Here is a 56518-nt window from a genome sequence, read left to right as displayed (position 1 = left end):
TCCTGGCTGGCGGCGTGCAGGATCCACTCCTCCTGGCCGATCACGGCCTGGAGGGCGTCCATCCGGCCGATCGCGGGCGGGTCGAAGAGGAAGGCGCCCGCGCCGCGGCGGTAGACCTGGATCAGGTACGCGCGCTGCGAGTAGGTGAAGCCGGAGGCGCGCTCGGCGTCGACGGCGACAGGGCCCTCGCCGGCGGCGAGAGCGTCGACCGCGGCGAGGAACTCGTCGGGAGTGGAGAGGACACGGTAATCAGTCACGGTTGTTCCGTCGGAAGGCGAGCGAGGTCACACCGTCGCCCGATACGGGCGGGAGGCCCGCGAGCATGCACAACAGCTCGCCCCAGCCTTCCACGTGGGGAGCGAGCTCCGCATCCTCGGGGCTCCAGGAGGCCCGGATCTCGATCTGCGCGCCGTCGCCCTGAGCGGCGAGCTCGCCGAATCCGGTCGAGAGGACCTTCGTGGCGGTGCCGGAGGCGGCGGTGTAGAAGGCGCCGCGGACCTCGAGGGCGTCGATCAGCCAGGACCAGGCGACCTCGGCGAGGAACGGGTCCGTGCCGATCTCGATCTCGAGGGGCGCCTGCGCGAAGCAGACGACGCGGAACGGGCCGCCCCACTGCTCCGGCTCCTCGGGGTCGTAGAGCAGGATGAAGCGGCCGGTGCCGAGCTCGGAGTCGCGGCCGTGGGCCCGCGGCGACACGTCGCCGGAGAGGGCGACGGCGTACGGAGCCAGTCCGGTCGGGGTCGCGATCTCGGCGACGGTGAGCTCGGAGCGGGTCGTCGCACGGCGCAGGGACTCGACCGCAGCGCGGAACTCCTCCGGGAGCTGGGACGGCGCTGGGAATTCGGGCACGCTCGCAGACTAGAGTTCCCGCATGCTCGAAGCCCGGAGGCACGCCGTTGACGGCGGGCGCACCGGTCTCCTGGTCGCCGGGATCCTCGCGGTCCCCGCGCTCGCGGCTCTGACGGCCCTCGGCGGCGCCGCGCTGGGGACGGCCTTCCTCCGCGGGGTCGTCACTCCGCCCTCCCGGCGGTCCCAGGACGTGCGGGTGCTGGCCGTCCGCCCCGAGGTGCACGAGATCGAGCTCGCGGCCTCCGTCGATACCGCCGTCCGGGGCGGCTTCAGCCTCTGGTTCGACCACGGGCGCGGGCACGCGCGGATCGGCCGGCTGCTCGCCACGGGGCGCGGCCGGGTGGTGCGGGAGCTCGGGCGAGTCGACCGCGGGACGCTCCGGGCCGGCACCCGCGGGCGGCTCAACGGCTGGCTGCTGCTCTCGCCGCGCGAGACCGGGCTGCCCTTCTCGGCCCAGGAGGTGCCGACGCAGTTCGGCGCGGCTCCGGCCTGGCTCTTCCCGGCGGCAGGGGACGAGGCGTCGGACGTCGGCTCGTCACAGGTCTGGGCGATCCACGTGCACGGCCGGGCGACGACGCGGGAGGAGACCCTGCGCGGCGTCGCGGCCTTCCACCGCGCCGGTCTCACCTCGCTGGTCGTCTCGTACCGCAACGACGGCGACGCTCCGGCGAGCCCCGACCGACGCTACGCGCTGGGCGAGACGGAGTGGCGCGACATCGACGCCGCGATCCGGTTCGCCGAGCAGCGCGGCGCGCGGCGGGTGGTGCTGGTGGGCTGGTCGATGGGTGGTGCGATCGTGCTGCAGACGGCGCTGCGCTCGAGCCGGCGCGACATGATCGCGGGGCTCGTGCTCGACTCCCCGGTGATCGACTGGCGGGTGACCCTGCGCAAGCAGGCTCGCCTGAACCGGATCCCGGCGCCGATCGCCGCGCTCGCCCTGACGGTGATGCAGCGGCCGTGGTCCGCCGCGCTGACCGGGCAGAGCAGCCACGTCCCGCTGGCGTCGATGGACCTGGTCGAGCGGGCCGCGGAGCTGACCGCCCCGGTCCTGCTGCTGCACAGCGTCGACGACGACTTCGTGCCGAGCGGTCCGTCCGAGGCCCTGGCGGCGGCGCGTGGCGACCTGGTCGAGCTCGTGCTCTTCCACGGGGCGGGGCACACGCGGCTGTGGAACGACGATCCGGTGCTCTGGGAGGCGTCGGTCGAGCGCTGGCTGGCCGAGCGGGCGCTCAGCCGGTCCGGCTCCAGCGCGCGTAGGTGAAGCCCGCGTCGTCCGCGGCGAGGGCCGTCAGGGCGTAGCCGTCGTCGATCCGGGCATCGGTCGACGCCACCGGGAGGCCGGGGAGGACGACGCGCGGCGCGGTGGTGAGGCAGAGCTCGTCGACCCGGCCAGAGGCGAGGAACTGGCCCGACAGCGACGCGCCGCCCTCGCAGACGACCCGCTCGAGGCCCAGGGCGCGCAGGGCGGCGAGGATCGCGTCGACGCTCATCCGCCCCTCCGTCGCCGGCACCGGGACGATCTCGACGCCGCCGGGCAGGACGGACGGGACCTCGCGCCCCTCGGGGAGCAGCAGGAGCACGCGGGCGCCGTCCTGCACCTCGAGCCGGTGGCCGGCCAGATCGCCGGAGGAGGAGACGATCGCCAGCGGTGCGCGCTTGGGGACCCGGTAGCCCTCGGCGCGGACGCTCGCGGCGCCGACGAGCACGACGTCGGCCTGCGCGCGGATGACGCCGAGGATCGTCCGGTCGACGCGGTTGGTCAGCGTCTCGCTCGTGCCGTCGGAGCCGATGCTCGAGCCGTTGACGCTCGCGATCATGTTGAGGCGGACGCGCACGCCCTCGCCGGGGCGGTAGGCGGCCTCGATCGCGGCCCGGGCGCTGTCGTCGCCGAGGCGGATCGCCGGGCCGGCGGGGACGAGCGGCTGCAGGATCACGGGAGGCGGGGAGCCGGGATCAGGCGGCGAGGTGGGTGCGGATCTGGCGCTTGGTGCGGCCGAGGAGAGCGCTCATCCCGCGCAGCCGGAGCGGCGAGACGGCCTCGGACAGGCCGATGGTCTGCGGGAAGTCGTCGGGCACGGCGAGCACCTGCTCGGGGGTGAGGCCGTCGAGGCCCTGGGCGAGGATCGAGGCGAAGCCGCGGGTGGTCGGCGACTCCCGCGGAGCCGTCGCGTGCAGGTGGATCACGTCGCCGTCGAACTCGACGACGATGAACACCGGCGACTGGCACTCCTCGACGCGCTCGAACAGGTCGGGGTGGTCGCGGTAGCGCTCGGGCAGCTCCGGCAGCTCGTTCGAGAACTCGAGGAGGAGCTGGAGCCGCTCCGGCTTCTCGAGGGCGAGGAACTCCTCGCGGATCTCGCGGAGCGCGGGGCCGAGCTGGTCGGTGGCGGGAGTGTCGGTGCTCATCGCGTCCATTCTTCCCTACGTGGGAGTGGCGGGGCTCGGGGGCGGGGGACCGAGGGGGAGCGCACAGGCGAGAGGGCCCCGGCGCGATTGCGCACGGGGCCCCCTCGACCGGATCAGCGGGGCGCGGGATCAGCGGGGCGCGGGGGCCTCGCCGGGCTCCGAGCCCTGCACGATCGGGACGCGGACGGCGCTGCCCCACTCGGTCCAGGAGCCGTCGTAGTTCTTGACGCCCTCGAAGCCGAGGAGGTGGGTCAGCACGAACCAGGTGTGCGAGGAGCGCTCGCCGATGCGGCAGTAGGCGATCACGGTGTCGCCGTCGGCCAGGCCGGCGCCGTCGCGGTAGATGCCGTTCAGCTCGTCGAGCGGGCGGAACGTGCCGTCCTCCGCCGCGGCCTTGCCCCACGGCACGTTCTGCGCGCTGGGGATGTGGCCGGCGCGCAGGGCGCCCTCCTCCGGGTAGGCCGGTGCGGTGGTGCGGGCGCCGGAGAACTCCTCGGGGGAGCGGACGTCGATCAGCGGGTTGCCGAAGTGGGCGAGCACGTCCTCCTTGAAGGCGCGGATGTCGCCGTCGCGGCGCTCGACCGTCGGGTACTCCACGGCCTCGGGGGTCGAGGCGTCGGTGGTGACGGGGCGGCCGTCGGCGATCCACTTGTCGCGGCCGCCGTCGAGCAGGCGGACGTCCTCGTGACCGAAGAGGGTGAAGACCCAGAGGGCGTAGGCGGCCCACCAGTTGTTCTTGTCGCCGTAGATGACGACGGTGCTGTCGCGGGCGATGCCCTTGCCGCCGACGAGCGCGGCGAACGCGGCGCCGTCGATGTAGTCGCGCTGCACCGGGTCGTTGAGGTCGGTGTGCCAGTCGATCTTGACCGAGCCGGGGATGTGGCCCGTCTCGTAGAGCAGGACGTCCTCGTCGGACTCGACGACCACGAGGCCCGGCGTGCCGAGGCGCTGCTCGAGCCACTCGCCGCTGACGAGTCGTTCGGGGTGCGCGTAGGTGGCGAACTTCGGCGACGGATCGAGTTCAACGGGCAAGAGGGACCTCCAGGGTGGTGCGCGGGGCGCAGGCGTGGTTCTCGAATGGGCGGCGGTGCGGGCGGGCTACGCTGAGAACCGCCCTCAGCGACAGTACGCGCCCTCGTGCGCGGGTGCACGGACGGCCCCGTAAGAGTTCGACACAGTCCTCCGCCGGGTCCGGCCCGGCGTCAGGCCGAGGTCGACCCGGTACTTCCCCTTCCCCCGACGATCCCCCCGACGAAGGATGCGTGAGCGCGTGACCCCCGACGACGTCACTGCGACGAGCAGTCTGACCGCGCGCTCGCCGCAGATCAGCGGCCACGAGATCGCCTCGACCCTGGTCCCGCCGCGGCAGTTCGAGGGCGCGACCTTCGAGAGCTACCGGCCCGACCCGGAGTACCCCTCGCAGGCGGAGGCCGTCGAGGCGCTGCGCGCGTTCGCGGCCGGCGGCGGCTCGAAGGGCGGCGGCGGCGGCTTCCTCGGCTTCGGCCGGAAGAAGGCGCCCGCGGTGAAGCCGGGCGTCTACCTCGACGGCGGCTTCGGCGTCGGCAAGACCCACCTGCTCGCAGCGATCTGGCACGCGGTGCCCGGCCGCACCTACTTCGGCACCTTCATCGAGTACACCGCCCTGGTCGGGGCGCTCGGCTACGCGGCCACCGTCTCGCTGCTCAAGGGCTCGGCGCTGCTCTGCATCGACGAGTTCGAGCTGGACGACCCGGGCGACACGATGCTGATGACCCGGCTGCTGGGCGAGCTGGTCGCCTCCGGCACCCGCATCGCGGCCACCTCGAACACACCGCCGAACGCGCTCGGCGAGGGCCGGTTCGCCGCCGCGGACTTCCTCCGCGAGATCCACGCGATGGCGGAGCACTTCCAGACGATGCGGATCGACGGCACCGACTACCGCCGCCGCGACATCGAGGGCCACGCGGTGACCCGCTCGGACGCGGAGATCGACGAGCTCGTCGCGGGGGCGCCCGCGGGCGCGGTCGTGACCGACGACTCGTTCCGCGCCGCGGTCGACCACCTGGGCACCGTGCACCCCTCGCGCTACATCAAGGTGATCGACGGGGTCGACGCGATCGTCCTCCGCGACGTCACGGCGCTCACCGACCAGACCGACGCGCTGCGCCTCGTCGCCTTCATCGACCGCGTCTACGACGCGCAGATCCCGGTGCTCGCCTCCGGCGTCGCGCTCGACGAGGTCTTCGGCGGCGACATGCTCAGCGGCGGCTACCGCAAGAAGTACCTCCGCTCGATGTCGCGCCTGATCGCGCTGACCTCGATGCGGGCCTTCGCCTGACGACTGATCGGCGCGCGGCGCCGGGTCCCCGCGGCATCTGCTCGGCGGCTGCGCGGGGGATCTGCGGCGTGCTGTAACGCAGTGTTCACACGGGGGCACCGCTCGTAACATCCGCGAAACCTCGTGCCGCACGGGCCGTAACGTCGCGCGGCCAGACTGTCGGCTACCCGAGGTGACCCGACACCCCGCGTCCTCCGTGACGCCGTGTCTTCGGGGTCGTGCAGCGACTGCCGGCCCGCATCGGGCACTGCACTGCCCTCACTCACGACTCCTGCACGACTCTGCTTACTCACGAGAGGTTCAACAATGGATCAAGGCAATACCGCGTTCCTGCTCCTGGCGGCGGCGCTGGTCCTGCTCATGACCCCCGGGCTCGCGTTCTTCTACGGCGGTCTGGTCCGAGCGAAGAGCGTCATCAGCATGATGATGCTGAGCTTCGGCGCGATGGGCCTGATCGGCGTGCTGTGGGTCCTCTACGGCTACGCGATCACCTTCTCCAACGCCGGTGTGGGCGACTTCGTCGGCATCGACGGCGTCCTCGGCATCGACCTCAGCCAGCTCGGCCTCGCCGGTGCCTACGCCGAGGCCCGCGGTGACATCGAGACGGCCTACCCGACGCTCGCCTTCGCGGCCTTCCAGGCCACCTTCGCGATCATCACCGTCGCCCTGATCTCGGGTGCGATCGCCGACCGCGCCAAGTTCGGCGCGTGGATGGTCTTCGCCGGCGTCTGGGCGACCATCGTCTACTTCCCGGTCGCCTCGTGGGTCTTCAACTTCGCCCTCGACCCGGAGACCGGCGCCACCTCGGACGGCGGCTGGATCGCCTACAACGTGGGTGCGATCGACTTCGCCGGCGGCACCGCGGTGCACATCAACGCCGGTGCGGCGGCCCTCGCCCTCGCCCTGGTCCTCGGCAAGCGCGTGAACTTCACCAAGGGCGCGCACCAGCCGCACAACCCGCCGTTCGTCCTCCTCGGCGCCGGGCTCCTCTGGTTCGGCTGGTTCGGCTTCAACGCCGGCTCCGAGCTGGCCGCCGACGGCATCGCCGCGATCGCCTTCCTCAACACCATCGCCGCTCCCGCCGCCGCCATCATCGGCTGGCTGATCATCGAGAAGATCAAGGACGGCAAGCCCACCTCGATCGGCGCCGCCTCCGGTGCCGTCGCGGGTCTCGTCGCGATCACCCCCGCCTGCGCCGTCCTGTCGCCCTTCTGGGCGATCGTGCTCGGCCTCATCACCGGTGCGGTCTGCGCCCTGGCGATCGACCTCAAGTACAAGCTCGGCTACGACGACTCGCTCGACGTGGTCGGCGTGCACCTGGTCGGCGGTCTGATCGGAACGCTCTACATCGGCTTCTTCGGCACCGACGTGGGCCTCTTCCTCACCGGCGACGCCAGCCAGCTCGGCAAGCAGGCCCTCGCGGCCTTCACCGTCCTCGTCTACTCCTTCGTCCTCACCTACGCGATCGGCTGGGTCATCCAGAAGACGATCGGGTTCCGCGTGAAGAACGAGGACGAGGTCGCGGGCATCGACACCGCCATCCACGGCGAGGCGGGCTACGTCCTCGCGGACTAGTCCCCTCGACGCGACACCTGGAAGAGCCGGCTCCTCGGAGCCGGCTCTTCCCCGTTTCCGGGCTAGGGTTCCCAGGTGGCCTCCTCACGCTCCGTCGTGTCCCTGCTCCTCCGACTGCTCGGCCGTGCGAGCGCACCCCGCGCCGACGCCGGCGCCCCCGCGCAACGGCCGTACCTGAGCACCACGGCGCCGACGCCGGGCGCCACCGGGATCGGCCGGACCTCCGAGGTCGACCCGACCCGGCTGCGCGGCGTGCACCTCGGCTACGCGCCGACGCCGGACGGCGATCCCGACCCGGGCGAGGTCGTCTGGACCTGGGTCCCCTACGAGGAGGACGACGGCCGCGGCAAGGACCGGCCCGTCCTCGTCCTCGCGGTCGAGAAGGCCGGCACCGCGCTCGCGATCCGGCTGAGCTCGAAGGAGCACGACGGCTACCTCGCGGTCGGCGCGGGGCCGTGGGACCCGGAGGGCCGGCCGAGCTTCGCGGACCCTGAGCGCGTCTTCCGCGTGCACCCCGCCGGGATGCGGCGCGAGGGCGCGGCGCTCGAGCGCGCGCGGTTCGACGCGGTCGCGCGGGTCGTCTCGGCGCGGTACGGCTGGCGCTGAGCCGGAGGGTGCGGGGCTCGGGCCCTGGCGCGGTTCCCGGCGCTAGGCGCTCGGGGCGATCGTGACGAGCTCGGGGTGCTTCGCCGTGCGACCGTCGCCGGAGGAGGTGCCCGTGAGCCGGCGGCGCAGCCACGGCGCGACGTGGGTGCGGTAGTACTGCGCCGAGCCCACGCTGGCGGCGGCGGGCCGGTCGGGCGCCTCCTCGGCGGCGGGCGGCACCGGGAGCCCGAGGGCGCCGAGCACGCGGGCGCTGACGCGGTGGTGACCGCGCGGGCCGAGGTGCAGCCGGTCCTCGGACCAGAGCGACGGATCGGCGAAGGCCGGGTCGGTCCAGTTGTCGGCGACGACGATGTCGTCGCGCTGCCGCGTGCGGCGGAGGACGGCCGAGGTGAGCGCGTCGCCGCGGCGCTTGATCAGGTGGCCGAGCGGGAGGCGCGACGACGGGTCCGGGGCGGAGAGGGCGATCAGCGTCACTCCCTCGGCGTCGCAGCGCGCCAGGACCTCGAGGTAGCGGTCGGCGATGCGCTCGATGTCGGCGCGCGGACGGAGCATGTCGTTGCCGCCGCCGTTGAAGGACAGGTGGGTCGGCCGCAGGGCGAGGGCGGGCTCGAGCTGCTGGTCGACGATCGGGTCGATCAGGCGGCCGCGGATGGCGAGGTTGGCGTACTCGATCGGCTCGCCGAGCGCGTCGGCCCAGCCCTGGGCGGTGAGATCGGCCCAGCCGCGGGCGGTGCCGTCGGGGAGCTCGTCGCCCACGCCCTCGCTGAAGGAGTCGCCGATCGAGACGAGGCGGACGGCGGTCATCGGGGGCGGGATTCCGTGCGGGGCATCGTCGCACTGTAGCCCGGGAAAGCGTGTACCGTCGGCGGGATGGACCAGGAAACGCCGACCTCCGCCGAACTTCCGGACGGGGTCGGGCGCCTCGTCCTGACCGATCCGGACACGCCGCCGCGCGACTCGCCGCGGCCGTACCTGCACCCGCTGCGGACGCCGCAGGGCCGCGTCGTCAGCGACGTGCGACCGGACGACCACGACTGGCATCTCGGGCTCTCGATCGCGGTGTCGAACATCACGATCGGCGACGACGAGCTCGACACGAACCTCTGGGGCGGGCCGACCTGGTTGACCGGCACCGGATACCGGCAGGTGGACAACAACGGCTCGCAGCGGCCGGAGGGCTCCGATCCGGGTGATCTCGCGCTGGGGTGGTTCGACGCGCGGGGGCGGCGGTTCCTCGACGAGCGGCGGCGGACGAGCGTCCGGACGCAGGAGGGTGCGACGGTGCTGCGGATCGAGAGCCGGTGGCGGGCGCTCGGGGAGCGGCTGGTGTTCGGCTCGCCGACCACGGCCGGGCGCCCCGACGCGGGCTACGGCGGGCTGTTCCTCCGGCTGGATCCGTCGTTCGACGGCAGCGCGGTGACGGGGCCCGAGGGCGCGGTGGCGGAGCCGATGGGGAGTGAGTCGCGCTGGCTCGCGCTCTCGGACGCCGGTGCCACGGTCGCGATGCGGGCGGACGACGGGAACCCGGTCGATCCGTCGACGTGGTTCGTGCGGTCGAGCGGGACGCCGATGCTGTGCGCGGCGCCGTTCTTCGGCGAGACGTGGACGCTGGCGGCCGGCGCGGAGGCGACGTGGAGCTGGCAGGTGCTGCTGGCGGACCGGGTGCTGGGGGCGGGCGAGATCGAGGCGTGCTGGGGGCGCGGGGCTGCGGGGTGACCGGGGCGGGCGGCGTGTCTTCGGGTGGGTCTCGATACGCCGCTTCGCGGCTACTCGACCAGCATGGGGTGCGTGGGTCTCGATACGCCGCTTCGCGGCTACTCGACCAGCATGGTTTACGCCGGTGCGCGGCTACTCGACCAGCATGGTGTACGCCGCTGGGCGGCTGCTCGACCGGCAGGGAGCGGAGTGAGGAGAGGGTGATGGAGCGAGGCGGGCGGGTCGTGCTGCGCGGGGCGCGGACGGTCGGGGCGGGCGGGGAGTTCTGGCTGCTCGCCGTCGACGGGGTGATCGCGGAGGTCGGCACCGGGGGCGGGTGGCAGCGGGCGGCCGAGGGGGCTCGGGTGCACGACGCCGGCGGGATGGTCGCGGTTCCGGGGTTCGTCGATCTGCACGTGCACGGCGGGGCGGGGCGCAGCTTCGACGAGGGCGTCGACGGGATGCGGGCGGGGCTGGCGCTGCACCGCGCGCACGGGACGACCCGCTCGCTGGTGAGCCTGGTCTCGGCTCCGCTGCCCGAGCTCGAGGCGTCGCTCGACGCGGTCGCCGCGCTGGCCCGGGAGGATCCGCTCGTGCTCGGCGCGCACCTGGAGGGGCCGTTCCTCGCGCCGTCGCGCTGCGGGGCGCACGACCCCGGCGCCCTGATCGATCCGACGCCCGAGGCCGTCGAGCGGCTCCTGGACGCGGCGCGCGGGCACCTGGGGCAGATCACGATCGCTCCGGAACTGCCGGGCGCCCTCGCGGCGATCGAGCGGTTGGCCGGTGCGGGCGTGGTGGTCGCCGTCGGGCACACCGAGGCCGACGCGGCGACGACCCGCGCGGCGATCGAGCGCGGGGCGCGGCTGGTCACGCACGCGTTCAACGCCATGCCGGGCATCGGCCACCGCGCGCCGGGGCCGATCCCGGTGGCGCTGGCCGACGAGCGGGTGGTGCTGGAGCTGATCCTGGACGGCGAGCACGTGGACGGGGACGTCGCGCGGATCGCGTTCGCGTCGGCGCCCGGACGGATCGCGCTGGTGACCGATGCGATGGCGGCGGCGGGAGCGGCGGACGGGGCGCACCGGATCGGCCGACTTCGGGTGGACGTGCGGGGCGGGGTGGCCCGCCTGGAGGGGACCTCGACGCTCGCGGGCTCGACTCTGACGCTCGACGCGGCGCTCCGCCGGGCGGTCGGGGCGGCCGGGCTGACCCTCGAGGCGGCGGTGGGCGCGGTCACCGCGACGCCGACCCGGGTGCTCGGCGCAGAGGACCGGTTCGGGTCGCTCGCGGTCGGCCGGGCCGCCGACGTGGTGCTGCTCGACGACGCGCTCGAGGTGCGCGCGGTCTGGGCCGCGGGCGAGCCGGTGGCGGTCGCGGGCTAGAGCCGCCGGAGCACCAGCCGGAGCGGGGCGCCGTCGCGGAGGTCGACCGAGAGCCTCCGCGGGCCGACCTGGAGCGCTCCGGCCGCCGGCTCCTGCAGCTCGACGTCGCTCGGCAGGCACACCTCGACGCGCTCGGACAGTCGCGCGGCTGCCGCCTCCGCGGGACTGCGGAGCACGCATTCGATCGTCTCCGCGGTCCAGGCGAGCGACTCGATCCGGAGCGCGCCGCGCAGGTGCAGGCCGCTGATCCGCCCGATCGTCCAGCGCGCGGGCAGTGCGGGCAGCAGGTGCAGCGCCGTGCCGTCCGAGCGGGCGAGCATCTGCGCGACGAGGGCCGGCAGCCCGCCCGCGGCGTCGACGTTGAGGATCGCGTCCGCGTCGTGGGTCGGCATCATGTTCGGGCGCCAGTGCAGGCGGGCGAGCCAGTCGACGCACTGCAGTGCCGCTTCCGCGTCGCCGAGGGTGGCGGCCGCGACACCGGCCTGGACGAGTCCGAAGGCCATCTCCATCCGGCCGGGCGGGGCGGTCGGGTCCTCGGCGCGCCAGCGGAGCCGCGCGCGGACGGACTCGAGCGCCGCGGCGCCGAGCGCGGGATCGGCGGCGGCCGGATCGCCCTCATACCACCAGGGGTAGAGGTGCGAGGCATGGCGGTGCTCCGGCCGGTCGGTGAGGGCCGGGTCGCGCCACTCGGCGAGCTGCCCGTCGGGAGCGACGCGGTAGGGCGGGAGTCGCGCCGCGAGGTCCGCGCACTCGCGGGCGAGCCTGTCGTCCTCGGGACCGAGCAGCCGCTCGATCCGCGCGGCGATGAGCAGGGCGTCGCGGATCATCGCGAGCTCGGAGGTCGCGTCCCGCGCGATCGGGGTGCCCTGATCGCCCGGGTGGTTCTCGGGCGAGTAGCCGGGCGAGACGTGCGCGGTGCCGTCCTCGTCGATCACCAGCGCGTGCCGGTAGCAGGCGACGACCTCGCGGGCGAAGGGCCGGGCCCAGTCGCGCAGGAACTCCTCGTCGCCGGTGCTCGACCAGTGGTCCCAGGCGATGCGGAGGATCCAGCCGCCGCCGCCCAGCCAGTACTGCAGCGGATACTCGGCGGTGAAGTGGTTGGCGCGGCCGTGGCCGGAGATGCGGGTGGGCAGCAGGAAGCCGGGGGCGCCGAGGATCCGCTCGGCGTTCAGCCGGTAGTCGTCCTCGAACTCCGCGACGGCGGTGAAGAAGGAGCGCAGCAGCTCGGGGGTGCCGGTCGTGCCGAGCGAGGCGATGCCGCCGTTCTGGACGTTGCCGTTCAGCGTGTAGTCGGAGGACCAGGCGGGCGCCCAGGAGCCGGCCCAGACGCCCTGGAGGCTGGCGGGCAGCTCGCCGGTCGCGGCGATGATCGCGTGCCGGCCGGCGGCGAAGGCGCGCTCGATCAGCTCGTCGGCCGAGCCGGGATCCGCGCGCACCTCCTCGATGCTCCGCGGGGTCGCGGCGCCGAGGGAGAACGCGCAGGCGTCGACCAACTGGTCGTGCGGGGTCATCGCGCGGGCGAAGCGGGCCAGGACCGGGGGAGCGGCGGGGACGGGCTCGGCCGAGGTCACCGCGACCCGCAGCTCCAGCTCGAGCTCGCGGGCGCCCGAGACGCGCCAGGCGGGCCGGGGTGCGCCGCGGTCGAGGACGACGGACTCGTCGCCGCGGAGCAGGCGCGCGGTGACGAGGGCGGAGCGGAGGCCGGTGGGGCGCGGGTGGCGGGGGACGGTCTCGAGGGCGAGCGTCTCGCCGCCGTCGACCGGGCGGACGAGGGCGTGCTCGCGGTGGTCGCGCGGGGCGTCGGGGCCGAGGTCGGGCTCGGTGGGCTCGTCGGCGGGGGCGAGCAGGAGCAGGCCCGAGAAGGGCGCGTCGGCGCGCACCGCGACGAGGAGGCGGTCGGCGGCGCGATCGGCGCGGACCGTGACGGTAAGGCCGCTCGGGAGGGTGAGGGCGGCGGTGCCGGTGGTGTAGTCGACGGAGCGCTCGCGGACGCCCGCGGAGTGCTCGGGGACGCCTGCGGGGTCGTCTGCGGGGACGTCTGTGGCCAGCGCGAGCCGGAGGACGCCGGCGGGCACGAGCGGGTCGGCGTCGAGGAGGCCGCCGTCGTGGCCCTCCTCGGCCCACGCGCGCAGGTGCCACTGCTCGATCCGCTCGGCATCGGCGTCGCTCACGGGCGGCTGCGCCAGCAGTGCGCGGAGGCCGGGCAGCAGCGGGGCGAGCAGCGGCGGACCGATCAGCGGGTCGACCGGCAGGCGGAGGCGCTCATGCGAGAGGGAGACGACCGCGCCGCCGTCGCGCTCGCCGCCCTCGTACAGGGCCGCTCCGGTCGACCCGGTGCCGACCATGAGGCCGGTCTCCCAGACGGTGGCCTCGGTGCGGCCGTGGAAGCCGCGCGAGACGTCCGCGGTGCTCATCGCGGTGCTCATGGCGCTGCTCATCGCGGCGCGATCTCGAGTCGCAGGCGGCGCGGCTCGGTCGTGGAGCCGCCGAGCAGGATCCTGGTGCCCGCGATGCGGTCGGCGCCGCCGACGTAGGTGAACATCTCGCCGTCGTCGAAGACGGGCGGGACGCCGTCGCCGGGATCGGTCGCGATCGAGAGCGCGGCGGAGCCGGTGCGGATGGAGCCGGTGCGCACCTCCGCGGAGCCGCCGTCGAGCCACCAGCCGTCCTCGGTGCGGACCGCGCCCTCCACCGTCGCGTCGCCGTCGCCGTCGCCGTCGCCGTCGATGACGAGCTCGAGCGCGTAGCGCGTCTCGAGCCCGGCGAAGGACAGCCGCACGTCGATGCCCGTCTCGTCGACCTCGACGGCGACCTCGGTGCGCAGCTCCACCTCGAACCGGTCGCGCCGGGCGAAGTCCATCACCGAGAAGAAGCGGCCCTCGCTGTCCGGGACGGCGGTCGGCGCGGGGGCGTCGGCGCCGAGGGTGTCGTAGTAGCCCGAGACCCGCCGCTCGACGAGCACGGCGCCGCGCTCGGTCGGCTCGAGGGTCTGCGGTCGCGCGCAGCCGAGCGAGAAGAACGCGGGCGAGACGCGCAGCGAGCGCAGAACGAGACCGTGCGCGCGGGCCCGGACCAGGGTCGCGGAGTTGGCGAGGCCGGAGCCGATCCGGCCGGTGCTCGCGAAATCGCTGCCGGCCGAGACGGAGACGGAGAGGGCGCCCTCGCGACGGCGGAGCAGCCGGCTGACCGGGTAGGCGCACGTGACCGACCCGGGCGTCGGCGCGGGCTCGGGCAGGACTCCGCCGATCTCCGGGCGGCGCAGGAGCTCGGCGAGGTGGCGCTCCGGCTCGCGGAGCTCTCGGCCGAGGATCTGCGCGACGATCCGGGCGGCGTCGCGGTCGCCGTCCTCGATCGCGAGCAGGCGGTAGGGCGAGAGCAGGTTCTCGACGTCGTAGGGGATGGTCTGGTCCTGCCGGCGCGAGTGCACGCACTCGATCTCGCCGTCGTCCTCGACGAGGCCGGCGATCGCGCGGAGGTTCCGGCGGACCGGGTCGAGCAGCGCCGGCCGGTCGAGGTCGTGCGCGAGCGCGAGCAGGCTCGGGTTCGTGACCTCGGTGGCGTAGACGGCGCTGCGCTCGCTGTACTGGCCGTCGGCGTCGATGTCGATGCCCTCGGCGAGCCAGGCGTCGGCGCGGTCGAGCAGCGCGGCGGCCATCGGGCTCGATGCGCCTGCCGCCCCGCGGCCGCCGTGCACGTGCACGGCGAGGGCGGCGAGGGCGCTGGCCAGCTCCCAGCGGTGGTTCGGCGTGTGCACGCCGCCGGCCAGCATCGCGGGCGACGCGGCGACGGCGATCGCGGCGAGTCCCGCGCGGAGCGGCTCGAAGCCGGCGGGCCGGTGGCGGTCCAGCAGCTCGACGCAGCCGCAGAGGTCGTTGAGGGTGAACGCGGTGTCGGGCGGGGAGGCGAGGTTGCCGCTGCTGGAGAACAGGCCGCTCTCCAGCTGCTGCCCGGCGAGGTGCCGGAGGTACTGCTCCGCGGCGTCTTGGTGCTCCGGACGCTCGTCGCCCTCCGCGATGGCCTGGGCGACGAGGGAGGTGATGGCGCGCATCGTCGGTCGCGGGCCGAGACCGGTCAGCGGCTGCGCGGCGCGCGCGACGAACCCGTCGGAGCGCACGCGGGCGTCCGTGACGAGCCGCGCGGCGTAGGGGGCGTCGTCGACGGTGATCACGGGGTCTCCTCAGAGATCGGGATGGAGGTGGAGGACGGGACGGAAGCGGGGGAGAGGCGCAGGCTCACGACCTCGAACGGCCGCAGCTCGAGCGAGATCCGGCCGGAGTCGGCACCGAGCAGCGCCGCGTCGAGCAGCGCCGTGCCCTCGACGTCGCGGTCGAGCAGGTCGACCTCGCGCACCGCCGCGAGCGGGTGCGCGACGACGAGCATCGTGCGGACCCGGCCGCCGAGCGCCTCGTGCAGGCGCACGATCACGTCGCCGCTGCGGTCGGCAGCGAGGACGACGGTGTCGACGACCACGGCCGGGTCCTCGACGGCGACGAGCGGCTCCGGAGCCGCACCGCCGCGGACGACGCGGGGCGCGGTGCTCGCGGCGAAGCCGGCGCGGACGGCGTCGGCGATGCCGGGGGCGACGGTCAGCGTGCTGAGGATCTCGTGCACGCCCTGGTCCGCCTCCGGGTCCGGGAAGGTCGGCGCGCGCAGCAGCGACTGGCGGACGACGGTGCTCACGCGGCCGCCGTCGATCGCGCGCTGCACGTCGTAGCCGTAGACGGAGTCGCTCGCGACGGCGACGCCGAAGCCCGGCTCGCCGACGTGCAGCCAGCGGTGCGCGCAGATCTCGTACTTCGCCGCCTCCCAGCTGGTGTTGGTGTGCACCGGGCGGCGGACGTGGCCGAACTGGGTCTCGGCCGAGGAGTGCTCGGCGTGGACGTCGAGCGGGAAGGCGAGCTTCAGGAGCTTCCGCCGCTCGTGCCAGTCGACGACCGTGCGGATCCGCACGGCGGGCTCGCGCGGATCGAGCGCGATCGTCTGGACGACGGTGCTGCCCTCGCGCCCGACGCTCCGGCGGACGACGACGCTCGCGCCGTCCCCGCCGAGCTCGACGGTGCCCTCGACGAGGTCGACGACCGTGTCGCGGTAGGCGGCGTCGAGGTCCCAGGCGTCCCACTGGTTCGGCTCGTCGCGGTGCAGCTGGAGCAGGTTCGCGACCCGGCCCGCGGGCAGCAGCTCTCGGCCGCTCGCGCGGTCGACGATGCTCGACAGCTGACCGGTGGCGGTGACCACGACGGTGAGCAGCGACGACTCGAGCACGAAGCCCTCGCCGTCGGCGCGGACGGGCAGCCCCTCGACGGGCGCGAGCACCGCGCCGCCGCGGGCCGGCACTCCGTCGACGACGACCGGTGCCGCGTTCAGCGCGAGCATCCGCTCGCCCGGCCCGACCACGACCGCGAGCCGCTCGACGATGATCCGCTCGAGCGCCTCCGTCACCTCGGCGTGGGTGCGCTCGGCCTCGCGGTGCACCCAGGCGATCGCGGTGCCGGGGAGGATGTCGTGGAACTGCAGCAGCAGGACGCGGCGCCAGAGCGCGTCGAGCTCGTCGAACGGGAACGGGACGCCGTGGCGCAGGGAGGCGACGCTCGCCCAGTGCTCGGCCTCGGCCAGCAGCCGCTCGTTCCGCCGGTTGCCCCGCTTGGTGCGGGCCTGCGAGGTGAGGATGCCGCGGTGGAACTCGAGGTACATCTCGCCGGACCAGACGGGCGGGTCCGCGTACTCGGTCTCCGCGGCCTCGAAGAAGTCGTGTGCGGAGGAGAACTCGAGCCGCGGCGAGCCCTCGAGGTCGGACTGGAGGCGGGCCAGCGTCATCATCTCGCGGGTCGGTCCGCCGCCGCCGTCGCCGTAGCCGAAGGGCATCAGCGAGCGCGTCGCCCGCCCGTGCTCCTGGAAGTTGCGGACGATGCGCGCCAGCTCGGTCGGCCGCAGGTCGCCGCTGTAGGTGTTCGAGGGCGGGAAGTGCGTGAAGATCCGCGAGCCGTCGAGCCCCTCCCAGACGAAGGAGTGGTGCGGCATCGCGTTCGTCTCGTTCCAGCACATCTTCTGCGTGAAGAACCAGCGCAGCCCTGCCTTCCGCAGCAGCTGCGGCAGCGCGGCGGAGTAGCCGAAGGAGTCGGGGAGCCAGCCGACCTCGCTGATCGCGCCGAACTCCTCCTGGAAGAACCGCGCGCCCTGCTGCAGCTGGCGCACCAGCGACTCCCCGGAGGGCATGGTCACGTCGGACTCGACCCACATGTTGCCCACCGGCACGAACCGGCCCTCGCGGACCCGCTCGACGATGCGGGCGAAGATCGCGGGGTGGTGCTCCTTCATCCAGGCGAACTGCTGGGCGGAGGAGCAGGTGAAGACGGCGTCCGGGTCGCGGTCCATCAGATCGAGCACGTTGGAGAAGGTGCGCGCGCACTTGCGGACGGTCTCGCGCGTCGGCCAGAGCCAGGCGGAGTCGATGTGCGCGTGCCCGGTCGCCGAGATGCGGTGCGCGGAGTGCGCGGCCGGAGCGGCGAGCAGGGGGGCGATCGCGGCGCGCGCGTCGGCGACCGTGCCGGCGGGGTCGTCGGGGTCGACGGCGTTGAGGGCGCGGGTCAGCCCGGCGAGGACCTCGTGCCGGCGCGGCTCCGTGAGCGGGAGCTCGTCGTGCAGCCCGCGCAGGACGGCGAGCTCGAGCCCGAGTCGCTCGGCGACGGTGTCGATGAGCACGAGGGAGAAGCGGCCGAGCCGGTAGAGCGGGGCGGGGCCGGCGGTCGCCCGGTCTCCGAGCGGCGTGGGGGCGAAGGCTCCCGGGCCGGCGAAGTCGTTCCCGCCGGTGAGGTCCGGGTTCGAGGAGCCCTCCACCCAGACGAGGAACTCCTCGCCGGGGGCCGCGTCGAGCGGCACGTGGTGGTTGCGCGGCTCGAGGCCCTTCAGCACCCGGCCGTCCGCGGCGCGGGCCAGGCCCTCGCACTGGAAGCCCGGCTTGGCGCGGTCGAAGCCGAGGTCGAGTGAGAGCTCGATCCGGTGGCGGTCGCCCGCGTCGCCCCACTCCGGCGGCACGGTCCCGGTCACCCGGAACCAGGTGGTGTCCCAGGCGGCGCCCCACGGCGCTCCCGGCTCGATCGTCTCGTAGGCGTTCCGCGGATCGGTCGCGGTCTCGAAGCCGACCGGCTCGCCGACGGCCGTCCAGGCGGCGACGGCGAGCGGTGTGCGCTCGGCCGTCACCGCGAGGGGGAGGCGCTCGGCGAGGAAGCGGTCGACGCGGGCGGCGGCCTTCGTCTCGTCGTGGTGCATCTCTAGTCGCGCAGCCCCGCAGTGATGTCGGACCCGGTGATGTACTTCTGGAACACCAGGTAGATCGCCACCAGCGGCAGCATCGAGAGCACCGACGCCGAGAGCAGGATCGCCCAGTCGATGTTCTGCGCGCCGATCAGCTGGCGCAGCGCGATCTGCAGGGTGAAGTTCTTCGGGTCGCTGAGGATGATCAGCGGGAAGATGTAGTCGTTCCAGCGCCACTGGAACGAGATGATCGAGAGCGTCAGGATGATCGGCTTCGACAGCGGCAGCATGATCCGGAAGAAGATCGAGAGCTCGCGCGCCCCGTCGATGCGGGCGGCGTCGAGCAGCTCGTCCGGCACAGTGATGAAGAACTGCCGGAACATGAAGACGCCGGTGGGCGTGAGGATCGACGGCATGATGATGCCCATCAGGGTGTTGTACATGCCGAGGTCGCGGACCACGGTGAAGACCGGGTTGAGGATGACCTCGCCGGGCAGCATCGTCGTCGCCAGGATGCAGAGCGCGAGCACGCTCAGCCACGGCGACTTGTACTTGGCCAGCGCATAGCCGGTCGTCGCGCTGAAGAACACGGTCAGCAGAGTGGTCAGCGTCGCGACCACGAAGGTGTTCGAGAAGTAGCGGAGGAAGTCGACGCGCTCGAGCGCGCGCTCGTAGCCGTCGAGGGTCCACTCGCGCGGCAGCAGCGAGAGCGGGTAGGTGAAGAGGTCGCCGCCGCCCTTGAACGAGCTGAGCAGGAACCAGAGCAGCGGGAAGAGCGTGAGGATCGCGATCGCCCAGAGCATGGCGGTCGGGCCGATCGAGCGGCGGAACTCGCCGGTCTTGCGGCGGGTCATCGGCGCGGGAGCGGGGGGAGTGCGCTTGGTGCGCGGCGTGCGGGCGGGGGCGGGGGTCGTGGTCACCATGCCTGGCTCCTCTTGCTGATGGCGAGCTGGATGCCGGCGATGATCAGCAGGATCACCAGCAGCACCATCGAGGCGGCGCTGGCGTATCCGACGTTCGACTGCGCGAATCCGGTCTGGAAGATGTACTGGACGATGAGCTGGTTCTCGGTGCCCGGGCCGCCGTTGTTGAGCGCCTGGATCATCGCGAACTCCTTCATGTGCCCGAGCGTCGAGAGCAGCACGACGAGCAGCGTGGTCGGCGCGATGCCGGGGAGGGTGATCGAGACGAAGCGCTGCCAGGGGTTCGCGCCGTCGAGCTCGGCCGCCTCGTAGTGCGAGGTGGGCACGTTGTTCAGCGCCGCGATGAACAGCAGCATGTTGAAGGCCGCGCCGCCCCACGCGGAGGCGAGGATCACGACGAAGAGCGAGAGGTCGGCGTTCGAGGACCACGGGACGGCGCCGCCGCCGAGCGAGGTGATGGCGAAGTTGACGAAGCCGAAGCTCTCGCCGAACATCCAGCGCCAGATGACTCCCGCGACGATGGGGGAGACCAGCCAGGGCAGGAAGAAGATGATGCGGGCGCCGAGCTTGCCCTTGGCCCGCGCGTTGTTGAGCGCGACGGCCATCAGCAGCGAGAGGCCGCAGGCGAAGGGCACCGAGAAGAGCGCGTAGACGAGCGTGCGGCCGACCGCGGCGTAGAAGACCGGGTCCTGCGCGAGCGCCGTGTAGTTGTCGAGGCCGACGAACTCGATGTCGCCGAACCCGCGGTACGAGGTGAAGGAGTACATCACGCCGAGGGCGCCGGGCCAGACGAAGAAGAGGGCGAAGAGGATCGCGACGCCGACCGTCAGCAGCACGGTGCTGACGACGTAGCGGGGGCGGCGCACGGGGCGCCGGCGGGAGCCCTTCGATCCGCGACCTGCGCCGGGGACCGTGAGGGCCGCCTCCGGTGGCGAGGACGGAGTGACGAGCGGCTGGACGGTCATGATGCTCTCCTGGTCGGGTGCGATCGAGCGGTGGAGCGATCGCTGGTGCGATCGGGAGGGCGGTGCGGGAAGAGGCTCCCCGCACCGCCCGGAACGACTACTCGCCGAGGGCGGCCTGGGTCGTCGAGAGGATGTTGTCGATCGTCTCGTCGACGCTCTGCTGGTCGTTGAGGTACTTGATCGTCTCGTCCTTGAGGGGCTCGGACTGGAGGAACTTGCCCTCGTAGCCGCCGATCAGCTGGTCGACGGTCTGCAGCGAGGAGACCGCGGGCGAGGCGGCGATCTCGGCGTTGTAGAGCGCGAACGCGTCCTGGTTGGCCGGGTAGTCCATCTCGAGACCGGTGACGGCGGGCAGGCAGCCCGCGATCTCGCAGTACGCGGAGTACTGCTCGGGCTGGTAGAGCCAGTCGATGAACTTCTGGGCCTCCTCCTCCTGGCCCGTGCCGTCGAAGGCGACGATCCACGACGCGGCGCCGTAGTTGGTCGCCTTGACGGGCTGCTGCGGGGTCGGCACCGAGGCCCACTCGAAGTCGGTGATGTTGGTCTGGAAGTCCGCGATCTGCCAGACGCCGGAGTAGTAGGAGACGACCTGGCCGCTCTTGAAGGTCGCGCTGGCGTCCTCGCCGGCGGTCCAGACCGACTTCGGCATGAAGCCGTCGTCGTTGAGCTTCTTGAAGTACTCCAGCGCCGTCTTGGTCTCGTCGTTGGTGGTGAAGGTGCCGTCGTCGTCGACGATGCCCTCGCTGCCGAACTCGTAGAGGAAGGAGCGGAGGCGGTGCGCGGAGTTGTCCATCACCATGCCGTACTGCGCGCCGGTGGCCGCCTGGACCTCCTCGGACTTGGCGACGAACTCGTCCCAGGTCCAGCTCTGCGTCGCGTCGGTGGGGTAGGAGACGCCCGCCTCGTCGAAGAGCGACTTGTTGATGAACATGCCGACCGAGGTGAGGCTGGTGGGCAGCGCCTTGACCTTGCCGTCCTCGGGGTCCGGCACGGCGAGCAGCGGCAGGATGTCCTGGTCCTCGGCGATCTGCGAGAGGTCGAGGATCTGGTCCTTCCACAGCGGGTCGACGTTGGCGGCCGCGGCGAGGGCCGGCAGGTCGTTCGCCTGCGCGCTGTTGCGCAGTCGGGTGGTCAGGTCGTCGCCGGGGACGTCGACGATCTCGACCTCGACACCGGTCTGCTCCTGGTAGAGGTCGGCCATCTTCTGGTAGCCGCCGCCCTGGGTCCCGTCGCCGGAGAGGACGAACTGGAGCGGGTCGGAGGCGCCGGCTCCGGAGGAGCCGTTCGCGCACCCGGCGAGAGAAGCGATCAGCACTCCCGTGCCGAGGAGCGCCAGTGCGGCGCGTGCTGTCTTCTTCAACGGAACACCTTTCATGTGTCTGTCAGTCGACGAGGCGCGGGCGCTTCGTCGTCGAGGCGGTAGTGCTTTCTTATCAATACGACACATATAGGTCAACAAGTATTTTCCCCACTTCCGAACTCGTGATCAGCCCGTAACTCGCGGAAACAGCGCCGTAACGAGGAGGTGTGCTGGGGCCTGCATCCTGCGACAGCCGCCTTGTCCCCCTGGCCGAGAGATGCTTTCATGCCACTGTGACGCAAAATCATCCGGCAGCCGCAGCCCACCTCGTCGGTGTCGACGTGGGCGGGACCAAGACGCACGTCCGCCTGCTCGACACGGCCGGTGTGGAGGAGGACCTCGTCCTCCCCTCGAGCGCCTGGCGCGCCGGCGAGCTCTTCGCCGACCCCGGCAACCTGCCGCGACTGGCCGACGTGCTGCTGCGCCTGCGGCCGCTCGCCGCGGACGCCGTGGTCGTCCTCGGCGTGCACGGCTGCGACACCCCGGCACAGATGCTCGAGGCGACCGATGCGCTCTCGCGGCACCTCGGCCGAGCGGTGACGGTCGTCAACGACGCCGAGCTGCTGGGCTTCGCGGAGCAGGAGGAGCCGAGCATCCAGATGATCGTCGGCACCGGCGCCGTGATCTGCGGGAGCACCGCGGACGGCGCCCGCATCACCGTCGACGGCCACGGCTGGCCGCTCGGCGACCGCGGCAGCGCGCACGACCTCGTCTCGACTGCGCTGCGGGAGACCCTCGTGGCGAGCGACCGCGGCGAGGCGGACGATCCGCTGTTCGCCGCGGTGCTCGACGCGTTCGGCGCGAGCGATGCGGCCACTCTCGCCGCGGAGGCGACGCGCATCGCCGGCGGCGCGGCCTGGGGCGCGTTCGCCCCGCTGGTCTTCGAGCAGGCGGCCGGCGGCTCGGCCCTCGCCGAGCGGATCGTCGAGACGGCCGCGCGCGCGCTCGCCGCCGGGGTCGCCTCGCTGGTGCGCCGCGGAGCGATCGGCTCGCTCGTGGTCGCGGGCGGCGGCGTGATCGTCAACCAGCCCGCGTACGAGCGCCGGATCCGCGAGCGGCTGGCCGCCGAGGCGCCGCAGCTGGGCTTCGTCGTCGTGCGGCGCCCGCCGGTGGTCGGCGCGATCGCGCACGCCCGCGCGCTGGCCGACCGCGCCCGCGAGCGCACCCTCTCGGAGGTCGCCTCGTGAGCGTCCTCGGGACGACCGGCGCCACAGCCTTCGCGCCGGGCACCACGGTCCTCGCCTTCGACTCCTTCGCCGAGGCCTCCCGCGCCGCCGCCGACCTGGTCGCGGAGCGCGTGCTCGCCGACCCGCGCGCGGTGCTCGGCGTCGCCACGGGGTCCACGCCCTCGCTGCTCTACCGCGAGCTCGCCGAGCGCGTCGCGGCCGGCGCCCTCGACTTCTCCGGGGTGAGCGCCTTCGCGCTCGACGAGTACGTCGGCATCGCTCCCGGGCACCCCGAGAGCTACCGCGCGGTGCTCGACCGCGAGGTGCGGCTCCCGCTGGGCCTGCGCGACGTGCACGTCCCCGACGGCACCCGCGCCGCCGACGAGCGGGCGGGGCGCCACTACGACGCCGCGATCCGCGCGAGCGGCGGGGTCGACCTGCAGATCCTCGGGATCGGCGGCAACGGGCACATCGGCTTCAACGAGCCGGGCACGCCGCACGACGTCGGCACCCACGTCGTCCGGCTCGAGCGGAGCACCCGCGAGGCGAACGCCCGCTTCTTCGACGGGCGCGTCGATCTCGTGCCGGAGTCGGCGATCACGCAGGGGATCGCCACGATCCTCGCCGCGCGCTCGCTGGTGCTGCTCGCCTCGGGCGCGGCGAAGGCCGACGCCCTCGCGCGGGCGCTGCTGGGCCCGGTCGACGTCGACTGTCCGGCCTCGGCACTGCAGGGCCACGCGGACGTGACGGTGCTGCTCGACCGCGAGGCGGCCGCGGCGCTCGGGCCGCTCAGCTGAGATAGGTCGCCGTCCGCGAGCGGGCGATGATGAGCTGCGCGACGCCGACGAGGGCCGCGTCGGCGCCCAGCTCGGCGGTCGCGATGCGCGGCGGGATGGTGATCCGGCCGACCAGGCGGCGCGTCACCTCGCCGATCGCGTACTCCGGCTGACGGGAGAGGTGGCCGGCCAGCACGATCAGCTCGGGGTCGAGCACGGTGCAGAGGGCGATGCAGGACAGGCCGATGTAGTCGAAGACCTCGGCGGCGGAGGCCTGCGCGGCCGCGTCGCCGCCGGCGGCCGCGTCGAGCAGAGCGGCGAGCGGATTCGGCGCGTCCGGCGCGTGCTCGCGGGCCCAGCCGCGCGAGACCCCGGCGATCCGCGACTCCAGGTCGCCCTGCGTCGTGTACGGCCGCTCCAGGTGCGAGCGCTCGGTGACGAGATAGCCGATCTCGCCCGCGGCCGAGCGCGACCCGCGCAGCAGCGCGCCGTCGTGCACGATGCCGGCGCCGACTCCGACGCCGAGGACGTAGGTGGCGAGGCTCTGCGTGCCGCGGCCGGCCCCGCGGGACCACTCGCCGAAGCCGATGGCGTTCGCGTCGTTCTCGACCAGCACGGGCACGCCGACGCGGGCCTTGAGGATGCTGCCGAGCATCACGTCGCTCCAGCCGAGCTCGATCGTGTTGGTGACCCGGCCCTCCGGACCGTGCACGATGCCCGGGATGGTGACGCCCACGCCGGCGCACGGCTTGCGGATCCGCTGCGAGGCCGCCATCAGCAGGTCGACCATCTCGATGGTGCCGGCGAGGCGGCGGTCGGCGTCGGAGCCGTCGCCGTCGGGTGCGAAGGCCAGGACCTCGTCGCGCACGGTCTTGCCGTCGAAGTCGACGAGGCGGCCGTGCGCCTGCGTCTCGGACACCTCGATCGCCGCGACCACGCGGGCGTCGCCGGCGTAGCGGTAGAGCGAGGACGGGCGGCCGCCGGAGGAGCGCTCCCGGCCGTCGAGCACGATGACGCCCTCGCCGAGCAGCGCCGAGCAGAGCCGCTCGACGGTGGCGGGGCTGAGCCCGGTGTGCCGGGCGATGGCGCTGCGGGAGGAGGGGCCGTGCAGGCGGAGGGCGTCGACGATCGCCGTCCGGTTGATCTCGGTGACGACTCGGGTCGTCGCGGTGCGCGGAACCTTCATCCGACCCTCCCTCGCGGAGTTTCCCAGCATACTGATGCGGATGGGGCCGCCCGCGCGCGGTGCCGCCGCGGATCGACGGGGATCAGCGCCGGCGCCACCAGCGGCGGCGGGGCCGTGCGGGCTCCTCGGGCTCGGACGCGGCGAAGCGGGCGGCCCGGCGCGCGCTCCAGGCGGCGACCTCGGCGTCGAGATCGCGCAGCGGCGTCACCACCGGCGGGCCGCCCAGCAGCTGCCGGCGCGCCTCGACGACCCGCTTGTTGAAGTCGGTCAGCACGGCCCGGACCTCCGACTCCCGCATCAGCCGGTCGAGCTGGTCGTCGAGCCCGCGGTCCTCGGCGCGGAGGAGGAAGGCGGCCGGTCCGATCCCGGTCAGGTTCTCGCGCTCGATCTTGCGGCGGATCCACCAGTCGGGGTCGTGGTGCTCGCCGAGGCCCTCCAGCGGCTTGCCGGCACCGGGCAGCCCGTCGAACTCGCCGCGGCGGATCGCCTGCTGGATCGAGGTCTCGATGAACGCGGCGCGGTCCTCCGGGTTCTCGGGCAGAGAGCCGGTGCTCTCCTCCCCGGTCTCCGGCCGGCCTCCGGCCGCGCGCTCCGCGGCGTACCGGGCGGCGCGGTCCCTGGCTTCGGACATCGGGCCTCCTCTCCCTTCCAGGCTAGAAGACCCTCCGCGACCAGGGGTACCGTGCGGGAGCATGCGCGACCTCGTCTACTACATCGCCACGTCGCTCGACGGCTTCCTCGCGGATCCCGAGGGCGACGTCTCCGCCTTCCCGACCGCGCCGGAGACCCTCGCGGACCTCTTCGAGCGCTACCCCGAGACCTGCCCGGCGCACCTGCGCGCGGCGCTCGGCGTCACGGCCGCGCCGCGCCGCTTCGACACGGTGCTGCTCGGGCGCCGGAGTCACGCCCCGGCGGTGGACGCCGGGCTCGTCGACGGCGCCTACCCGCACCTGCGACAGATCGTGGTGACGCACGGCGAGCTGCCCGCCTCCGACCGGGTGGAGACGATGCGGGGCGACGTGCGCGCGCAGGTCACGGCGCTCAAGCGGGAGCCCGGCCGGGACGTCTGGCTCTGCGGCGGCGGCGACCTCGCGGCGCAGCTGATCGACGAGATCGACGAGATCCAGATCAAGATCTCGCCGCTCCTGCTCGGCTCCGGGGTCCCGCTGCTCGGCCCGCTCGCGCAGCCGGTGGCGCTCGAGGCCGTCGACCTCCGCGCGCTGCCCGGCGGAGTCGCGCTGGCGACCTATCGCAGGGACGGGGTCAGGAGTACGTCCTGACGGACACGTTCTCCCCGAGCGTCGACCACTCGAGTCCGGGGACGTCCTCGGGCTCTGCGCCGTCGGCGTGGACCTGCACGACGACGGAGGTGCGCTGGGAGATCTCGAGGTCGCCCGATCCGCTGCAGCCGCTGAAGGGGCCGTCGTCGCCGTCGACGATCACGCAGTGGTCTCCGCCGTCGATCGATGAGCCGAGGTAGACGTCCACGCCCTCGGCGGTGCCGACGAAGCGCACGGAGTCCGGGTCGATCTGCTCGGTGACGTCGCCGAGGTCCGGCAGCACGTCGCGCTCGTCCCGCGGTCGGTCGAAGTCCGAGTAGGGCACGGGTCCCGCGCACGCCGCGAGCAGCGGCAGGGCGAGCAGAGCGATCGCCGCGCCCGCAGCGGCCCGTCGGCGGTGGATCCGTGGCATCGCGTCCCCCTCGTGCTCCGGTCCGCTCACCCTAGGCGCGCCGGACGGTGAACAGCCAGCCGGAGAGGTCCTCGTCGCCCTCGTGCTGACGGGCGAAGCCCATCGCATAGGCGCGGCCGTCCGCGTCGGGCTCGGAGTGCGGCTGCCAGTCGATCTCGGGGGTCGGCCTGCGGGTGTCCGCGGTCGAGTGCAGCGGCTCGAGGACCGCCGAGCCGGGCCGCGCCGCGAAGGTGCCGTCGGGGAGGCGGGTGAGCCGGGTGCGGATCGCGGCGACGGAGGTCACGACGCCCTCGATCCAGACGGTGTCGGCGGCTCCGGTCGCGTCGCCGTAGCGGTCGAGCATCCACGGCGTCTCGTCGAGCGCCCCGCCGAAGCAGCCGCCGCGGTACGGGACCGCGAGGCGGCGGATCCGATCGCCGACCGCGACGACCTCGCCGTCCTCGTCCAGCTCGGTGGTCGTGCACAGCGCCCGGAGCACCGCGTCGTCGTCGCCGGTGCTGGAGGGCCCGTCCGCGGAAGTGGAGTCCATGGGGCTACCGGACCACGCGGAACCGTGCTCGCGCAAGAAGGGCGGCGGGGAGCCTCGGGCTCGCGAATTCGAGTCGGGCTCGTCAGAACTGCGCGTTTCCGCGAGCCGGAGCCGGTTTCACGAGCCGAAGGTGCGCCGGGCGCTCACGGGCCGCCCAGCCAGTGGTCGATGCGGTGGTGGTCGGGGGTGAAGCCGTGCTCGACCCCCCAGAGCACGGCCTGGGTGCGGCTGGAGGCGCCGATCTTGCCGTAGACGCTGCGGATGTAGGACTTGACCGTGTTGGGGCTGAGGTAGGTGAGGGCGGCCACGTCGGCGTTGCTCTTGCCCTGGGTGATCAGCGCGAGGATCTCGGACTCGCGGTCGGTGATGCCCTCGTGGCGGCCCGGCCAGTCGAGACCGGGTGCGGTGCCGGCGCGGCGGGGCGGCTCGCTGACGACGAGCTCGCCGTCCCGCACCGCCTCCAGAGCGGCCACGAGCTCGCGCGCGGGGAGGGTCTTGGAGAGGTAGCCGCGCACGCCCTGCTCCAGCGCGTCGTGGACGAGGTCGGGGTGGAAGTTCCAGGTGTAGACGACGACGTGCTCGGCGCGAGGGTTCCGGACGAGGTCGGCGAGCTCCTGCAGATCCGACTCCGGCTGGGCGAACGAGTCGTAGAGGACGATGTCGATGCGGTCCGAGAGGGCGGCGTTCGCGTCGATCTCAGCGACGACGACGCGGTCGCGGTAGTGGTCGAACATGTGCGCGAGGCCCTTGAGGACGACGTCGTAGTCGTCGACCAGGGCGACGGTCAGGGGTGCCGGCATGCTCTGTCCATCCCCGGACCGTACCGCGTCGGCGGGTACCGCGACTACACCCCCAGGGGTGTACCGCCCACCCCCCGGCGACTGCTTGGGTTGCCCATCGGCTCAGCGATCGCAGAGCCCCACCGCACGGTCCGCCGTGCTCGATCGGAAGGTGACACCCGTGCTCGGACTCATCATCAGCCTCATCGTCGTCGGCCTCATCGCCGGCGCCCTCGCCCGTCTCGTCGTCCCCGGACGCCAGAACATCAGCATCCTGATGACCATCGTGCTGGGGATCGTCGGATCCTTCGTCGGCGGCTTCCTCGGCTTCCTGATCTTCCAGCACGACCCGATGGACGGCTTCCTCCAGCCCGCCGGCATCATCGGCTCCATCATCGGCGCGATCATCGTGCTGTTGATCTACATCCGCTTCGGCGGACGCGCCCGCAGCCGCGCCTGATCGGATGCTGCACGACGCGACGCCGGCCCGGGACTCCCCGGGCCGGCGTCGTCGTGCGCGCCCTCGCGGGCGGGGCGGCTACTCCAGCAGCTTGCCCGCGGTCTCGACCTCGCGGATGAGCGCCTGGATCTCCTCCGGCACCGCGGGGATCTCCTCGCGGGTGATGCCGGCGGTCGGCGACCAGACCAGGTTCACCTGGAGGGCCGGGTCGATCTCCGGGTAGTCGCTGCGGTTGTGGCAGCCGCGGCTCTCGCGGCGCTCCAGCGCCGCCTCGAGGGTGGCGCGCGCCGCCATCGCGGCCGACTTCAGATCGAAGGCGTGCGCCAGGTCCTGGTAGCCGGCGATGTCGGGGTGGATGCCGATGTCGGCGATGCGCGCCTCGATGGCGTCCAGCTCGGCGAGACCGGCCAGCAGGCCCGCCTCGTCGCGGACGACGCCCGCGTGCTCCGTCATGGTGTTGCGGATCGCCCGCTGCAGGGCGCGCACGTTCTCCTCGCCGTCGGCGGCCAGGAGATCCGCGATCTCGTCGCGGGCGACCTGCAGTGCGGCGGAGGAGCGGGTCTGCGCGGTCAGCGACGCGGAGTACTCCGCCGCCGCCTGCCCGACGATCCGGCCGAAGACGAGAAGCTCGATCAGCGAGTTGCCGCCGAGGCGGTTCGCGCCGTGCAGACCGCTGGACGCCTCGCCGATGGCGTAGAGGCCGGGGACGTCGGTGCTGTGGTCGTCCGAGCGCACCCAGACGCCGCCCATCGAGTAGTGCGCGGTCGGCGCGATCTCGATCGGGTCCTTCGTGATGTCGAGCATCTGCAGCTCGAGCATCGTCTGGTAGACGCGGGGGAGGCGGGTCATGATCGTCTCGCGCGGCAGGTGCGAGACGTCGAGCCAGACGCCGCCGTTCGGCGTGCCGCGACCCTCCTTGATCTCGGTGTAGCAGGCCAGCGCGACACGGTCGCGGGTCGAGAGCTCGAGCCGCTCCGGGTCGTACTTGTGCATGAAGCGCTCGCCGAGGCCGTTGCGGAGGATGCCGCCCTCGCCGCGGGCCGCCTCGGAGATCAGCGTGCCGGCCGCGTTCTCGGGCTCGATGATGCCCGAGGGGTGGAACTGGACCAGCTCGGGGTCGCGCAGGCGGCCGCCGGCCTCGACGGCCAGGCGGAACGAGTCGCCGGTGTTCTCGTCGCGGCGCGAGGAGGTGCGGCGCCAGATGCGGTTGTGGCCGCCGGCGGCGAGGATCACCGCGTCGGCGTGGATGAGGTAGCGGGTGCCGTCGACGAGGTCGAAGCCGTAGGCCCCGAAGACGGCGCCGTCCTCGTTGACCAGGATGCGCGTGACGTAGACGGTGTCGAGGATCGGGATCTCGAGCTGCGCGGCCCGGTTGACGAGCGTCCGCTGGATCTCGAGGCCGGTGTAGTCGCCGGCGAAGGCCGTGCGGCGGTAGGTGTGCGCGCCGAAGAAGCGCTGCGAGATGCGGCCGTCGTCCTCGCGGGCGAAGGGCATGCCGTAGCGCTCGAGGTCCTGGATGCCGCGGGCGGCGTTCGAGGTGACGATCTCGACGGTGTGCGGGTTGGCGAGCAGGTACGACTCGACGATGGTGTCGGCCGCGTGCTGCTGCCAGCTGTCCTCGGGGTCCATCGTGGACAGGGCGGCGTTGATGCCGCCGGCCGCGAGCGAGGTGTGCGCGTCCGACTTCGAGCGCTTGCCCAGCGCGAGGACGTCGACGCCCGCCTCGGCGAGCTCGATCGCCGCGCGAAGCCCCGAGCCGCCCGTGCCGATGACGAGGACGGAGGTGGAGATCCGGCGCTCCGGGGTGGTGGTCGTGGAAGAGGTCATGCCTCCACGCTAGGCAGCGCTCCTCGATTACTCCAATGCATCATCCTGTGCCCCGTCATGCGCTTACGCTATGACCATGAACCTCGAGCAGCTGACCGGCTTCGTCGAGGTCGCGCGCCTCGGCAGCTTCACCCGCGCCGCCGAGGAACTGCACCTCGCGCAGCCCTCGCTCAGCCGGCAGATCGCCGCCCTCGAGCAGGACCTGGGCGCCGAGCTGCTCCACCGCGCCCGCTCGGGCAGCTCGCTGACCTCGGCCGGCGAGCTGCTGCTGCCGCTCGCCCGGCGCATGCTCGCCGATGCCGAGTCGGTGCGCCGCGAGCTGGCCGAGCTCGCGGGCCTCGAGCGCGGGCGGGTGCGCCTCGGTGCGACGCCGACCCTCTGCATCAGCCTCGTCGCGGAGGTGCTGAACGCCTTCCATGCGGCGCACCCGGCGATCGAGCTGCACCTCGCGGAGGACGGCTCGCGCAGCCTGTTCGACCGGCTCGCCCGCGGGGAGCTCGACCTCGCGCTCGTCACGACCTCGACGGCGGCGGTCGTCGGCGCCTTCACGGTGACGCCGCTGCTGGTCGAGGAGCTGGTCGTCGTCTCCTCCGCCGCGCGGCCGCCGCTGGCGGACGGCGACGCGATCGGCCTCGCGGCGGTCGCCGGCCTCCCGCAGATCGTCTTCAACTCCAGCTACGACCTGCGCCGGACGACCGACGCGGCCTTCGCCGCGGCCGGGCTCGAGCCCGACGTGGTGCTGGAGGGCGCCGAGATGGACGCGGTGCTGCGCTTCGCCGAGCGCGGCCTCGGCGTCGCGATCGTCCCGGCGATGGTGCTGCAGGGGCGGCCGGGCCTGCGCTCGATCCGGCTGGAGGAGCCGGTGCTGCGCCGCACGATCAGCCTCGCCCGCCCGGCCGACCTCGCGCCGACCGCCGCGGTGCGGGTCATGCAGCGGACGATCGCGGCGACGGCACGGGCGTTCGCGGAGGGGGCCGGCGGCACCATGCGCCCGGCGGAGCCTCAGTCCGAGAGGGCGCCCGCGCGGTCCCGCGCGTAGCGGCGGCTGCGGATCGAGAGCACGGCCGCTCCGAGTGCCGCCGCCAGCACGGAGCCGGCCAGCACGCCGACCTTCACGTGCTCGTCGGCCTCGCTCCCGACGCCGAAGGAGAGCTCGCCGACGAGCAGCGAGACGGTGAAGCCGATGCCGGCGAGCATCGACATGCCCACCAGGTCCGGCCAGCGCAGGGCCGGGTCGAGGCGGAGCCCGGGCAGGCGGGTGATCAGGAAGGTGGTCGCGAGGATCCCGAGCGGCTTGCCGACCACCAGGCCGACGACGATGCCGATGGCGATGGTGTCCTGGAACGACTCGACGAGGCCGGAGAGGCCGCCGACCGTCACTCCGGCCGAGAAGAAGGCGAAGACCGGGACGGCCACACCGGCCGAGACGCCGCTCCAGCGGTCGGCGAAGTGCGCGGCGAGGCCGTCGTACTCGGGCTCGCCGTCGCTGCCGGTGCCCGTGCGGACGCGGGCGCGCGCGGTCGCGATGACCGGGACGGCGAAGCCCAGCAGCACGCCGGCGACGGTCGCGTGGACGCCGGACGCGTGCACGAGCGCCCAGGTGGCGACGCCGAGGGGGATGAGGATCCACCAGGTGCGGACGCCGCGGCGGACGAGGACGGCGAAGACGCCGAGCGGCAGGAGGGCGAGCAGCAGCGGGACGAAGGCGATGGCCGAGGTGTAGAAGACGGCGATGATCGTGATCGCCAGCAGGTCGTCGACGACGGCGAGGGTGAGCAGGAAGGTGCGCAGGGCGACCGGGAGGCTCCGGCCGACGACCGCGATCACGGCGACCGCGAAGGCGATGTCGGTGGCGACCGGGATGGCCCAGCCCTGCAGGGCGTCGGGGCCCGCGCTCGCGTTGATCGCGACGTAGATCAGGGCCGGGACGGCGACACCGCCGAACGCGGCGGCGACGGGGAGCGCGGCGGTGCGGGGGTTCCGCAGCTTGCCGACGACGAACTCCTCCTTGAGCTCGAGGCCCACGACGAAGAAGAAGATCGCCAGCAGTCCATCGGCGGCCCAGGCGCCGACGCTGAGGTTCAGGTGCAGCGCCTCCGGTCCGAACTCGAAGTCGCGCACCGTCTCGTAGAAGCCGGCGGCCGGGGAGTTGGCGAGGACCAGGGCGAGGACGGTCGCGCCGAGCAGGAGCGCACCGCCGACGGCGTCGGAGCGCAGCGTCTGGCGGAGGCCCCGCCAGATCGCGTGCGGCGCCTGGTGGGTGGGCTCGGGGTTCGCGGGCCCGGACGAGGTGGGCCCGGAGGCAGGAGTGTGTGGCACGGAGGGGGTTCCTTCGGAAGGTCGTCTGATCACGCGAGAACGCGGCGCTGAGCCGTGTCCGCCGACCAGACTTCCCGGCACACCGCCGACCATCGTACCGGGCCCTCCTCCTACACTCGGACGATGCGACACGGCATCGTCATCCTCCCGCAGGACCCCTGGCCCACCGCCCGCCGCAAGTGGCAGTCGGCGGAGGGGCTCGGCTTCGACCACGCCTGGACCTACGACCACCTCTCCTGGCGCTCGCTCGCCGATCAGGTCTGGCACGCGACGATCCCGACGCTCACGGCGGCGGCGGTCGTCACCGAGACGCTCCGGCTGGGCACGTTCGTCGCCTCGCCGAACTTCCGGCACCCGGTGCCGTTCGCCAAGGAGATCGCGACGCTCGACGAGATCTCCGGCGGTCGCGTCGTCCTGGGTGTCGGCTCGGGTGGGACGGGCTTCGACGCCACCGTGCTGGGGCAGGAGCTGCACTCGCCGCGGGAGCGGCACGAGCGCTACGTCGAGTTCGTCGCGGCGCTCGACGTGCTGCTGCGGCACGAGGCGCCCGGCTCGGGCGGGATCGACATCGACGGCGAGTGGTTCACCGCGCGCGGCGCCCGGATGGTGGGGGAGCCGGTGCAGTCCCCGCGGGTGCCGCTGATCCTCGCCGCGAACGGGCCGAAGGGCCTCGCGCTCGTGGCCGAGCGCGCGCAGGGCTGGGTGACGACGGGGCCGGAGGGCCGCAGCACCGAGGAGTGGTGGACGGCGATCGCCGAGCTGTCGGCGCGCCTCGACGACGCGCTCGCGGCGGCCGGGCGCGACCCGCGCTCGATCGAGCGGCACCTCTCGCTCGACTCCGGGCCCGACTACTCGCTGGAGAGCGTCGACCGCTTCGCCGACTCGGCCGGCCGCGCCGAGGAGCTCGGCTTCACCGACGTGATCGCGCACTGGCCGCGCGCCGAGGGCCTGTACGCGGGCGACGAGGACGTGCTCTACGAGGTCGCGGCGCGCTTCTGATCCCGCAGCCCGCGGGCCGCGATCGCGACACACGCGAGGATCGCGAGCGCGGTCGCCGCGAGCAGCGCCGCCATCGGCGCGGGGACGGCCAGCGCGGCGAGGAGCACCGGCAGGGCGAAGCCGGCGTAGGTGACGGAGTAGTAGACGGCGGTGGCGCTCGCGAGGTCCCGGGTGCCGACGAGGGCCTGCGTCGCGGTGAGCCCGGACACCATCGCGAGTCCGTAGCCGCAGCCGAAGACCGGTGCGGCGACGAGCACGGCCCAGAGCTCCTGGCCGGCCGCGGCGGGGATCAGCAGCAGGGCGCCGAGCGCGGTGAGCGCGCCGCCGACGAGGGCGCCGCGTCCGCGCAGCAGCGCCAGCAGCGGTCCGGAGAGCAGCTGGGTGACCCAGCCGCAGCCGAGCGTGATCACGGTGACGAGGGTGGCGAAGCCGACGGTGGCGCCGGGCAGCCGCTCGGCGACGAGACTCGGCCCGACGGCGAAGGACAGCGCGGGTGCCGCGAAGACCCAGGGCGCGAGCGGCAGGACGACGGCGGCGAAGCGGCGGCGGGCGGGGCGGGGGATCCGCAGCTCGCCGGTGAGGCGGCCGGCGCTCGGGTCGTAGGCCCTCGTCTCCGGTGCGCGGAGCAGGACGAGGACGGCCGCGACGCAGGCGGCGGACTGGACGACGTAGGGCAGCACCGTCGGCCACGGGCCGAACTGCGCGAGCGCGCCGCCGACTCCGGCGCCGCCGCCGAAGCCGATCGTGAGCATCGCGGAGGCGCGCCGGGCGCCCGCGGACGACGCTCCGGTCGCGATCGAGAGCTCCTTGATCCAGGCGGTGCCGACGACCATGCCGGCGGCGACGCTCAGCCCGCTGATGAAGCGGCCGACGCCCAGCCCGAGCACCGACGCGGGGGAGCAGGCGAGCACGATGCTGCCGAGGACGCCCAGCACGAGGCCGGCCAGCAGCACCGGCCGGCGGCCGAAGCGGTCCGACCAGCCGCCCGCGAGCGCGAAGCCGGGCACGATGCCGACGACGTAGGCCGCGAGGAGGATCGTCACCTGGGTCTGCGTGTAGCCCTCGAGCTGCCGGTAGAGCTGCATCAGCGGCAGGAACTGGTTGCCGCCCCAGCCGAGGACGACGAGGGACGGCGCGACGAGGAGCCAGGAGCGCGCGGAGGCGGCGGGGAGTCCGGTGGAGGGGAGCGGCACGGTCCATAGTGGCGCACCGGAGCGGCCCGCCGCCGGAGCCGCGGGAGCGGTCGGAGCCGCCGGAACGGTCGGGGCGATCGGTCGGAGCAGGACGACCGGCTTCCGCGCCGACACCCCCGCGTGCAGCCGGTCGAGCGCGGCCTGCACGGAGTCGAGCCCCGTGCCCACGATCTCGGGCTCGGGTGCGCAGCGGTGCCGGCCGTCGGCGAGGGCGGCGGGCAGGTGGTCGCGCCAGAGCATCGGCCCGACCTCGGTGCTCATCAGCGTGGCACCCCAGACGTAGCGGGCGCGGATCCCGTGGCGGCGCGCGGTCAGCTGGAGAGCGATGTTGGCGCCCATCAGCCGGGACATCGTCCGCGCGAAGGCGAGCGAGGGACCCGCTCGGCGCGGGAGCGAGCCGAACGAGACGGAAGGGCTCGCCAGCGCGACCCGGCGGGCCCCGGTGGCGACCGCGATCGCGACGCACGGCTCGGCGGAGCCGGTCCCGACGGCGAGGACGCCCGCGACCTCCGCCCCGCCGATCGCGGCGACCACGTCGGCGACCGCGCCGGTGCCGCGGTAGTCGACGACGACGTCGGCGCCGAGCTCGCGGAGGCGCTCGTGGTTCTGCGGCGAGGCGGTGGCCACGACCCGGTGACCGGAGGCGACGGCGAGCTGGATCGCGTTGCTGCCGACGCTGGTGGCGCCGCCCCAGACGACGACCGTGCGCCCGGTGGCGACGGGGTCGGCCGACGGGTGCGGCAGCGCGAGGTGGTCCCTCTGGAACAGCGCGGTCGCCGCGGTCGAGACCGCGAGCGGCAGCACGACGGCCTGCTCGTCCGCGACATGCGGCGGGATCGGCGCGGCGAGGTCTGCTCGGACGACCGTGTACTCCTGGAAGCCGCCCTCGGCCTCGTGCCGCCGACCGCGCTCCATCCCGACCGCGTAGGCGAGGACGCGGTCGCCGACGGCGAAGCGCTCGACCCCCGGCCCGACGGCGGCGACCTCGCCGGCGACGTCCTCGCCGAGGACGGACGGGTAGGGCAGCCAGCGGTACATCAGGTTCCCGGTCCACTGCTTCACGTCGTCGAGCGGGTTCACGGCGACGGCGCGGTTGCGCACCAGCAGCTCCCCGGGCATCGGCGCGGGCATCGGCGCGGGGCCGACGACGAGATCGGCGCGGGGAGCGGGCAGGCGGGCGGCGTGGTTCGCGGGGCCGGCGGGGTTCGAGGGCACGGGGTCTCCGATCGATGGCATGACGTGTCATCACCCTACTCCTGACGACACGACGTGTCATCGGCTACTCTGATCCCCATGTCACGCTGGGCCCCCGATGCCGCACTGCGCCTCGAGCGCGCGGCGATGGAGCTGTTCGCCGAGCACGGCTACTCCGCCACGACGGTGCCCGCAATCGCCCAGCGCGCCGGACTCACGACGCGCACCTTCTTCCGCCACTTCGCCGACAAGCGCGACGTGCTGTTCCTGCGGGAGCGGGAGTTCCCGGAGGTCGTCGCGCGGCTGCTGGGCGGGGCGCCCGCCGGTCTCGCGCCCCTCGAGCTGCTGATGCACGGGCTCGAGACCGTCGCGGCCGGGGACCTCGAGGGCTGGCGGGACGACATCGCGGCCCGGCGGGCGGTCGTCCGGTCCGAGCCGGCGCTGCGCGAGCGCGAGCTCCTGAAGTCGGCGATCCTGGCCGATGCGATGCGCGACGCGCTCGTCGCGGCGGAGGTGCCGCCCGCCGATGCGGCGCTCGCCGCGCACACGGCCTCGGCGCTGTTCGACTCCGCGCTGGAGGAGTGGCTGGGCGACACGGGCGGGGTCGCGCTGGTCGTCGTGCTCCGCGAGCAGCGCGCTCGGCTGCGGCGACTCGCGGGCTGAGCGGCGCCGGCCGGCTGGCTAGCCTGGACGCATGGCCAGAACCGTCTCCACCACCACCGTCGTCGACCGCGACGGCATGCTCGAATTCGTGCGTCCGCGGCACCGGATGCTCGTCGCGACCACCCGCGCGGACGGCCGGCCGCAGATGTCCCCGGTGTCCGGCGGCGTGGACGCCGAGGGCCGCGTCGTCGTCTCGACCTATCCGGGCCGGGCGAAGACCCGCAACGCCGAGCGCCGCTCCGCCGCCTCCGTGCTCGTGCTGTCGGACGACTGGAACGACGCCTGGATCCAGATCGACGGCGAGGCCGAGGTGCTGCACATGCCGGAGGCGGAGGACGCGCTGGTCGACTACTACCGCAGCATCTCCGGCGAGCACCCCGACTGGGAGGAGTACCGGGCGGCGATGCGCCTGCAGGGCAAGTCGCTGCTGCGCATCACCCCGACGCGCTGGAGCCCGATCGCGACCGGCGGCTTCCCGGCGGACGTCGCGGCGCGGCTCGACGCCCGGCAGTGATCGGCGCCCGGCAATGATCGGCGCCCGCCTCACCCGGCTCGGCCGGGCCTGGCGCGCGGCCGTCGCCGGTCCGCGGCTGCTGCTCGCCCTGAAGACGGCGCTGGCGGTGGGCATCGCCTGGGCGCTCGCGCCGCACGTGCCCGGGGTCGCGGAGCAGTATCCGTACTACGCGCCGCTCGGCGCGCTGGTCAGCATGTACCCGACGCTGATGGGCTCGGCGAAGACCGGCGTGCAGACACTGCTGGGCCTCGCCGTCGGCATCGCCCTGGCGGCGCTCGTCGTGGTGACGGTCGGCCCGACCTGGTGGACCATCCCGCTGATCGTCGGCATCGGCGTCGTGCTGTCGGGCACGGGCTGGTTCGGCGCGGGCCGCGAGTACGTGCCGATGGCGGCGCTCTTCGTCCTGATCATCGGGGGAGCGCGCGCGGAGGACTACTCGCTCGGCTACCTCGTCCAGATGGCCGTCGGCGTGGTCGTCGGGCTCCTCGTCAACCTGCTGGTCGCGCCGGGGCTCACCTCGGAGTCGGCCTCCGCCCGCGTGGACGAGTTCGAGCGCCAGCTCGCGCGGCACCTGCACGACATGGCGGACGCCCTCGAGGAGACCTGGCCGCCCGAGCACGAGGCCTGGTCGACCAACGGCGAGCACCTGGCGGCGACGGCGTCGGGGGTGCGGCGCGCGCTGGTCGACGGCGACGAGAGCCGGAAGGGCAATCCGCGGGCGCTCCTGCACCGGCACAGCTCGCGGACCGACCACCTCCGGCTGGCGACGCTGGACGGGACGCTCTTCCACGTCCGCGACATGACCGCCGCCCTCGCGGACACGATCTGGGACAGGCCGGGCGCGCTGCCGTTCGACGCGGAGCTGGCGCGGCCGCTCGCCGCGGCCTGCCACGCGGTCGCGGAGGCGATCGAGAGCGGCGACTCCCTCGCGGGCGCGGACGCCGCCGTGGAGGAGCTGGTGCGCCGGGTCGACGAGCGCACCGCGGCGACGGGGACCAGCGTGGGCCCGGGCGTCCTGGTCGCCATCCACCTGCGGCGCATCGTCGCCGAGCTGCGGCGGGACGACCCGGAGCGTGCGGAAGGATGAGGGGATGACCCCGCAGCTCCTGGACCGATTCGCGCACTGGTTCGACGAGGGGGCGCCGGTCGCGCCGTCGCTCAGCTGGGCCCTGTTCGACCGCGAGGGACTGATCGCCCAGCACGGGCGCGGCGAGCACCGCCTCGACGGCGCGGCTCCCGTGGCCGGCACCGTGCACCGCATCGCGTCGATGTCGAAGAGCTTCGAGGCGGCCGCCGTGCTGATCCTGCGCGACCGCGGGCTGCTGTCCCTGGACGACCGGGTGAGCGCGCACGTGCCGGAGTTCGCCGATCCGGTCGACGCCGCCGGCCGGGCGCTCCCCGTCACGATCCGGATGCTGCTCAGCAACTGCTCGGGCCTGCCCGAGGACAACGGCTGGGCGGACCACGTCATGGCGATGCCGCGCGTGGAGTTCCTCGCGCTGATCGCCCGCGGGCTGACCTTCACGGAGCGGCCGGGCGAGGTCTACCAGTACTCGAACATCGGCTTCTGGCTGCTCGGCGTGATCGTCGAGAACGTGTCCGGCGAGGACTTCGTCGCGTTCGCGACCCGGACGATCCTCGAGCCGCTCGGCCTCGCGAGCACGCGCTACGACGTCGGCGCGTACGCCGAGGGCGCCGATGTGGCGCAGGGCTTCAGCAGCTTCGACGAGGGTGCCACCTGGGAGCCGCGGCCCTACACGGGCACCGGCGTGGGGGCGTGCGCGGCGAGCATGTACAGCACGGTCGGCGACATCGCGCGCTGGAGCGGCTGGCTGTCGTCGGCGTTCGCGGGCGAGGACGGGGCGGCTGACGGGGCGGCCGAGGCGGCCGATGCCGTGCTCGGCCGCGCCTCCCGCCGCGAGATGCAGCGCGGCTGGACCCCGGTGCCGGCGCTCAGCCCCCGTGCGGGCGAGAGCACGCTCGACGGCTCCGCCTACGGTCTCGGCCTCGTGATCGAGCAGGACGTCCGCTTCGGCGCGATCGCCCACCACTCCGGCGGCCTGCCCGGCTGGTCCTCGAACATGCGCTGGCACCTGGATTCGGGTCTCGGGGTCGTCGTGTTCGCGACGACGAACGGGGCGAAGCTCGCCGCCGCGGCCACGGGCCTCCTCCGAGCGGCGCTCGAGGACGCGGCCCCGCCGGCCCGGACGATCCGGCTGCACCCGACGACGCTGGCCGCCGCCGCCGCCGTGGAGGCCGCGATCGTCGGCCCCGCGGATCCCGCGCGGGCGGAGGAGCTCTCCGGCGGCGAGCTGTTCAGCCCGAACCTGCTGAGCGATGTGCCGGCCGAGGTGCGCGCGCGGCGGCTCGCCGCGGTGCTCGCCGAGGTCGGCGGGCTCGCCGAGGACGCGACCGCCCGGCCGCTGCGCGAGCGGCTGCTGTGGAGCGCCTCCGCGGCCCAGGTCGCCTTCGTCCTGCCCGGTCGCGACGGCGAGCTCGAGTGCCGGCTGGAGATGACGCCGACGATCCCCGCGCTGCTGCAGCGGCTCGACGTCGTGACACGGAAGCCTTCGGCGGCACCGGCGGCGAACGAGGTGCTGCCGGTCGTGCGCTCGTACCGCCCGACGGCGGACTGAGCGCACCGGACCGAGCGCACCGGACCGAGCGCACTGAACCGAGCGCGCCTCCCGACAGGGCAAGCTGGTCGGATGACTGCGCACAGACCCGACGACCACCGCCTCGACCGGGTCCGCGTCCGGGGCGCCCGCGAGAACAACCTCCGCGACGTGGACGTCGACATCCCGCGGGACGCGCTGGTCGCCTTCACCGGCGTCTCCGGGTCGGGGAAGAGCTCGCTCGCGTTCGGCACGCTCTACGCCGAGGCGCAGCGCCGGTACTTCGAGTCGGTCGCGCCCTACGCCCGCCGGCTGATCGACCAGGTCGGCGTGCCCGACGTCGACGCGATCGACGGACTGCCGCCGGCCGTCGCGCTGCCGCAGCGGCGCTCCAGCGGCTCGGCGCGCTCGACCCTCGGCAGCGCGACCACGCTGTCCTCGGTGGTGCGGATGGTCTTCTCCCGGGTCGGCACCTACCCCGAGGGCGCGCCGATGCTCCTCGCGGAGGACTTCTCCGCGAACACGGTGCAGGGCGCCTGCCCGGCCTGTCACGGGATCGGCCGCGTCTACGACGTGCCCGAGGAGCTGATGGTCCCGGACGACTCGCTCTCGATCCGCGACGGCGCGCTCGCCGCCTGGCCGACCGCGTGGCACGGCAAGCAGCTGCGGGACAGCCTGATCTCGCTCGGCTACGACATCGACGTGCCCTGGCGGACGCTGCCCGCCGAGGACCGCGAGTGGATCCTGCACACGCAGGAGTCGCCGCAGGTGCCGGTCTGGACCGATCGCGGACCGGCCGAGGTGCGCGCGGCCGTCGCGGCGGGCGCCGAGCCGCGCTACATGAGCACGTTCCTCGGGGTGCGGCGCTACGTGATGGACACCTTCGCGGGCTCCAAGAGCGCCCGGATGCGCGAGCGCGCGGCGACGTTCCTGGTCAGCGTCCCCTGCCCGGACTGCCACGGCAAGCGGGTGAAGCCGGAGGCCCTCGCGGTCACCGTCGAGGGCCTGGACATCACCGAGCTCTCGGCGCTGCCGCTGGAGGAGCTGGCGGCGCTGCTGGGGCGCGTGCTCGAGCCCGGCTGGGTCCCGGTGGGCGGGGCGCCGCTCGCGCCCGAGACCCGGCTGGCGGCTCAGCGGCTCGTCTCGGACCTGCTCGGCCGGATGGCGCCGATCGTCGATCTCGGCCTCGGCTACCTCTCGCTCGACCGCTCGACGCCGACGCTGTCCTCGGGCGAGCTGCAGCGGATGCGCCTCGCGACCCAGGTGCTCTCTCGCCTGTTCGGGGTCGTCTTCGTCCTCGACGAGCCGTCGACGGGACTGCACCCGGCCGACACCGAGGCGCTGCTGGGCATCCTCCGCTCGCTGAAGGACAGCGGCAACACGGTCTTCTTCGTCGAGCACTCGCTCGACGTGATCCGCGAGGCCGACTGGATCGTCGACATCGGCCCCGCGGCGGGGTCGGGCGGCGGCACCGTCGTCTACTCGGGCGAGCTGGAGGGGCTCCGCGAGGCGGACGACTCGATCACCCGGCGCTACCTCTTCCCCGAGACGGCCGAGCCGACGCCGCCGCTGCCCGCGCGGCGCACTCCCGACGCGCAGGTGCGCCTCGTGGACGTGGCGCGGAACAACCTCCGCGGGCTCGACGTCGCGTTCCCGCTCGGCGCGCTGACCGCGGTGACCGGCGTCTCCGGGTCGGGCAAGTCGACCCTGGTGAACCGGGCGCTGCCGGATCTGCTGCGCGCGAGCCTGCGCGCGGAGGTCGCGGGGGAGAGCGCCGAGGCGGACGAGGCGCCGGCGGACGGCGCCGCGCCCGAGGATCCGCTGCTCTCGGCCGACTCCGGCGTCACCTCCGGCAGCGCGACCGGACCGGCGGAGCGGCTGCGCCGGGTCGTGCAGGTCGGCCAGACGCCGATCGGGCGGACGTCGCGCTCGAACGTCGCCACCTACACCGGCCTCTTCGACCGGGTGCGCGCCCTCTTCGCGGCGACCCCGGAGGCGAAGCGGCGGCGCTACGGCGCGGGCCGCTTCTCCTTCAACATGCCCAGCGGCCGCTGCCCGGTCTGCAAGGGCGAGGGGACGATGGAGGTGGAGCTGCTCTTCCTGCCGACGGTGCAGGCGCCGTGCACGGCCTGCGGCGGCACGCGCTACAACGACGAGACGCTCGAGGTGACCTGGGGCGGGCGGTCGATCGCCGAGGTGCTCGCGCTGAGCGTGACCGAGGCGCGCGAGGTGTTCGCCGAGGAGACGGAGATCGGCCGGCACCTCGACGCGCTGCTGGACGTCGGGCTCGGCTACGTCGCGCTCGGCCAGCCGGCGCCGGAGCTCTCCGGCGGCGAGGCGCAGCGGGTGAAGCTGGCGTCCGAGCTGCGGCGGGCGCAGCGCGGCGACACGCTGTACCTGCTCGACGAGCCGACCTCTGGACTGCACCCGGCCGACGCGGACCGGCTGCTCGGCCACCTGCAGCACCTCGTCGACGCGGGCAACACGGTCGTCGTGGTCGAGCACGACATGCGGATCGTCGCCGACGCGGACTGGGTGATCGACCTCGGGCCGGGAGCGGGCGACGCGGGCGGCTCGATCGTCGCGACCGGCACGCCCGAGGAGGTCGCGCGGGCGGACGGCAGCCGGACGGCGCCGTACCTGCTGGCGGCGCTCGATCGGCGACGATAGCCACTCGCCGGGGGCGGTAGAGGGTCTAGCGTGTGGCGCATGCCCGCCTCCTCCCGCCGCAAGGCCCCCGCTGTGCTCGCCTCCGCGCTCGTCGTCTGCACCCTCGCCCTCGCGCCTGCGGGGACCGCCGTCGCCGCGCCCGCCGCCACTGCCGCCGCCGCTGCCGCCTCCCCGACCGTCGGGGGCACCAGCTCCGGCGACCCGTACTTCCCCGGCCTCGGCAGCTCGGGCTTCGACGCGCTCAGCTACAGCCTGTTCCTCACCTACGACCCGGCGCCGCGGGCGCTGACCGGTCGCGCGGTGGTGACGCTGACGCCGACGCAGGACCTGAGCTCGTTCTCCTTCGATCTGCGCGGGCTCACGGTCTCGAAGGTCTCGGTGAACACCCGCGGGGCCGCCTTCACCCAGGTCGGCGACGAGCTGACGATCACGCCGTCGCGGACCCTGCGGAAGGGCGCGCCGACCCTGGTCGACATCCGCTACGCCGGGACGACGGGCAACCCCGTGGACGCGACCGGCGCCCCCTACGGCTGGTGGTCGACGGACGACGGCGCCCTGGTCGCGAGCGAGCCCGACGGCGCATCGACCTGGTACCCGGTCAACGACTCCCCGGCCGACAAGGCCCGCTACTCGTTCACGCTGACGGTCCCGGAGGGGCGCACCGCGATCGCCAACGGCGTCCCGGTCGGCTCGCCGGTCACCCGAGACGGTTGGACGACCTCGAGCTGGGTCGAGACCAGCCCGATGGCGAGCTATCTCGCGATGGTGAACATCGGCGACTACGACCTGGTGCGCTCGCGGGCCGGCGGAGTGGTGAGCATCGACGCGGTCGACCGGGACATCACCGGTGACGCGCGCGCGAGCACCGAGGCCGCGCTGGCGCGTCAGGGCGAGATCATCGACTACTTCAGCCAGGAGTTCGGCCGGTACCCGTTCCGCTCGGGCGGAGCGGTGGTCGACGACGAGGAGATCGGCTACGCCCTCGAGACGCAGGGCCGCTCGTTCTACTCCGGTGGCGCGGACACCTCGACCGTCGCGCACGAGATCTCGCACCAGTGGTTCGGCGACAGCGTGACCCCGCGGCTCTGGTCGGACATCTGGCTGAACGAGGGCTTCGCGACCTACGCCGAGTGGCTGTGGGCGGAGCACGACGGCGGCGCGAGCGTCGAGGAGTCGGCCGCGGAGATCGCGGCGATCCCCGCCGACGACCCGTTCTGGGCGACCGAGGTCGCGGACCCGGGAGCCGCGGGGCTGTTCGACAGCCCGATCTACGCGCGCGGCGGGCTGACGCTGGTGGAGCTGCGCTCCACGATCGGCGAGGAGGCGTTCGGCACGCTGCTGAAGCGCTGGGCGGCCGAGAACCGCTACGGGAACGTCACGACGGCCGACCTGCAGGAGCTCGCCGAGTCCGTCTCGGGCCAGGACCTCACCGCCTTCTTCGACACCTGGCTGCGCACCCCGTCGAAGCCGGCGGGCCTCTAGCCCCCGGCTGCACCACGGTGGATCTCGATACGCCCTCTGCGAGGGCTACTCGATCGGCAGGGACGCGCTAGTGAGGACGAGCGCGTCGCGCCCCTTGCTGGTCGAGTAGCCGCGGAGCGGCGTATCGAGACCCACGTCTGCAGAACAGTGGATCTCGATACGCCCTCTCCGAGGGCTACTCGATCAACAAGGATCCGCGTGAGGACGAGCGCAGCGCGCCCCATGCTGGTCGAGTAGCCGCGGAGCGGCGTATCGAGACCCGGCGTGTGCAGAACGGCGGATCTCGATACGCCCTCTGCGAGGGCTACTCGATCAGCACGGTCGCGCTCGGCCCCGGAGGGTGACGATCGGGACGGCCTCCGTCCAGCCGAGTCTCGTGTAGAGCGCGCGCCCGCTGACGCTGGCCATCAGCAGGCCGGTCGAGGCGCCGTTCTCCACGGCCCAGGCGCTGAGCCCCGTCATCACCAGCCCGCCGAGTCCGCGACGGCGGAACCGCGGAGTGGTCTCGATGCGGTCGAAGACGGCGTCGCCTCCGCTCACCGCCACCTGTCCCCGTGCCGCGACCTCGCCGTCGGCCTCGATGCGGGCGTGCGCCACCCGCCCCTCCGCCTCGATGCGCACGCCGGCGGGCAGGGCGGCTGGCGCGACGGCGTCCCGGAGCCGGATCGTCATCATCCGCTCGTCGCTCGTCACGGCATCGAGGCCGGCGACCGCGTCGAGGAGCTCGGCGTCGAGTTCGCCGACGACCGTCAGCCAGACGTCCGGCGCGGTGACCTCGGCGACCAGCCGCCGCAGCTCGGCGAGCGACGGCGCGGCGATCACGTGCTCCCGGACGCGGGTCTCCGCCGCCACCTCCACGCACCAGCCGTCACCGTCGCGTCGCGCGAGCATCCCGCGGGACTCGGTCCAGCCCGCGACCCAGCGATCGACCAGCTCCCGCGACGCGGCACTCACTCCGGGTGGACGACGAGGCCGACGCCGCCTCCGCGGCGCACCGGCTCGGCCGCCGCGGTCATCCGGCCCGAGGAGTCGACCTCGATGGCGGCCACCGCGCCGATCTGCGCGGCCGAGGTGAAGGTGTCGCCCGAGGGCGTCAGCTGCTGGCCGAACGGCGCGAGGTCGTCGGCGTAGGCCTCGATGAACTCCGGCTCGGCGGAGGTAGACGCGGTGTTCCGCTGCGACGCCCGGGGCGCGGCCACCGCCTCCGGCAGCGTCATGCCGAGGTCGATGCGGTTGACCAGCGTCTGCAGCACGGTCGTGATGATGGTCGATCCGCCGGGCGAGCCGATCACGAGCTTCACCGACCCGTCCTCGAGCACGATCGTCGGCGACATCGAGGAGCGCGGGCGCTTGTCCGGCTCGATCCGGTTCGGGTCGCCCTCGACGGGCGTGGCGGAGAAGTCGGTGAGCTCGTTGTTGAGGAGGAAGCCGCGGCCGGGCACCGTCATCGCGGAGCCGCCGGTCTGCTCGATCGTCAGGGTGTACGACGCCGCATTGCCCCACTTGTCGACGACGGAGAGGTGCGTGGTCGAGACGTTCTCGGTGTCGGGCTGCTCGGCGCTGAGGGCCGTCGCGCAGCCGACGCCGTCGAGGGCTCCCGGAGCGACGGGGCGGGTGGACGCGGTCGCCGGGTCGATCGTGCAGTCGCGGGAGTCGGCGAACTCCTGGCTCAGCAGCGTCTCGGTGGGCACGTCGACGAAGGCCGGGTCGCCGACGTAGGCGCCGCGGTCCGCGAACGCCCGCGCGGACGCCTCGAGGTAGAGGTGCAGGGCGCTGCCGGAGTCCTCGGCGGACAGGTCGTGGTTCTCGAGGATGTTCAGCGCCTCGCCGACCGCGATGCCGCCCGAGGAGGACGGCGCCATGCCGTAGACGTCGAGACCGCGGTAGGAGACGCGGGTGGCGGCCTGCTCGGCGACCGAGTAGCCGGCGAGGTCGTCGGTGGTCATCGTGCCGGCCGGGGCGGGGAGCGTCGAGTCCTCGGCGAGCCGCGGGTTCTGCACGGTGTCGGCGATCTCGGCGGCCAGCGGCCCCTCGTAGAAGGCGCTCGGTCCGCGAGCGGCGATCCGGGCGAGGGTCTTCGCGAGGTCAGGGTTGCGGAAGGTGCTGCCGACCGCGGGAGCGTCGCCGCCGGGGAGGAACAGCTCCGCCGTGTCGGGGAACTGCTGGAAGCGCTCGAGGTTGTCGAGCGTCTGGCTGCGGAAGGTCTCGTCGACCGGGAAGCCCTTGGCCGCCAGCAGGATCGACGGCGCCAGCACGACCGGGAGCGGCAGCGTGCCGAAGCGGTCGACCGCCGTGTCCCAGGTGGCGACCGTTCCGGGGACGCCGACCGCCACTCCGGACGAGACGAGCTCGGGGGAGAAGGGGTAGGGCGCGCCGGTCGCGGGGTCGAGGAACGCGTCGGAGGTGATGCCGGCCGGCGCGGTCTCGCGCCCGTCGATGGTGCTCACCTCGCCGGTCTTCGCGTCGAAGTAGACGAAGTAGCCGCCGCCGCCGACACCGGCGCTGTACGGCTCGGTCACGCCCAGGGCGGAGGCCGTCGCGACCGCGGCGTCCGCGGCGTTGCCGCCGCGCTTCAGCACCTCGAGGCCGACCCTGCTCGCGATCGCGTCGACCGAGGACACCGCGCCGCCGGAGCCGACGGACGTCGACGGCGACACGATCGGACCGCCCAGCGCGTCGCGGAGGTCCTGCGCCGACGGCAGTCGGTCCCGCGAGACGCCCGGGATCGGCCAATCGAGGGCCGCGGCGGGCGCGGCGCCCGCCACTCCGAGAGAGGCGGCGGCGACCACCGCGAGGGCGATCCGTCGGAGACTGCGGGTCGTGGCCATGAGGTTCCTCCGTCGGAACTCGGTGGGTGCGGGGCAGGTGCTCCCCAACCTAGGCCGGTGCAGGGGTCCGGCATAGGGGGTGGTCCCGAGACGCTTGCACCCTCGCTGCGGCGCCCCCGTGCGGCGACCCCGTCCGGGGGACACGCCGAGCGGGAACGGCGCGCCGTCGGCCTCGGGGCGCGTCCTCGGTCCCTCCTCGCTCCGGGACCGCCGTTCCGGCCCGCTAGCGTGACGCTCGGTGCCCCCCGTCACCGCCGACGTCCCCGAGAGGACCCCATGACCAGCCCCCGCCCCGTCTCGCGCCGCGCCGCGACGACCGCCGCTCTGTGGAGCGCCCCCGTCCTGCTCGCGGTCTCCGCCGCTCCGGCGGCCGCCGCCTCCGGAGTCTCCACCGCCTCGCTCGCCATCGCCTCCGGAAGCCTCTCGAACGGCGGTGCAGACCTCTATCAGGGGCAGTTCACCCCGGTCGTCCGCGCTGCACGCGACAGCGAGCCGGTGCGGGACATCCTCGCGCGCGTGACGCTCAGCACGGGCGACGGCGTGGTGCTGTCCGACTTCGTCCTCGAGGACGGCCCGTGGGTGGTCGTCGAGGAGCTCGGCTCCCGCACTCGGGGCGTGTTCGTCCTCGCATGGTCGGACGCGACCGGGCTCAGCGACGGCGAGTCGCCGATCGTTCCGCGGTTCAGCTTCCGCTCCTCGGGTTACATCAACAGCTGCCTCGTCTCACTCACGAGCACCTCCGCGTCCGCGACCCAGGGCAACCTGGACATCGCGGTCGTCTGACGGCGAGAACGGCTCGTCAGAGCGGGCGCGGCCGGTAGGTCTCGATCAGCGCGTCGAACAGCGCGTCGGTCCGCTCGTCGACCGTCCGCCGGGCCGGGTCGGCGTCGTACCACTCGACGATCTCGCGCGCGCCGTCGCTGAAGCGGGTCGCGGGGGCGAACCCGGGCACGAGGCTGCGGATCTTCGCGTTGTCGAACAGCATCGAGTGGGCCTTGTCGCCGATGATGCCGGCGCCCAGCTCGGGGTCGGCGGCGGCGATGGCGTCCGAGGCGACGTGCACGATCCGCGCCTCGACCCCCGCTGCCGCGGCGAGGTCCTGGTGGATCCGATCCCAGGTCGGAGCCTCGTCGCCGGTGAGGTGGAACGCCTCGCCGATCGCCGCCGACGCACCGAGCAGGCCGACGAGTCCGACCGCGACGTCGCGGCTGTGGGTGAGGGTCCAGAGCGAGGTGCCGTCACCGGGCACGACCACCTCGAGCCCGCGCCGCATCCGGTCGATCACCGTCCAGCCGCCGTCGACCGGCAGTGCGGTGCGGTCGTAGGTGTGCGAGGGCCGGACGATCGTGACCGGGAAGCCCGAGCGGCGGTACTCGGCCACCAGCAGGTCCTCGCAGGCGATCTTGTCCTGCGAGTAGGTCCAGAACGGATTCCGGAGCGGCGTCGACTCCGTCACCGGCACGTGCGTCGGCGGCTTCTGGTACGCCGACGCCGAGCTGATGAAGACGTACTGGCCGGTGCGCCCGGCGAGCAGATCGATGTCCTGCTGCACGTGCTCCGGGGTGAAGGCGGCGAACTCGATCACCGCGTCGAAGCTCTCGTCGCCGAGCGCCGTGCGGACCGAGCCGGCGTCGCGGATGTCGGCGGTCAGCGTCCGAACGCCCTTGGGCAGCGGGCGGATCGAGGTCCGACCGCGGTTGAGCACGGTCACGTCGTGACCGACCGCGAGAGCGCGGCGGACGCCCTCCGAGCTGATGATGCCCGTTCCTCCGATGAACAGAACGCTGAGGGGCACGGCGGAACCGACCTTCCGGATGAGGGTGCCCGCTCCGCTCCGGAGCCGGAGGGACGTCGTCGTGCACCGCCTCCATCACCTCACACCGCGGCGGTCCCGTCGAGGGGGTGGCGATCGCCTGGACCGCCGGCCGTCCCGGCGCCACCCCTCCCGGCGGCAGCGCGAGCGACCTAGCGTGGAGGCATGACCCTGCAGCTCACCCTCAACAACGGCGTCACCCTCCCCGCACTCGGGCTCGGCGTCTTCCAGAGCGCCCCGGAGGAGACGACCGCCGCCGTGCAGTCCGCTCTCGAGGCCGGCTACCGCCACATCGACACCGCCGCCGCCTACGGCAACGAGCGCGAGGTCGGCGAGGGGATCCGCCGCTCCGGCCTGGACCGCTCGGAGGTCTTCGTCGAGACGAAGGTCTGGGTGACCGACTACGGCTACGACGAGACGCTGCACGCCTTCGAGAAGGCGACCGGCAAGCTCGGCGTCGAGCAGCTCGACCTGCTGATCCTGCACCAGCCCGTCCCCTCGCGCTTCGACACCACGATCGCGGCCTACCGTGCGCTCGAGAAGCTCCTCGCCGACGGCGGTGTGCGCTCGATCGGCGTCAGCAACTTCACCCCGGCGCACCTCGCGCGCCTGCTCGCCGAGGTCGACGTGATCCCCGCCGTCAACCAGGTCGAGCTGCACCCGTACTTCGCGCAGCCCGACCTCCGCCGCGAGCACGCGGAGCGCGGGATCCTCACCCAGGCCTGGTCGCCGATCGGCGGCATCACCTTCTACCCCGGCTGGGGCGACGAGCGCCGGAGCGTGATGGACGACGCGACGATCGGGGAGATCGCCGCCGCCCACGGCAGGACCCCGGCGCAGGTGATGCTCCGCTGGCACCTGCAGCAGGGCCGCTCGGCGATCCCGAAGTCGACGAACCCCGAGCGGATCGCGGCGAACATCGACGTGTTCGATTTCGAGCTCTCGGACGACGAGCTCGCCCGGATCGACTCCCTCGACACGGGCGTGCGCAGCGGACCCGACCCCGACGTGGAGCGGCCGGCCCTGTTCGAGCGGACGATCCCCGAGGCGTGACCGGCGGCGACGCGGCCGAGCTCACGGCGGGGGAGCAGGAGCCGTCGACTACCGTGACGGCGCGGCCCGCAGCGCAGGGGCTCCTGCGCCCCGAAGTGCCTGATTCCCGAAGCGCACGATTTCCCATGCACGCGATCCCTGAAGCACAGGAGGAGACACCATGACCGACCCGATCGGCATCCCCGAGGCCACGGCTCTCGAGAGCACCCGCCGCACCATCGCGATCCTCGGAGCGGGCGGCGACCTCACCGAGCGTCTGCTGCTGCCGGGTCTCGGCCGCGTCGCCGAGCTCGCCCGCGACTCCGAGCTGACCCTCGTCGGCGCGGCCCGCACACCGCAGAGCGATGACGAGTGGCAGGGGCTCGTCCGCCGCAGCCTCGAGGCCGCGGGCATCGCCTCGCACACGGTCGACGGGCTCGCCTCGCGCGCCCGCTTCGTCGCCACCGACGCCTCCGACCCGGAGCAGCTGAAGGCCCTGCTCGACGCCTGCCCGACGACACCCGTGCTCTACGTCGCGCTGCCGCCGGCGATGGGCCACGCGGTCGCCGACTCGCTCTCGAAGCTGGAGCTCCCCGAGGACCTCGTCGTCGCGATCGAGAAGCCGTTCGGCGAGGACCTCGAGGACGCGATCGCGCTGAACGCGGCGTTCGCCCCGGTGATCCCGGAGGACCGCCTCTGGCGCATCGACCACTTCCTCGGCAACGCGACGGTGATGGGGATGCTGGGGCTGCGCTTCGGCAACCGGCTGCTCGAGACCAGCTGGAGCGCCGAGCAGATCGAGAAGGTCGAGATCGTCTACGACGAGACGCTCGGGATCGAGGGGCGCGCCGCGTTCTACGACGGCACCGGAGCGCTCCGGGACATGCTGCAGAGCCACCTGCTGATGGTGCTCGCGCTGACCACGATGGAGCGCCCCGACGAGGTCTCCCCGCAGGACGTCCACGAGCGGATGGCCGAGGCGCTCGGCTCCGTCCGCCTCTGGCGCGACGACCCCGCGACCGCGCGGCGGGCCCGCTACACCGAGGGCCGGATCGACGGCCGGTTCTTCCCGTCCTACGTGGACGAGCCCGACGTCGATCCCGAGACGGGGACCGAGACGCTCGCGCAGCTCCTGCTGCAGGTCGACACGCCCCGCTGGGCGGGCGTCCCGTTCGTGCTGCGCTCCGGCAAGGCGATCGGCGATCCGCGCACCGAGGTGGCCGTGCACTTCCGCGCCGCGACCCCGCCGCGCGGGCTGCGCTCGGGCGACGACGACGCGGGGACGGTGCTGCGGATGTCGCTCAAGGGCGGCGACGTGCGGATGGACCTGCTCGTCAACAGCGCCGACGACCTCACCGACGTCGAGCGCGTCACGCTGGAGGCGCAGCCCGGCGCCGCCACGCTCGACCCCTACGCGCAGGTCCTCGCCGGCATCCTCCAGGGCGACACCCTGCTGTCGGTGCCCGGCTCGGTCGCCGAGCAGTGCTGGCGCATCATCACCCCCGTGCTCTCGCACTGGGCCGAGGGCGGCACCCCGCTCGACGAGTACGAGGCCGGAAGCGCGGGCCCCGCGGGCTGGTGACCAGCCCCCATGCCGGTCGAGTAGCCCCGGAGGGGCGTATCGAGACCCACGTCGACTCGAGTCCGTGCCTCGGTGGATCTCGATACGCCCGCTGCGCGGGCTACTCGATCAGCATGTGCGGGCCCGCTGCGGGCTGCTCGATCAGCATGAACGCGGCTCGATCAGCATCGTCGCGCCGCGTCAGCTCGCGGTCAGCGCGTCGCGGAGGCGGACTCGGGAGCCCATGCGGAGCAGCGAGTTCGTGTAGATGCGGCTGGCGACGGCCATCACGGCCGCGGTGGCGACGACGAGGAGGCCGAGGGAGAGCAGCGGCTCCCACCACTGCGCCTCGCCGAAGAAGAGCCGCACGGGCATCGCGACCGGGGCGCTGAACGGCACGTAGGACAGGATCGACATCACCAGCGGGTTGTCGCCGAAGATGACGACGCCGAAGTACGGCACCATCACGAGCATCATCGCGGGCGTCATCACCGAGCCGGTGTCCTCCTGGCGCGAGACGAGCGCGGCTCCGGCCGCGAAGACGCTCGCGACCAGGACGAAGCCGAAGACGAAGAACACGACGAACCAGATCAGCGGCGCCGACAGCAGGTCGAGCAGCTCCGTCTGCCCCGTGATCGCGAGGGCCAGGGCCGAGGCGGCGGCGATCGCGGCGGCCGTGCCGACTCCGATCACCGAGTTGCCGAGGATCTTGCCGGCCAGGAGCGCCCGGGCGGGCACGGCGGCGAGCAGGATCTCGACGATGCGCGACTGCTTCTCCTGCACCGTGTTCTGCATGATGGTCGCGCCCGAGCCGAGCACGGCGAGCATGAAGACCAGGCCGAAGGCGAGGCCGATCAGCGTGCGCAGACCCGCGGGCGTCTCGGAGGGATCGAGCAGCTCGACCGCCGGGCTGACCGACAGGGCCGAGACCAGGCCCTCCGGTGCCTCGTCCAGCGCCAGGATCGAGAAGCCGATCGCGTCGTCGCTCGGCACGAGGGCCGCGTCGACGTCGCCGGAGCGCACCAGCTCCTCCGCCTCCGCCGCCGAGGCGACCTCGGTGACGTCGAGGGTGTCGGAGGCGGCGACCGAGGAGGCCGCGGAGCCCACGACCGCGACCGGCGTCGCGTCCACCGCGCGCGAGCCCAGCACGTTCGCGAGGACGATCCCGCCGATCACCAGGGCGAGGGTGATCACGGTCGAGACGAGGAACGCCTTCGAGCGGACCTGGGAGAGGATCTCGCGCTCGGCGACCAGGAGCGTCGCGCTCCACGTGCCGAGGCGGCCGTCCGGAGCGGCGGCGCCGGTGCCCGTGCCCTTCGTGCTGCTCGTCGTCATCGGACCGCCTCCACCTTCTCCTCGGCGCCCGCGGGCGCGCTCACCACGATGTCCCGGAAGATCTCTCCCAGGGTCGGCCGCACGGGCCGGAACGACGACACGCTGCCGCGCTCGACGGCGGCGCGCAGCACCGCGTCGGCCGCGGCCGGGTCGGCGTGGAAGAGCACCGACGTGCCCGCCAGCTCCTCCACCTCGACGCCCGGCACTCCGCGGACCCAGCCCGCGTCGCCGTCGATCTCGAGCGACCAGCGGTCACCCGAGTACTGCTCGCGCAGCGCCTCGCGCTCGCCCGCGGCCTTGACCTGCCCGCCGGCGATGATCACCAGGTCGTCGCAGAGCCGCTCGACCACGTCCAGCTGGTGGGACGAGAACAGCACCGGGATGCCGCGCGCGGCGTGCTCGGCGATCACCGTGACGACGTCGTCGACGGCGAGCGGGTCGAGTCCGGAGAAGGGCTCGTCCATGATCAGCACGTCCGGGTCGTGCACCAGGGCCGCCGCGACCTGCACGCGCTGCTGGTTGCCGAGCGAGAGGGCCTCCAGCTTGTCGCGCCGGCGCTCGATCAGGCCGAGCCGCTCGAGCAGGTCGTCGGCGCGCTGGACGGCGGTGGCCTTGTCGATGCCGTGCAGCCGGGCCAGGTAGGCGAGCTGCTCGCCGATCTCCATCTTCGGGTAGAGGCCGCGCTCCTCCGGCATGTAGCCGAAGCCGTGCAGCGCGGCCTGGCCGACCGGCGCGCCGTCGAGGGTGACCTCGCCGGAGTCCGGGCGGAGGACGCCGAGGATCATCCGCATGGTCGTGGTCTTGCCGGCACCGTTGCCGCCGACGAAGCCGGTGAGCCGGCCCCGGCCCACGTCGAAGCTGACGTCGTCCACGGCGCGGTGCGCCCCGAAACTGCGACTGATGTTCTGCACGCTGAGCATGCGACCTCCTCGGATCCGACTGACCCCTCCACGCTAGGGAGGGCGCGTCTCCGGCGCCTCCGGCGCGGGGGTGAACGGCGTGCTCCGCCTCAGGACGGAGGAAGCTCGGCGCTCCGCCGCGGGTCGACCAGGCCGGAGCGGTAGGCGAAGGCGACGGCCTGCACGCGGTCGCGCAGCGAGAGCTTCGCGAGCACGTTCGAGACGTGGGTCTTGACCGTCGCGCGGCCGACGACGAGCAGCTCCGCGATCTCGTCGTTGGAGAGGCCCTGGGCGAGGAGGCGGAGCACCTCGGTCTCGCGGGCGGTCAGGTTCTCCGGCGCCGCGCCCGGCTGCGCGGCGTGCTCCGCGGCCGGCGGCGCGGGCGCGGGACGGTCGCGCTCGCGGGCGACGGCGCGCTCGATCACGGCGCGGGTGAGCTCCGGCGCGAGCAGGGCGTCGCCCGCCGCGATCGCGCGGACGCCGGCGACGAGCCGCTCCGGTGGCGAGTTCTTCAGCAGGAAGCCGCTCGCGCCGGCCTCGAGCGCCGCGAGCAGGTAGTCCTCGCGCTCGAAGGTCGTCAGCATCAGCACCTGCACCGTCGCCTCCGGCTCGAGGAGGAGACGGCGGGTCGCCTCGAGCCCGCCGACGCCCGGCATCTCGACGTCCATGCAGACGACGTCCGGCCGGGTGCGCGCCACGACCTCGAGGGCCTCCTCGCCGCTGGACGCCTCGCCGACCACGTCGATGCCGTCCTGCAGCGAGAGGATCGTGCGGATGCCCTGCCGCATCAGCGCGTGGTCGTCGACGAGGACGACGCGGACGCCGCTCACGACCGGACCCCGTTCACGACCGGACCCCGTTCACGACCGGACCCCGAGCGGGACGGCGACGCGCACGACCCAGCCGGAGCCGGAGCGCGGCCCCGCGTCGAGCGAGCCGTCGAGGGTCGCTGCGCGCTCGCGCATCCCGAGCAGGCCCAGCCCGCCGCCCTGCCGGCGCGGGCCCGGGCGGCCGAGTCCGTCGTCGGCGACCTCGAGCTCGACACTGTCGCCGGTGTAGCGCAGGTGCACCCGCGCCCGCGTGCCCGGACCGGCGTGCTTGAGCACGTTCGTGAGCGACTCCTGGGCGATGCGGTACAGGTTCAGCCCGACCAGTGCCGGGAGCGCGACGGGCTCGCCGACGACCTCGAGCGAGACGCGGAGGCCCGAGGCCGCGGCGTCCTCGACCAGCGCAGGCAGGGCGTCGAGGTCGAGGGAGGCGGTGACCGGCTCGAGCGCGGACTCCTCGTCGCGGAGCGTCCCGAGCAGCTGGTACAGCTCGCCGACCGCGGCGCGCGAGGTGCCCTCGAGCGCCTGGAGCTGCTCGTGCGCCCGCGCGGGCTCGGCGTCGACGAGCATCCGCGCCGCCCCGGCCTGCACCCCCATCAGCGAGACGTGGTGGGCGACCGCGTCGTGCAGCTCGCGCGCGATCCGCAGCCGCTCGATGGTGATGGCCTGGCGGGCGACGGTCGACTGCTCCTGCTCGAGCTGGCGGGTGCGCAGGTCGGTCAGGGCGCGCTGGCGGGCCGAGGCCCAGGCGTGGTCGCCGAACCACCAGGCGCCGGCGAAGTAGAGGACGTTGATCAGGATCTGCTGGAGCATGAAGGCCGCGACCGGGGTGAGCGCGCCGATCCCGGCGCCCTCGAACTCGATCTCCTGCGTGCTCGCGCGGAAGAACGTGATCAGCAGCCAGATCCCCATCACGGCGACCAGCACGCCGCGCGCGGTGTTCGCCCGGGTGCGCCGCGGCTCCCACGCGCCGACGCTGTAGAGCGCCATGAACAGGGCGATGTTGCTGATCGTGAGCTCGGGCACCTCCAGCTCGCCGACCAGGATGAACGTGACGCCGATCACGGCGAGGACCGGGACGGGCGCCGCCCGGCGGAAGGCCAGCGGGAGCGTGACGAGGGCGAGGACGCCGGCGCTGAGCGCGGGGGAGGCGGGCTCGGTGAACAGCCCGATCGCGCGCCCGAGCACGAGCGAGAGCACGGCGGCGCCGAAGAGGACGACGGCGGTCACGACGTCGGTGCGGCGCTGATCGGGTGTCGCGGGCGGCCGGCGCCAGGCGCGGGAGTCCGGGGCGGCAGTCATGCCGTCAATCTATCCGTGCCGCTCTCTCTGTGCCGCTGGGCCCCGCCGCGACCCTCACGCGTGCGGGTGCGGGTGGCTGCGCTCGAGCGCCGCGCCCTCGAGGTCGACGTCGGGCAGGAGCCGGTCGAGCCAGCGGGGCAGCCACCAGGCCGAGCGGCCGAGCAGGTGCATCAGCGCCGGCATGAGCAGCATCCGCACGACGAACGCGTCGAGCAGCACCCCGAAGGCGAGGCCGAAGCCCATCGACCGGATGATGGTCGACTCGGAGAAGATGAAGCCGCCGAACACCGCGACCATGATCAGCGCCGCGGCGATCACCACCGCCTTGCCGGCCTGGAAGCCCTGCGCGACGGCGAGCCGGGCGTTCGCGCCGTGCACGTACGCCTCGCGCATCCCGGAGGCCAGGAACAGCTGGTAGTCCATCGCCAGCCCGAACAGGATGCCGACGAGGATCACAGGCAGGAAGCTCAGGATCGGCCCGGTCGAGTGCAGGCCGATCAGGTCGGCGCCCCAGCCGAACTGGAAGACCGCGACGATCAGGCCGTAGGTCGCGAAGAGCGACAGGATGAAGCCGCCCGTCGCGATCAGCGGCACGAGGAGCGAGCGGAACACCAGGATCATGATCAGCAGCGAGAGCCCGACGACGACCGCGAGGTAGGTCGGCAGGACGTCGTTCAGCCCCTCGGAGATGTCGATGTTCGTGGCCGCCTGCCCGGCGACGCCGAGCACGACGTCGTCGCCGACCGGGGGCAGCGCGCGCAGGCTCTGGACGAGTGCCTCGGTCGAGGCGCTGTTCGGCCCCTCGGCCGGCAGCACCTGGAACGCGAGCAGGGTGCCGTCGTCGGAGGCGGCGACGGGCGCCACGGCGACCACGTCCTCCTGCTCGGCGATGGTGCGGGCGACCTCCACCTGGGTGGCGAGGAGCGCGTCGTCGGCGGCGCCGCCGGGGACCGTCGCGGTGACCAGCAGCGGGCCGTTCGCGCCGGCGCCGAACTCGTCGCCGACGATCTCGAAGGTGCGGGCGCTCGTCGAGCCCTCCGGCTCGCTGGCGCCGTCGGGCAGCCCGAGGCGCATCGAGAGCGAGGGGATCGCGATGACGAGCAGCACCGCGACCGTCCCGACGACGGTGAGGACCGCGCGCAGGGTCGACATCGGCGCGACGGTCTTCGGCGCGGCGTGGTGGACCTTGGGGGAGCGGGCACTCCGGCGGAGGAGGCGGGTGCCGAGCAGGCCGAGGATCGCCGGGGCGAGGGTGACGGCGATCAGGACGGCGACGGCGACGCAGACCGCGCCGACCGTGCCCATCAGGCCGAGGAAGGGGATCCCGGTGATGTTCAGGGCGAGCAGCGCGACGACGACGGTCGAGCCGGCGAAGACGACGGCGGTGCCGGAGGTGCCGTTGGCGAGGCCGATCGACTCGCGGACCTCGACGCCCGAGAGCAGCTGCTTGCGGTGCCGGTTGACGATGAAGAGCGAGTAGTCGATCCCGACCGCGAGGCCGAGCATCACGCCGAGGACCGGGGTGACC

General features: G+C 73.6%; 49 protein-coding genes (2 of these 49 only partly in view). 21 read left to right on the top strand and 28 right to left on the bottom strand.

Annotated features, from left to right (window positions below):
• Positions 1-257: the 5' end (the start) of a ribonuclease D gene (locus HQQ82_RS01830; protein ID WP_173231394.1), read on the bottom strand. The gene continues 943 nt to the left of window position 1, outside the view; the window shows 257 of its 1200 coding nt (coding positions 1-257); its start codon is at positions 255-257; its stop codon lies off the left edge, out of view.
• The gene (locus HQQ82_RS01825; protein WP_173231393.1) at positions 250-849 is read right to left on the bottom strand and encodes a DUF3000 domain-containing protein; all 600 of its coding nucleotides are present in this window, start codon (positions 847-849) and stop codon (positions 250-252) included. Before HQQ82_RS01825 ends, HQQ82_RS01830 begins: the two co-directional genes overlap by 8 nt.
• Positions 850-871: 22 nt before the next feature.
• Here HQQ82_RS01825 and HQQ82_RS01820 point away from each other — a divergent pair, with 22 nt between their 5' ends.
• Positions 872-2110, top strand: a complete 1239-nt coding sequence (locus tag HQQ82_RS01820) for a S9 family peptidase (RefSeq protein WP_173231392.1) — start codon at positions 872-874, stop codon at positions 2108-2110.
• Here HQQ82_RS01820 and HQQ82_RS01815 read toward each other — a convergent pair.
• From HQQ82_RS01815 to HQQ82_RS01805, 3 genes are all read right to left on the bottom strand, one after another.
• A complete protein-coding gene (locus HQQ82_RS01815) occupies positions 2079-2783 on the bottom strand; it encodes a dihydrofolate reductase family protein (protein WP_173231391.1) in 705 nt (234 codons plus the stop codon). The two genes, HQQ82_RS01820 and HQQ82_RS01815, sit on opposite strands and share 32 nt — an antisense overlap.
• Positions 2784-2802: 19 nt before the next feature.
• Positions 2803-3255 (bottom strand): SufE family protein, encoded by a 453-nt coding sequence (locus HQQ82_RS01810; protein ID WP_173231390.1) that lies wholly within the window; start codon positions 3253-3255, stop codon positions 2803-2805.
• 129 nt (positions 3256-3384) lie between these two features.
• Entirely contained in the window at positions 3385-4287 is a 903-nt protein-coding gene (locus tag HQQ82_RS01805) for a sulfurtransferase (protein ID WP_173231389.1), read from the bottom strand.
• 238 nt (positions 4288-4525) lie between these two features.
• On the opposite strand from HQQ82_RS01805, the gene zapE reads away from it, so the two are divergent.
• The 3 genes from zapE (at position 4526) to HQQ82_RS01790 (ending at position 7753) form a co-directional block, all read left to right on the top strand.
• Positions 4526-5572 (top strand): cell division protein ZapE, encoded by a 1047-nt coding sequence (gene zapE / locus HQQ82_RS01800; protein WP_367947768.1) that lies wholly within the window; start codon positions 4526-4528, stop codon positions 5570-5572.
• A gap of 306 nt (positions 5573-5878) precedes the next feature.
• Entirely contained in the window at positions 5879-7147 is a 1269-nt protein-coding gene (locus HQQ82_RS01795) for an ammonium transporter (RefSeq protein WP_173231387.1), read from the top strand.
• A gap of 75 nt (positions 7148-7222) precedes the next feature.
• Positions 7223-7753 (top strand): type II toxin-antitoxin system PemK/MazF family toxin, encoded by a 531-nt coding sequence (locus HQQ82_RS01790; protein WP_367947767.1) that lies wholly within the window; start codon positions 7223-7225, stop codon positions 7751-7753.
• A 42-nt stretch (positions 7754-7795) separates the two neighbouring features.
• On the opposite strand, the gene HQQ82_RS01785 is transcribed toward HQQ82_RS01790, so the two are convergent.
• Positions 7796-8557: an SGNH/GDSL hydrolase family protein gene (locus HQQ82_RS01785; protein ID WP_173231386.1), complete on the bottom strand. Its 762-nt coding sequence runs from the start codon at positions 8555-8557 to the stop codon at positions 7796-7798.
• A 66-nt stretch (positions 8558-8623) separates the two neighbouring features.
• Here HQQ82_RS01785 and HQQ82_RS01780 point away from each other — a divergent pair, with 66 nt between their 5' ends.
• Positions 8624-9469 (top strand): DUF6807 family protein, encoded by an 846-nt coding sequence (locus tag HQQ82_RS01780; RefSeq protein WP_173231385.1) that lies wholly within the window; start codon positions 8624-8626, stop codon positions 9467-9469.
• A 203-nt stretch (positions 9470-9672) separates the two neighbouring features.
• Positions 9673-10830 carry an N-acetylglucosamine-6-phosphate deacetylase gene (locus HQQ82_RS01775; RefSeq protein WP_173231384.1) on the top strand — a complete coding sequence of 386 codons (1158 nt, stop codon included), beginning with the start codon at positions 9673-9675 and terminating at the stop codon, positions 10828-10830.
• Here the strand turns inward: HQQ82_RS01775 and HQQ82_RS01770 are convergent.
• The 6 genes from HQQ82_RS01770 to HQQ82_RS01745 all read right to left on the bottom strand — a co-directional run bounded on the left by HQQ82_RS01770 (position 10827) and on the right by HQQ82_RS01745 (position 21329).
• Positions 10827-13256, bottom strand: coding sequence for a glycoside hydrolase family 95-like protein (locus HQQ82_RS01770; RefSeq protein WP_173231383.1), 2430 nt, complete (start codon positions 13254-13256; stop codon positions 10827-10829). The genes HQQ82_RS01775 and HQQ82_RS01770 overlap by 4 nt on opposite strands.
• Positions 13257-13264: 8 nt before the next feature.
• Positions 13265-14998, bottom strand: coding sequence for a hypothetical protein (locus HQQ82_RS01765; RefSeq protein WP_173231382.1), 1734 nt, complete (start codon positions 14996-14998; stop codon positions 13265-13267).
• Positions 14995-18096, bottom strand: coding sequence for a glycoside hydrolase family 38 C-terminal domain-containing protein (locus HQQ82_RS01760; protein WP_173231381.1), 3102 nt, complete (start codon positions 18094-18096; stop codon positions 14995-14997). The genes HQQ82_RS01765 and HQQ82_RS01760 overlap by 4 nt, the downstream gene beginning before the upstream one ends.
• A gap of 2 nt (positions 18097-18098) precedes the next feature.
• Complete coding sequence (locus HQQ82_RS01755; RefSeq protein ID WP_254071163.1) at positions 18099-19004, bottom strand: carbohydrate ABC transporter permease; 906 nt, start codon at positions 19002-19004, stop codon at positions 18099-18101.
• Positions 18998-19969: a carbohydrate ABC transporter permease gene (locus HQQ82_RS01750; protein WP_173231380.1), complete on the bottom strand. Its 972-nt coding sequence runs from the start codon at positions 19967-19969 to the stop codon at positions 18998-19000. The genes HQQ82_RS01755 and HQQ82_RS01750 overlap by 7 nt, the downstream gene beginning before the upstream one ends.
• 97 nt (positions 19970-20066) lie before the next feature.
• The gene (locus HQQ82_RS01745; protein WP_254071162.1) at positions 20067-21329 is read right to left on the bottom strand and encodes an ABC transporter substrate-binding protein; all 1263 of its coding nucleotides are present in this window, start codon (positions 21327-21329) and stop codon (positions 20067-20069) included.
• A gap of 281 nt (positions 21330-21610) precedes the next feature.
• Here HQQ82_RS01745 and HQQ82_RS01740 point away from each other — a divergent pair, with 281 nt between their 5' ends.
• Together HQQ82_RS01740 and HQQ82_RS01735 are read left to right on the top strand one after the other, a co-directional pair.
• Complete coding sequence (locus tag HQQ82_RS01740; RefSeq protein WP_173231378.1) at positions 21611-22516, top strand: BadF/BadG/BcrA/BcrD ATPase family protein; 906 nt, start codon at positions 21611-21613, stop codon at positions 22514-22516.
• Positions 22513-23292, top strand: a complete 780-nt coding sequence (locus HQQ82_RS01735) for a glucosamine-6-phosphate deaminase (RefSeq protein WP_173231377.1) — start codon at positions 22513-22515, stop codon at positions 23290-23292. Before HQQ82_RS01740 ends, HQQ82_RS01735 begins: the two co-directional genes overlap by 4 nt.
• Here the strand turns inward: HQQ82_RS01735 and HQQ82_RS01730 are convergent.
• A complete protein-coding gene (locus HQQ82_RS01730; protein ID WP_173231376.1) occupies positions 23285-24457 on the bottom strand; it encodes an ROK family transcriptional regulator in 1173 nt (390 codons plus the stop codon). The two genes, HQQ82_RS01735 and HQQ82_RS01730, sit on opposite strands and share 8 nt — an antisense overlap.
• A gap of 82 nt (positions 24458-24539) precedes the next feature.
• On the bottom strand, positions 24540-25088 hold the full coding sequence (locus HQQ82_RS01725) for a DUF1992 domain-containing protein (RefSeq protein WP_173231375.1): 549 nt from the start codon (positions 25086-25088) through the stop codon (positions 24540-24542).
• 61 nt (positions 25089-25149) lie between these two features.
• On the opposite strand from HQQ82_RS01725, the gene HQQ82_RS01720 reads away from it, so the two are divergent.
• The gene (locus tag HQQ82_RS01720; protein ID WP_173231374.1) at positions 25150-25737 is read left to right on the top strand and encodes a dihydrofolate reductase family protein; all 588 of its coding nucleotides are present in this window, start codon (positions 25150-25152) and stop codon (positions 25735-25737) included.
• Here the strand turns inward: HQQ82_RS01720 and HQQ82_RS01715 are convergent.
• The 3 genes from HQQ82_RS01715 to HQQ82_RS01705 form a co-directional block, all read right to left on the bottom strand.
• Positions 25721-26149 (bottom strand): hypothetical protein, encoded by a 429-nt coding sequence (locus HQQ82_RS01715; protein WP_173231373.1) that lies wholly within the window; start codon positions 26147-26149, stop codon positions 25721-25723. The genes HQQ82_RS01720 and HQQ82_RS01715 overlap by 17 nt on opposite strands.
• Positions 26150-26180: 31 nt before the next feature.
• Positions 26181-26678, bottom strand: coding sequence for a hypothetical protein (locus HQQ82_RS01710; RefSeq protein WP_173231372.1), 498 nt, complete (start codon positions 26676-26678; stop codon positions 26181-26183).
• Between the two features lie 143 nt (positions 26679-26821).
• Positions 26822-27478, bottom strand: a complete 657-nt coding sequence (locus HQQ82_RS01705; protein WP_173231371.1) for a response regulator transcription factor — start codon at positions 27476-27478, stop codon at positions 26822-26824.
• A 160-nt stretch (positions 27479-27638) separates the two neighbouring features.
• Between HQQ82_RS01705 and HQQ82_RS19485 the strand changes: the two genes are divergently transcribed.
• Positions 27639-27917, top strand: a complete 279-nt coding sequence (locus HQQ82_RS19485) for a GlsB/YeaQ/YmgE family stress response membrane protein (RefSeq protein ID WP_173231370.1) — start codon at positions 27639-27641, stop codon at positions 27915-27917.
• Between the two features lie 78 nt (positions 27918-27995).
• Here the strand turns inward: HQQ82_RS19485 and HQQ82_RS01695 are convergent, their stop codons facing one another.
• Complete coding sequence (locus tag HQQ82_RS01695) at positions 27996-29744, bottom strand: L-aspartate oxidase (RefSeq protein ID WP_173231369.1); 1749 nt, start codon at positions 29742-29744, stop codon at positions 27996-27998.
• 76 nt (positions 29745-29820) lie between these two features.
• On the opposite strand from HQQ82_RS01695, the gene HQQ82_RS01690 reads away from it, so the two are divergent.
• Positions 29821-30783 carry a LysR family transcriptional regulator gene (locus HQQ82_RS01690; RefSeq protein WP_173231368.1) on the top strand — a complete coding sequence of 321 codons (963 nt, stop codon included), beginning with the start codon at positions 29821-29823 and terminating at the stop codon, positions 30781-30783.
• On the opposite strand, the gene nhaA is transcribed toward HQQ82_RS01690, so the two are convergent.
• Positions 30747-31985 (bottom strand): Na+/H+ antiporter NhaA, encoded by a 1239-nt coding sequence (nhaA, locus tag HQQ82_RS01685; protein ID WP_367947850.1) that lies wholly within the window; start codon positions 31983-31985, stop codon positions 30747-30749. The genes HQQ82_RS01690 and nhaA overlap by 37 nt on opposite strands.
• 201 nt (positions 31986-32186) lie before the next feature.
• On the opposite strand from nhaA, the gene HQQ82_RS01680 reads away from it, so the two are divergent.
• Positions 32187-33062 carry an LLM class flavin-dependent oxidoreductase gene (locus HQQ82_RS01680; protein WP_173231366.1) on the top strand — a complete coding sequence of 292 codons (876 nt, stop codon included), beginning with the start codon at positions 32187-32189 and terminating at the stop codon, positions 33060-33062.
• Here the strand turns inward: HQQ82_RS01680 and HQQ82_RS20480 are convergent.
• Complete coding sequence (locus tag HQQ82_RS20480) at positions 33038-35491, bottom strand: MFS transporter (RefSeq protein WP_173231365.1); 2454 nt, start codon at positions 35489-35491, stop codon at positions 33038-33040. The genes HQQ82_RS01680 and HQQ82_RS20480 overlap by 25 nt on opposite strands.
• A 57-nt stretch (positions 35492-35548) precedes the next feature.
• Between HQQ82_RS20480 and HQQ82_RS01670 the strand changes: the two genes are divergently transcribed.
• From HQQ82_RS01670 to HQQ82_RS01645, 6 genes are all read left to right on the top strand, one after another.
• On the top strand, positions 35549-36112 hold the full coding sequence (locus tag HQQ82_RS01670; protein WP_173231364.1) for a TetR/AcrR family transcriptional regulator: 564 nt from the start codon (positions 35549-35551) through the stop codon (positions 36110-36112).
• Positions 36113-36143: 31 nt separating this feature from the next.
• Complete coding sequence (locus HQQ82_RS01665; protein ID WP_173231363.1) at positions 36144-36626, top strand: PPOX class F420-dependent oxidoreductase; 483 nt, start codon at positions 36144-36146, stop codon at positions 36624-36626.
• A 13-nt stretch (positions 36627-36639) separates the two neighbouring features.
• Positions 36640-37713, top strand: a complete 1074-nt coding sequence (locus tag HQQ82_RS01660) for an aromatic acid exporter family protein (protein ID WP_173231362.1) — start codon at positions 36640-36642, stop codon at positions 37711-37713.
• 4 nt (positions 37714-37717) lie between these two features.
• Positions 37718-39262 carry a serine hydrolase gene (locus HQQ82_RS01655; protein ID WP_173231361.1) on the top strand — a complete coding sequence of 515 codons (1545 nt, stop codon included), beginning with the start codon at positions 37718-37720 and terminating at the stop codon, positions 39260-39262.
• A gap of 72 nt (positions 39263-39334) precedes the next feature.
• A complete protein-coding gene (locus HQQ82_RS01650) occupies positions 39335-41911 on the top strand; it encodes an excinuclease ABC subunit UvrA (protein ID WP_173231360.1) in 2577 nt (858 codons plus the stop codon).
• 39 nt (positions 41912-41950) lie between these two features.
• The gene (locus tag HQQ82_RS01645; protein WP_173231359.1) at positions 41951-43393 is read left to right on the top strand and encodes a M1 family metallopeptidase; all 1443 of its coding nucleotides are present in this window, start codon (positions 41951-41953) and stop codon (positions 43391-43393) included.
• Positions 43394-43705: 312 nt separating this feature from the next.
• Here HQQ82_RS01645 and HQQ82_RS01640 read toward each other — a convergent pair whose 3' ends face one another.
• Together HQQ82_RS01640 and ggt are read right to left on the bottom strand one after the other, a co-directional pair.
• Positions 43706-44284, bottom strand: coding sequence for a GNAT family N-acetyltransferase (locus tag HQQ82_RS01640; protein ID WP_173231358.1), 579 nt, complete (start codon positions 44282-44284; stop codon positions 43706-43708).
• Between the two features lie 59 nt (positions 44285-44343).
• Positions 44344-46221, bottom strand: coding sequence for a gamma-glutamyltransferase (ggt, locus tag HQQ82_RS01635; protein WP_173231357.1), 1878 nt, complete (start codon positions 46219-46221; stop codon positions 44344-44346).
• Between the two features lie 276 nt (positions 46222-46497).
• Between ggt and HQQ82_RS01630 the strand changes: the two genes are divergently transcribed.
• Positions 46498-47004 (top strand): hypothetical protein, encoded by a 507-nt coding sequence (locus HQQ82_RS01630; protein ID WP_173231356.1) that lies wholly within the window; start codon positions 46498-46500, stop codon positions 47002-47004.
• Positions 47005-47020: 16 nt separating this feature from the next.
• On the opposite strand, the gene HQQ82_RS01625 is transcribed toward HQQ82_RS01630, so the two are convergent.
• Positions 47021-48016, bottom strand: coding sequence for an SDR family oxidoreductase (locus HQQ82_RS01625; RefSeq protein ID WP_173231355.1), 996 nt, complete (start codon positions 48014-48016; stop codon positions 47021-47023).
• A gap of 183 nt (positions 48017-48199) precedes the next feature.
• On the opposite strand from HQQ82_RS01625, the gene HQQ82_RS01620 reads away from it, so the two are divergent.
• Both HQQ82_RS01620 and HQQ82_RS01615 read left to right on the top strand, forming a co-directional pair.
• Positions 48200-49087, top strand: a complete 888-nt coding sequence (locus HQQ82_RS01620) for an aldo/keto reductase (protein ID WP_173231354.1) — start codon at positions 48200-48202, stop codon at positions 49085-49087.
• A 160-nt stretch (positions 49088-49247) separates the two neighbouring features.
• Positions 49248-50648, top strand: coding sequence for a glucose-6-phosphate dehydrogenase (locus HQQ82_RS01615; protein ID WP_173231353.1), 1401 nt, complete (start codon positions 49248-49250; stop codon positions 50646-50648).
• Positions 50649-50828: 180 nt separating this feature from the next.
• Here the strand turns inward: HQQ82_RS01615 and HQQ82_RS01610 are convergent, their stop codons facing one another.
• The 5 genes from HQQ82_RS01610 to HQQ82_RS01590 form a co-directional block, all read right to left on the bottom strand.
• Positions 50829-51962, bottom strand: a complete 1134-nt coding sequence (locus HQQ82_RS01610) for an ABC transporter permease (RefSeq protein ID WP_173231352.1) — start codon at positions 51960-51962, stop codon at positions 50829-50831.
• Positions 51959-52882, bottom strand: a complete 924-nt coding sequence (locus tag HQQ82_RS01605; RefSeq protein WP_173231351.1) for an ABC transporter ATP-binding protein — start codon at positions 52880-52882, stop codon at positions 51959-51961. Before HQQ82_RS01605 ends, HQQ82_RS01610 begins: the two co-directional genes overlap by 4 nt.
• Before the next feature lie 89 nt (positions 52883-52971).
• Positions 52972-53691, bottom strand: coding sequence for a response regulator (locus HQQ82_RS01600; protein WP_367947765.1), 720 nt, complete (start codon positions 53689-53691; stop codon positions 52972-52974).
• Between the two features lie 30 nt (positions 53692-53721).
• Positions 53722-54990 (bottom strand): sensor histidine kinase, encoded by a 1269-nt coding sequence (locus HQQ82_RS01595; RefSeq protein WP_173231350.1) that lies wholly within the window; start codon positions 54988-54990, stop codon positions 53722-53724.
• 54 nt (positions 54991-55044) lie between these two features.
• Positions 55045-56518: the 3' portion of an MMPL family transporter gene (locus tag HQQ82_RS01590; protein WP_173231349.1), read on the bottom strand. It continues 1019 nt past the right edge of the window; the window shows 1474 of its 2493 coding nt (coding positions 1020-2493); its start codon lies beyond the right edge, outside the window; it ends in the stop codon at positions 55045-55047.

This window comes from Rathayibacter sp. VKM Ac-2856 (genome assembly GCF_013205055.1).
Lineage (GTDB): Bacteria > Actinomycetota > Actinomycetes > Actinomycetales > Microbacteriaceae > Rathayibacter.
Note: the sequence above shows the minus strand (reverse complement) of the source record. Positions and strands in the feature narration are given on the sequence as shown.

What these genes read in the sequence shown, in the direction of transcription:
- HQQ82_RS01820 (WP_173231392.1), top strand. Translation starts at nt 872, where the DNA reads ATGCTCGAAGCCCGGAGGCACGCCGTTGACGGCGGGCGCACCGGTCTC.
- HQQ82_RS01810 (WP_173231390.1), bottom strand. Translation starts at nt 3,255, where the DNA reads ATGAGCACCGACACTCCCGCCACCGACCAGCTCGGCCCCGCGCTCCGC.
- HQQ82_RS01795 (WP_173231387.1), top strand. Translation starts at nt 5,879, where the DNA reads ATGGATCAAGGCAATACCGCGTTCCTGCTCCTGGCGGCGGCGCTGGTC.
- HQQ82_RS01785 (WP_173231386.1), bottom strand. Translation starts at nt 8,557, where the DNA reads ATGACCGCCGTCCGCCTCGTCTCGATCGGCGACTCCTTCAGCGAGGGC.
- HQQ82_RS01780 (WP_173231385.1), top strand. Translation starts at nt 8,624, where the DNA reads ATGGACCAGGAAACGCCGACCTCCGCCGAACTTCCGGACGGGGTCGGG.
- HQQ82_RS01775 (WP_173231384.1), top strand. Translation starts at nt 9,673, where the DNA reads ATGGAGCGAGGCGGGCGGGTCGTGCTGCGCGGGGCGCGGACGGTCGGG.
- HQQ82_RS01770 (WP_173231383.1), bottom strand. Translation starts at nt 13,256, where the DNA reads ATGAGCACCGCGATGAGCACCGCGGACGTCTCGCGCGGCTTCCACGGC.
- HQQ82_RS01760 (WP_173231381.1), bottom strand. Translation starts at nt 18,096, where the DNA reads ATGCACCACGACGAGACGAAGGCCGCCGCCCGCGTCGACCGCTTCCTC.
- HQQ82_RS01755 (WP_254071163.1), bottom strand. Translation starts at nt 19,004, where the DNA reads ATGGTGACCACGACCCCCGCCCCCGCCCGCACGCCGCGCACCAAGCGC.
- HQQ82_RS01750 (WP_173231380.1), bottom strand. Translation starts at nt 19,969, where the DNA reads ATGACCGTCCAGCCGCTCGTCACTCCGTCCTCGCCACCGGAGGCGGCC.
- HQQ82_RS01730 (WP_173231376.1), bottom strand. Translation starts at nt 24,457, where the DNA reads ATGAAGGTTCCGCGCACCGCGACGACCCGAGTCGTCACCGAGATCAAC.
- HQQ82_RS01725 (WP_173231375.1), bottom strand. Translation starts at nt 25,088, where the DNA reads ATGTCCGAAGCCAGGGACCGCGCCGCCCGGTACGCCGCGGAGCGCGCG.
- HQQ82_RS01720 (WP_173231374.1), top strand. Translation starts at nt 25,150, where the DNA reads ATGCGCGACCTCGTCTACTACATCGCCACGTCGCTCGACGGCTTCCTC.
- HQQ82_RS01715 (WP_173231373.1), bottom strand. Translation starts at nt 26,149, where the DNA reads ATGCCACGGATCCACCGCCGACGGGCCGCTGCGGGCGCGGCGATCGCT.
- HQQ82_RS01710 (WP_173231372.1), bottom strand. Translation starts at nt 26,678, where the DNA reads ATGGACTCCACTTCCGCGGACGGGCCCTCCAGCACCGGCGACGACGAC.
- HQQ82_RS01705 (WP_173231371.1), bottom strand. Translation starts at nt 27,478, where the DNA reads ATGCCGGCACCCCTGACCGTCGCCCTGGTCGACGACTACGACGTCGTC.
- HQQ82_RS01695 (WP_173231369.1), bottom strand. Translation starts at nt 29,744, where the DNA reads ATGACCTCTTCCACGACCACCACCCCGGAGCGCCGGATCTCCACCTCC.
- HQQ82_RS01690 (WP_173231368.1), top strand. Translation starts at nt 29,821, where the DNA reads ATGAACCTCGAGCAGCTGACCGGCTTCGTCGAGGTCGCGCGCCTCGGC.
- HQQ82_RS01680 (WP_173231366.1), top strand. Translation starts at nt 32,187, where the DNA reads ATGCGACACGGCATCGTCATCCTCCCGCAGGACCCCTGGCCCACCGCC.
- HQQ82_RS20480 (WP_173231365.1), bottom strand. Translation starts at nt 35,491, where the DNA reads ATGCCATCGATCGGAGACCCCGTGCCCTCGAACCCCGCCGGCCCCGCG.
- HQQ82_RS01670 (WP_173231364.1), top strand. Translation starts at nt 35,549, where the DNA reads ATGTCACGCTGGGCCCCCGATGCCGCACTGCGCCTCGAGCGCGCGGCG.
- HQQ82_RS01665 (WP_173231363.1), top strand. Translation starts at nt 36,144, where the DNA reads ATGGCCAGAACCGTCTCCACCACCACCGTCGTCGACCGCGACGGCATG.
- HQQ82_RS01660 (WP_173231362.1), top strand. Translation starts at nt 36,640, where the DNA reads ATGATCGGCGCCCGCCTCACCCGGCTCGGCCGGGCCTGGCGCGCGGCC.
- HQQ82_RS01655 (WP_173231361.1), top strand. Translation starts at nt 37,718, where the DNA reads ATGACCCCGCAGCTCCTGGACCGATTCGCGCACTGGTTCGACGAGGGG.
- HQQ82_RS01650 (WP_173231360.1), top strand. Translation starts at nt 39,335, where the DNA reads ATGACTGCGCACAGACCCGACGACCACCGCCTCGACCGGGTCCGCGTC.
- HQQ82_RS01645 (WP_173231359.1), top strand. Translation starts at nt 41,951, where the DNA reads ATGCCCGCCTCCTCCCGCCGCAAGGCCCCCGCTGTGCTCGCCTCCGCG.
- HQQ82_RS01640 (WP_173231358.1), bottom strand. Translation starts at nt 44,284, where the DNA reads ATGCTCGCGCGACGCGACGGTGACGGCTGGTGCGTGGAGGTGGCGGCG.
- ggt (WP_173231357.1), bottom strand. Translation starts at nt 46,221, where the DNA reads ATGGCCACGACCCGCAGTCTCCGACGGATCGCCCTCGCGGTGGTCGCC.
- HQQ82_RS01630 (WP_173231356.1), top strand. Translation starts at nt 46,498, where the DNA reads ATGACCAGCCCCCGCCCCGTCTCGCGCCGCGCCGCGACGACCGCCGCT.
- HQQ82_RS01620 (WP_173231354.1), top strand. Translation starts at nt 48,200, where the DNA reads ATGACCCTGCAGCTCACCCTCAACAACGGCGTCACCCTCCCCGCACTC.
- HQQ82_RS01615 (WP_173231353.1), top strand. Translation starts at nt 49,248, where the DNA reads ATGACCGACCCGATCGGCATCCCCGAGGCCACGGCTCTCGAGAGCACC.
- HQQ82_RS01610 (WP_173231352.1), bottom strand. Translation starts at nt 51,962, where the DNA reads ATGACGACGAGCAGCACGAAGGGCACGGGCACCGGCGCCGCCGCTCCG.
- HQQ82_RS01605 (WP_173231351.1), bottom strand. Translation starts at nt 52,882, where the DNA reads ATGCTCAGCGTGCAGAACATCAGTCGCAGTTTCGGGGCGCACCGCGCC.
- HQQ82_RS01595 (WP_173231350.1), bottom strand. Translation starts at nt 54,990, where the DNA reads ATGACTGCCGCCCCGGACTCCCGCGCCTGGCGCCGGCCGCCCGCGACA.